General features: G+C 64.0%; 56 protein-coding genes and 1 riboswitch (1 of these 57 cut by a window edge). Of the genes, 34 read left to right on the top strand and 22 right to left on the bottom strand.

Annotated features, from left to right (window positions below):
- Window positions 1–674: 674 nt before the first annotated feature.
- On the bottom strand, window positions 675–1565 hold the full coding sequence (locus ISS97_RS03680) for a LysR family transcriptional regulator (protein WP_379986397.1): 891 nt from the start codon (window positions 1563–1565) through the stop codon (window positions 675–677).
- A 115-nt stretch (window positions 1566–1680) separates the two neighbouring features.
- On the opposite strand from ISS97_RS03680, the gene ISS97_RS03685 reads away from it, so the two are divergent.
- Together ISS97_RS03685 and ISS97_RS03690 are read left to right on the top strand one after the other, a co-directional pair.
- Entirely contained in the window at window positions 1681–2562 is an 882-nt protein-coding gene (locus tag ISS97_RS03685; protein WP_379986395.1) for an MBL fold metallo-hydrolase, read from the top strand.
- 78 nt (window positions 2563–2640) lie between these two features.
- On the top strand, window positions 2641–3282 hold the full coding sequence (locus ISS97_RS03690; protein WP_379986394.1) for an NAD(P)-dependent oxidoreductase: 642 nt from the start codon (window positions 2641–2643) through the stop codon (window positions 3280–3282).
- A gap of 433 nt (window positions 3283–3715) precedes the next feature.
- Here ISS97_RS03690 and ISS97_RS03695 read toward each other — a convergent pair whose 3' ends face one another.
- The 3 genes from ISS97_RS03695 to ISS97_RS03705 are packed head-to-tail and all read right to left on the bottom strand — an operon-like array spanning window position 3716 to window position 7038.
- On the bottom strand, window positions 3716–4321 hold the full coding sequence (locus tag ISS97_RS03695) for a c-type cytochrome (protein ID WP_379986393.1): 606 nt from the start codon (window positions 4319–4321) through the stop codon (window positions 3716–3718).
- 9 nt (window positions 4322–4330) lie between these two features.
- Window positions 4331–5311, bottom strand: a complete 981-nt coding sequence (locus ISS97_RS03700) for a copper resistance protein B (RefSeq protein WP_379986391.1) — start codon at window positions 5309–5311, stop codon at window positions 4331–4333.
- Window positions 5308–7038: a copper resistance system multicopper oxidase gene (locus ISS97_RS03705; protein WP_379986389.1), complete on the bottom strand. Its 1731-nt coding sequence runs from the start codon at window positions 7036–7038 to the stop codon at window positions 5308–5310. Before ISS97_RS03705 ends, ISS97_RS03700 begins: the two co-directional genes overlap by 4 nt.
- A gap of 1035 nt (window positions 7039–8073) precedes the next feature.
- Here ISS97_RS03705 and ISS97_RS03710 point away from each other — a divergent pair.
- The 3 genes from ISS97_RS03710 to ISS97_RS03720 all read left to right on the top strand — a co-directional run bounded on the left by ISS97_RS03710 (window position 8074) and on the right by ISS97_RS03720 (window position 10525).
- Entirely contained in the window at window positions 8074–8961 is an 888-nt protein-coding gene (locus tag ISS97_RS03710) for a 23S rRNA (adenine(2030)-N(6))-methyltransferase RlmJ (RefSeq protein WP_379986387.1), read from the top strand.
- Window positions 8962–9048: 87 nt separating this feature from the next.
- The gene (locus tag ISS97_RS03715) at window positions 9049–9561 is read left to right on the top strand and encodes a Slp family lipoprotein (RefSeq protein ID WP_379986386.1); all 513 of its coding nucleotides are present in this window, start codon (window positions 9049–9051) and stop codon (window positions 9559–9561) included.
- Window positions 9562–9616: 55 nt separating this feature from the next.
- The gene (locus ISS97_RS03720; protein ID WP_379986384.1) at window positions 9617–10525 is read left to right on the top strand and encodes a cation diffusion facilitator family transporter; all 909 of its coding nucleotides are present in this window, start codon (window positions 9617–9619) and stop codon (window positions 10523–10525) included.
- A 1-nt stretch (window position 10526) separates the two neighbouring features.
- Here the strand turns inward: ISS97_RS03720 and ISS97_RS03725 are convergent, their stop codons facing one another.
- Window positions 10527–10916 (bottom strand): VOC family protein, encoded by a 390-nt coding sequence (locus ISS97_RS03725; protein ID WP_379986382.1) that lies wholly within the window; start codon window positions 10914–10916, stop codon window positions 10527–10529.
- A 31-nt stretch (window positions 10917–10947) separates the two neighbouring features.
- Complete coding sequence (locus tag ISS97_RS03730; RefSeq protein ID WP_379986380.1) at window positions 10948–11331, bottom strand: MmcQ/YjbR family DNA-binding protein; 384 nt, start codon at window positions 11329–11331, stop codon at window positions 10948–10950.
- Between the two features lie 213 nt (window positions 11332–11544).
- On the opposite strand from ISS97_RS03730, the gene ISS97_RS03735 reads away from it, so the two are divergent.
- Both ISS97_RS03735 and mfd read left to right on the top strand, forming a co-directional pair.
- A complete protein-coding gene (locus ISS97_RS03735) occupies window positions 11545–12156 on the top strand; it encodes a GNAT family N-acetyltransferase (RefSeq protein ID WP_379986378.1) in 612 nt (203 codons plus the stop codon).
- A 112-nt stretch (window positions 12157–12268) separates the two neighbouring features.
- A complete protein-coding gene (mfd, locus tag ISS97_RS03740) occupies window positions 12269–15721 on the top strand; it encodes a transcription-repair coupling factor (protein ID WP_379986376.1) in 3453 nt (1150 codons plus the stop codon).
- Between the two features lie 117 nt (window positions 15722–15838).
- Here the strand turns inward: mfd and egtD are convergent, their stop codons facing one another.
- Together egtD and egtB are read right to left on the bottom strand one after the other, a co-directional pair.
- On the bottom strand, window positions 15839–16819 hold the full coding sequence (gene egtD / locus ISS97_RS03745) for an L-histidine N(alpha)-methyltransferase (RefSeq protein ID WP_379986375.1): 981 nt from the start codon (window positions 16817–16819) through the stop codon (window positions 15839–15841).
- Between the two features lie 12 nt (window positions 16820–16831).
- The gene (gene egtB / locus ISS97_RS03750) at window positions 16832–18082 is read right to left on the bottom strand and encodes an ergothioneine biosynthesis protein EgtB (protein WP_379986373.1); all 1251 of its coding nucleotides are present in this window, start codon (window positions 18080–18082) and stop codon (window positions 16832–16834) included.
- Between the two features lie 209 nt (window positions 18083–18291).
- Here egtB and ISS97_RS03755 point away from each other — a divergent pair, with 209 nt between their 5' ends.
- On the top strand, window positions 18292–18744 hold the full coding sequence (locus tag ISS97_RS03755; protein ID WP_379986371.1) for a DUF6491 family protein: 453 nt from the start codon (window positions 18292–18294) through the stop codon (window positions 18742–18744).
- Between the two features lie 70 nt (window positions 18745–18814).
- Here ISS97_RS03755 and ISS97_RS03760 read toward each other — a convergent pair whose 3' ends face one another.
- From ISS97_RS03760 to ISS97_RS03770, 3 genes are all read right to left on the bottom strand, one after another.
- Window positions 18815–19219 carry a hypothetical protein gene (locus ISS97_RS03760; protein ID WP_379986370.1) on the bottom strand — a complete coding sequence of 135 codons (405 nt, stop codon included), beginning with the start codon at window positions 19217–19219 and terminating at the stop codon, window positions 18815–18817.
- Window positions 19220–19282: 63 nt separating this feature from the next.
- Window positions 19283–21469, bottom strand: coding sequence for a bifunctional 23S rRNA (guanine(2069)-N(7))-methyltransferase RlmK/23S rRNA (guanine(2445)-N(2))-methyltransferase RlmL (gene rlmKL, locus ISS97_RS03765; RefSeq protein WP_379986369.1), 2187 nt, complete (start codon window positions 21467–21469; stop codon window positions 19283–19285).
- Window positions 21466–21993: an alpha/beta hydrolase gene (locus ISS97_RS03770; protein WP_379986367.1), complete on the bottom strand. Its 528-nt coding sequence runs from the start codon at window positions 21991–21993 to the stop codon at window positions 21466–21468. Before ISS97_RS03770 ends, rlmKL begins: the two co-directional genes overlap by 4 nt.
- A gap of 64 nt (window positions 21994–22057) precedes the next feature.
- Between ISS97_RS03770 and ISS97_RS03775 the strand changes: the two genes are divergently transcribed.
- From ISS97_RS03775 to ISS97_RS03790, 4 genes are all read left to right on the top strand, one after another.
- Entirely contained in the window at window positions 22058–22627 is a 570-nt protein-coding gene (locus tag ISS97_RS03775) for an N-acetylmuramoyl-L-alanine amidase (RefSeq protein WP_379986365.1), read from the top strand.
- A gap of 163 nt (window positions 22628–22790) precedes the next feature.
- Window positions 22791–23654, top strand: a complete 864-nt coding sequence (tesB, locus tag ISS97_RS03780) for an acyl-CoA thioesterase II (protein WP_379986364.1) — start codon at window positions 22791–22793, stop codon at window positions 23652–23654.
- A 33-nt stretch (window positions 23655–23687) separates the two neighbouring features.
- The gene (locus tag ISS97_RS03785; protein ID WP_379986362.1) at window positions 23688–24080 is read left to right on the top strand and encodes a putative signal transducing protein; all 393 of its coding nucleotides are present in this window, start codon (window positions 23688–23690) and stop codon (window positions 24078–24080) included.
- 81 nt (window positions 24081–24161) lie between these two features.
- Window positions 24162–24872 carry an arginyltransferase gene (locus tag ISS97_RS03790; protein ID WP_379986361.1) on the top strand — a complete coding sequence of 237 codons (711 nt, stop codon included), beginning with the start codon at window positions 24162–24164 and terminating at the stop codon, window positions 24870–24872.
- A gap of 9 nt (window positions 24873–24881) precedes the next feature.
- On the opposite strand, the gene ISS97_RS03795 is transcribed toward ISS97_RS03790, so the two are convergent.
- Entirely contained in the window at window positions 24882–26396 is a 1515-nt protein-coding gene (locus ISS97_RS03795; protein ID WP_379986359.1) for an FMN-binding glutamate synthase family protein, read from the bottom strand.
- Between the two features lie 88 nt (window positions 26397–26484).
- On the bottom strand, window positions 26485–27666 hold the full coding sequence (gene purT / locus ISS97_RS03800; RefSeq protein ID WP_379986358.1) for a formate-dependent phosphoribosylglycinamide formyltransferase: 1182 nt from the start codon (window positions 27664–27666) through the stop codon (window positions 26485–26487).
- Window positions 27667–27801: 135 nt separating this feature from the next.
- Here purT and ISS97_RS03805 point away from each other — a divergent pair, with 135 nt between their 5' ends.
- From ISS97_RS03805 to ISS97_RS03825, 5 genes are all read left to right on the top strand, one after another.
- Entirely contained in the window at window positions 27802–29319 is a 1518-nt protein-coding gene (locus ISS97_RS03805; protein ID WP_379986356.1) for a transglutaminase domain-containing protein, read from the top strand.
- Window positions 29320–29380: 61 nt separating this feature from the next.
- Window positions 29381–30253, top strand: a complete 873-nt coding sequence (locus ISS97_RS03810; RefSeq protein ID WP_379986354.1) for an SPFH domain-containing protein — start codon at window positions 29381–29383, stop codon at window positions 30251–30253.
- An 11-nt stretch (window positions 30254–30264) separates the two neighbouring features.
- On the top strand, window positions 30265–30456 hold the full coding sequence (locus ISS97_RS03815; RefSeq protein ID WP_379986352.1) for an Arc family DNA-binding protein: 192 nt from the start codon (window positions 30265–30267) through the stop codon (window positions 30454–30456).
- A gap of 40 nt (window positions 30457–30496) precedes the next feature.
- Window positions 30497–30871 (top strand): DUF3887 domain-containing protein, encoded by a 375-nt coding sequence (locus tag ISS97_RS03820; RefSeq protein ID WP_379986350.1) that lies wholly within the window; start codon window positions 30497–30499, stop codon window positions 30869–30871.
- A gap of 9 nt (window positions 30872–30880) precedes the next feature.
- A complete protein-coding gene (locus ISS97_RS03825) occupies window positions 30881–31660 on the top strand; it encodes a CPBP family glutamic-type intramembrane protease (protein WP_379986349.1) in 780 nt (259 codons plus the stop codon).
- 1 nt (window position 31661) lies between these two features.
- Here ISS97_RS03825 and ISS97_RS03830 read toward each other — a convergent pair whose 3' ends face one another.
- Window positions 31662–32039: a DUF423 domain-containing protein gene (locus ISS97_RS03830; RefSeq protein ID WP_379986348.1), complete on the bottom strand. Its 378-nt coding sequence runs from the start codon at window positions 32037–32039 to the stop codon at window positions 31662–31664.
- Between the two features lie 72 nt (window positions 32040–32111).
- On the opposite strand from ISS97_RS03830, the gene ISS97_RS03835 reads away from it, so the two are divergent.
- Together ISS97_RS03835 and ISS97_RS03840 are read left to right on the top strand one after the other, a co-directional pair.
- A complete protein-coding gene (locus ISS97_RS03835; RefSeq protein ID WP_379986346.1) occupies window positions 32112–32726 on the top strand; it encodes an SCO family protein in 615 nt (204 codons plus the stop codon).
- The gene (locus ISS97_RS03840) at window positions 32723–33211 is read left to right on the top strand and encodes a copper chaperone PCu(A)C (protein ID WP_379986344.1); all 489 of its coding nucleotides are present in this window, start codon (window positions 32723–32725) and stop codon (window positions 33209–33211) included. The genes ISS97_RS03835 and ISS97_RS03840 overlap by 4 nt, the downstream gene beginning before the upstream one ends.
- Here ISS97_RS03840 and ISS97_RS03845 read toward each other — a convergent pair.
- From ISS97_RS03845 to ISS97_RS03875, 7 genes are all read right to left on the bottom strand, one after another.
- Complete coding sequence (locus tag ISS97_RS03845; protein ID WP_379986343.1) at window positions 33208–34110, bottom strand: cytochrome c oxidase assembly protein; 903 nt, start codon at window positions 34108–34110, stop codon at window positions 33208–33210. The genes ISS97_RS03840 and ISS97_RS03845 overlap by 4 nt on opposite strands.
- A gap of 98 nt (window positions 34111–34208) precedes the next feature.
- Window positions 34209–36104 carry a GldG family protein gene (locus ISS97_RS03850; RefSeq protein ID WP_379986341.1) on the bottom strand — a complete coding sequence of 632 codons (1896 nt, stop codon included), beginning with the start codon at window positions 36102–36104 and terminating at the stop codon, window positions 34209–34211.
- 3 nt (window positions 36105–36107) lie between these two features.
- Window positions 36108–36842 carry an ABC transporter permease subunit gene (locus ISS97_RS03855; protein WP_379986339.1) on the bottom strand — a complete coding sequence of 245 codons (735 nt, stop codon included), beginning with the start codon at window positions 36840–36842 and terminating at the stop codon, window positions 36108–36110.
- Window positions 36839–37771 (bottom strand): ABC transporter ATP-binding protein, encoded by a 933-nt coding sequence (locus tag ISS97_RS03860; protein ID WP_379986338.1) that lies wholly within the window; start codon window positions 37769–37771, stop codon window positions 36839–36841. Before ISS97_RS03860 ends, ISS97_RS03855 begins: the two co-directional genes overlap by 4 nt.
- Window positions 37772–37997: 226 nt before the next feature.
- Window positions 37998–39350, bottom strand: a complete 1353-nt coding sequence (locus ISS97_RS03865; RefSeq protein WP_379986336.1) for an SRPBCC family protein — start codon at window positions 39348–39350, stop codon at window positions 37998–38000.
- A 213-nt stretch (window positions 39351–39563) separates the two neighbouring features.
- Window positions 39564–40205 carry a response regulator gene (locus ISS97_RS03870; RefSeq protein ID WP_019464490.1) on the bottom strand — a complete coding sequence of 214 codons (642 nt, stop codon included), beginning with the start codon at window positions 40203–40205 and terminating at the stop codon, window positions 39564–39566.
- 127 nt (window positions 40206–40332) lie between these two features.
- A complete protein-coding gene (locus tag ISS97_RS03875; RefSeq protein ID WP_379986335.1) occupies window positions 40333–41556 on the bottom strand; it encodes a sensor histidine kinase in 1224 nt (407 codons plus the stop codon).
- A 210-nt stretch (window positions 41557–41766) separates the two neighbouring features.
- Here ISS97_RS03875 and ISS97_RS03880 point away from each other — a divergent pair, with 210 nt between their 5' ends.
- From ISS97_RS03880 to ISS97_RS03900, 5 genes are read left to right on the top strand one after another with little or no spacing between them, the layout of a single operon-like run.
- The gene (locus tag ISS97_RS03880; RefSeq protein ID WP_379986334.1) at window positions 41767–42387 is read left to right on the top strand and encodes a GNAT family N-acetyltransferase; all 621 of its coding nucleotides are present in this window, start codon (window positions 41767–41769) and stop codon (window positions 42385–42387) included.
- 8 nt (window positions 42388–42395) lie between these two features.
- A complete protein-coding gene (gene minC, locus ISS97_RS03885; protein WP_379986332.1) occupies window positions 42396–43172 on the top strand; it encodes a septum site-determining protein MinC in 777 nt (258 codons plus the stop codon).
- Between the two features lie 53 nt (window positions 43173–43225).
- A complete protein-coding gene (minD, locus tag ISS97_RS03890) occupies window positions 43226–44041 on the top strand; it encodes a septum site-determining protein MinD (protein WP_379986330.1) in 816 nt (271 codons plus the stop codon).
- Between the two features lie 5 nt (window positions 44042–44046).
- Entirely contained in the window at window positions 44047–44331 is a 285-nt protein-coding gene (gene minE / locus ISS97_RS03895) for a cell division topological specificity factor MinE (protein WP_090454417.1), read from the top strand.
- Window positions 44332–44373: 42 nt separating this feature from the next.
- Window positions 44374–44877, top strand: coding sequence for a hypothetical protein (locus tag ISS97_RS03900; protein WP_379986328.1), 504 nt, complete (start codon window positions 44374–44376; stop codon window positions 44875–44877).
- Between the two features lie 22 nt (window positions 44878–44899).
- On the opposite strand, the gene ISS97_RS03905 is transcribed toward ISS97_RS03900, so the two are convergent.
- On the bottom strand, window positions 44900–46168 hold the full coding sequence (locus ISS97_RS03905) for a multidrug effflux MFS transporter (protein WP_379986326.1): 1269 nt from the start codon (window positions 46166–46168) through the stop codon (window positions 44900–44902).
- Window positions 46169–46266: 98 nt separating this feature from the next.
- Window positions 46267–46348: riboswitch (Fluoride riboswitch) on the top strand.
- A gap of 72 nt (window positions 46349–46420) precedes the next feature.
- On the opposite strand from ISS97_RS03905, the gene crcB reads away from it, so the two are divergent.
- The 10 genes from crcB to ISS97_RS03955 all read left to right on the top strand — a co-directional run.
- A complete protein-coding gene (gene crcB / locus ISS97_RS03910) occupies window positions 46421–46807 on the top strand; it encodes a fluoride efflux transporter CrcB (protein ID WP_379986325.1) in 387 nt (128 codons plus the stop codon).
- Window positions 46808–46820: 13 nt separating this feature from the next.
- The gene (locus ISS97_RS03915) at window positions 46821–47159 is read left to right on the top strand and encodes a DUF190 domain-containing protein (RefSeq protein ID WP_379986323.1); all 339 of its coding nucleotides are present in this window, start codon (window positions 46821–46823) and stop codon (window positions 47157–47159) included.
- A gap of 26 nt (window positions 47160–47185) precedes the next feature.
- Window positions 47186–48304 carry a cyclopropane fatty acyl phospholipid synthase gene (gene cfa / locus ISS97_RS03920; RefSeq protein WP_379986322.1) on the top strand — a complete coding sequence of 373 codons (1119 nt, stop codon included), beginning with the start codon at window positions 47186–47188 and terminating at the stop codon, window positions 48302–48304.
- 65 nt (window positions 48305–48369) lie between these two features.
- Window positions 48370–49419 carry a proline iminopeptidase-family hydrolase gene (locus tag ISS97_RS03925; RefSeq protein ID WP_379986320.1) on the top strand — a complete coding sequence of 350 codons (1050 nt, stop codon included), beginning with the start codon at window positions 48370–48372 and terminating at the stop codon, window positions 49417–49419.
- Between the two features lie 36 nt (window positions 49420–49455).
- Complete coding sequence (locus tag ISS97_RS03930) at window positions 49456–50325, top strand: TraB/GumN family protein (protein ID WP_379986318.1); 870 nt, start codon at window positions 49456–49458, stop codon at window positions 50323–50325.
- Window positions 50326–50842: 517 nt separating this feature from the next.
- Window positions 50843–53083, top strand: a complete 2241-nt coding sequence (gene parC / locus ISS97_RS03935; protein WP_379986317.1) for a DNA topoisomerase IV subunit A — start codon at window positions 50843–50845, stop codon at window positions 53081–53083.
- 150 nt (window positions 53084–53233) lie between these two features.
- Complete coding sequence (locus ISS97_RS03940; protein ID WP_379986315.1) at window positions 53234–53524, top strand: biotin--protein ligase; 291 nt, start codon at window positions 53234–53236, stop codon at window positions 53522–53524.
- Window positions 53521–54297 (top strand): lipoate--protein ligase family protein, encoded by a 777-nt coding sequence (locus tag ISS97_RS03945; protein ID WP_379986313.1) that lies wholly within the window; start codon window positions 53521–53523, stop codon window positions 54295–54297. Before ISS97_RS03940 ends, ISS97_RS03945 begins: the two co-directional genes overlap by 4 nt.
- Window positions 54298–54384: 87 nt before the next feature.
- A complete protein-coding gene (locus ISS97_RS03950) occupies window positions 54385–54891 on the top strand; it encodes a hypothetical protein (RefSeq protein WP_379986311.1) in 507 nt (168 codons plus the stop codon).
- A gap of 147 nt (window positions 54892–55038) precedes the next feature.
- Window positions 55039–55420 carry the start of an alpha/beta hydrolase gene (locus ISS97_RS03955; RefSeq protein WP_379986310.1) on the top strand. The gene runs 458 nt beyond the window's last position, so 382 of the gene's 840 nt are visible here — the first part of the coding sequence; it begins with the start codon at window positions 55039–55041; its stop codon lies beyond the right edge, outside the window.

Here is a 55420-nt window from a genome sequence, read left to right on the forward strand (position 1 = left end):
CCAAGACGGCATCTACGACCTCTTCTTCGCCCACCACTGCCTTGCCAGTATCGACCTGCGCGAGGCCGACTAAACTGTTACCTATGTCCTGGCACGTTTGTTACCCATGTGTCCGGTCCATACACTGACCCAAAGAGAAAGTAACCAAAGAGAAATGGTCTAGAAGAGCGCGGCATGCTTTGTAGCTATGCCTTCTCCAGTGTCAGACGTCGGGATGTTCTTGCCTTTGCTCGTGCCCCCTCCTCTGCTTGCGACGCGAAGCTAGTCCCGTGGGACAGGGGAGGGTTGGGGAGGGGTGAGTACTTGAGAAAGCGTTTAGGGAAAGGCTGTCACAAGGGCTTACCCCCTCCCGGCCTCCCCCTGCGAGCAGGGGGAGGAGAAAAGTGCGCGGCTCTGACGACGCCAATCAGATCCAGACGAGAGAGTAAGCAGAGAAGCCTTCCAGATGCCTGACACTGGAGAAGGCGCAGCTACAAAGCCCACCGCCTGCTCTTCAGGCCATTTCTCTTTGGTTACTTTCTCTCTAGGCCCCCTCGGGGGGTTGGGTCAGCAAAGAGAAAGTGACCCGGACCGCGGCAGCGAGGCGGAACGCCCGCTGCGTAAGCGGCCAGGTCGCGATAACCCAACCTGGAGAGCACGAATCAAGGTGCCTAATCAGAGATTTTACACAGCCTCTAAGGCGTCTTGCCTTGCAAGTGGTCGATAAAGGCGCGCACTTTCGCCGGCGCCTTGCGCCCCGGATACACCGCATGGATACCGCCTTCCGGCAGTCGGTATTGCGCCAACAGTGCCACCAGGCTGTCGGCGCGGATGTCTTCTTCCACCAGATAGTCCGGCAATACCGCTACACCGGCACCTGCCAGCACCAGGCCACGTACCGCCGCGGCGTTGTTGGCCTGCGCGGCCTGGCGCATGCGCACGGTGCGGCGCGCGCCGCCTTGCGCAGTGAAGGTCCAGCGCAACGGTGTCGGCAGGGCCGACATGGCGATACCGCGATGTGCAGGGAGATCTTCCGGCCGACGCGGCGTGCCTTGCTCGGCAAGGTACGCTGGCGACGCGACCAGGAGCTGGCGAAAACCACCGAGGCGTGTGGCGCGTAATGAGGAATCGCGCAGCCAGCCGCCGCGGATGGCGAGATCGAAGCGCTCGGCGATGACGTCGCTGATGTGATCGCTGAGTACCAGATCCACCTGCACCGCGGGATACAACCGCATGAAGCTCGCCAGCTTGGGTGCGACCACGGCGATGCCGTAATCGAGCGAGGTCGTGAGCCGTAGCGTGCCGCGCGGCATGTCGTGGCTTTCGCCCACGCGTTCGATGGCGGCCTCAGCGTCGGCCAGGATGCGCACGCAGTCGGCATGAAAGGTGACGCCGGCTTCGGTCAGCGACATGCGCCGCGTACTGCGCACCAGCAAGGTCACGCCAAGCTCCTGCTCCAGCCGCGCCACATGCTGGCTGACCATCGCCTTGGTCATGCCCAGCTGTTCGGCCGCCGCCGTGAACGAACCCGCGCGCACCAGCGCGGTAAACACCGCCAGTCGGTTGAGGTTGATCTCGTGCGCCATGGAAAACTCCACTGTCAACTGATACTTTACAGTGAATTCGCATTTGATACGTATATCCGTATCAATGATCGGCGCATGCTGTGTTCACTTCAAAACCCCTGGACTGAGGTTTCCCATGCGCACGCTCCGCACCGCCCTGATGCTCTCGCTTGCCCTGACCGGCATCGCCGGCGCGGCCCAGGCGAAAGAGCAACCGCTCACGCTGGATGTCTATAACGCCGGCGACAAGGCGATCTTCCCGGTCACCTCCGTACTGGTCGAAGGCGAACACGATGCCGTGCTGATCGACGCGCAGTTCGCCCGCGGCGACGCGCAGAAACTCGTCGACAAGATCAAGGCTTCGGGCAAGCGCCTCACCACCATCTATATCAGCCACGGCGATCCGGACTATTACTTCGGCCTCGATGTGCTGCACGCCGCTTTCCCCGACGCGAAGATCGTCGCGAGCAAGCCAACGGTGGCACACATCCAGGAAACCGCGAAGGCCAAGCTCGCCTACTGGGGTCCGATCCTGAAACAGGATGCGCCTGCCTTAACGCTGACGCCCGATGTGCTCGCCAGCAACAGCCTTACGCTGGAAGGCCGCAAGCTGGATGTGATCGGCCTCGACGGTCCCACGCCCGACCGCAGCTTCGTATGGATCCCTTCGCTCAAGACAGTGGTAGGCGGTGTGGTGGTGTTCGGCAACCTGCATGTATGGATGGCCGATACACAGACACCCAAATCGCATAAGCAATGGCTGGCGACGCTCGATCGCATCGAAGCGCTGAAGCCGGTCAAGGTCGTGCCCAGCCACTATCAGGCTGGCAGCCCGTTCGACCTCAGCCAGGTGCGCTACACCCGCGACTACATCAAGGCCTACGACACCGAAGCCGCCAAGGCCAAGGATGCCGCCGCACTGGTTGCCGCGATGGAAAAACGCTATCCGCAGGCCGGCGAGAAGTCTTCGCTGGAACTGAGCGCCAAAGTCAGCAAGGGCGAGATGAAGTGGCCTTGAGCCACGACACCGCCACATCGCTACATCTCACCCGCTCCAATCAAACATGTACCAACCCGTTCGCTCCAGGAGATCTTCATGAAAATCGCACTGTTCGGCGCTACCGGTCATATCGGCCAAGGCATCCTCGACGAAGCGCTGTCGCGCGGCTATGACGTGGTCGCCGTCGTACGCGATCCCGCGCGCCTGCCGCAGAAAAACGCCAAGCTCACCGTAGTGACCGGCGATGTTTCGAACGCGTCCACCTGGCTTGACGCCGTGCATGGCGCCGACGCCGTCGTCGCCAGTCTTTCCGCCCGTCGCGACGGCAACCTCGACAGCGTGCCCGGCAACGCCAACGTATTGCTCGACAATCTGCCGAAGGCCGGCGTCAAGAGCCTGCTGTGGGTCGGCGGCGCCGGCACACTGGAAGTCGCCCCCGGCAAGCGCGTCATCGACGACCCGCACTTCCCCGCCGAGTGGAAGCCGGAAGCCGAAGCCCAGGGCAAGGCACTCGCTGCATTCCGCGCCAGCAAGTCGCCGGTGGAGTGGACCTACATCAGCCCCGCCGCACTGATCCAGCCCGGCGACCGCACCGGCAAATACCGCGTCGGTGGCGAGCAGCTGCTGGTCGACGCCGAAGGCAACAGCAAGATCTCCATCGCCGACTACGCCGTCGCGCTGCTCGACCGCATCGAGAAGCAAGACGCCGCCAACCGCCGCATCACCGTCGCTTACTAAGCGCCGCGGTGATGTAAGGAGGTGCAGTGAGAGAAGCTGCGTAATAGCAACGCGATCTCAAGTACTTACCCCTCCCCAACCCTCCCCTGCGAGCAGGGGAGGGAGCAAGAGCGAAGCGCAGCAATCAGGCCCAAACGAAAACCACCCGACGCCTGACACTGGAAAAGGCGGAGCTACAGAGCACACCGCCTGCTCTCAGGCCATTTCTCTTTGGTTACTTTCTCTTTGGGCCAGCAAAGAGAAAGTGACCCGGCTCGCGGCAGCGAGTCGGAAGCCCGCGGCAGGCGAGCCAGCGCACGCAGACGCGACAACCGAAGCGACAACGCCCTGGATTCCGGCCTTCGCCGGAATGACGAAATAGAAACGTCGTCGCAAGGGTCGAACCCTCACCCCAGCTCATCTCCCGAAGGGAGAGGGAGAAAAGCGCGACGCCTCAGTGCGCGTGATCAGCACCACCCTCAGGCACAGAAGACGCACTCGCCGGATGATCATCATCGTCATGATGATGCATCCCATGCCCACCCCCGTGCCCATCATCCCCCGCCATCCCTGCCATTCCCTCAAATCCCGCCTCATCCAACTCCGGCAACCGCTTCACAAACGCCACCATTTCCCAGATCGCCGCATCGTCATGACTGCGCCCCCACGCCGGCATCGCACTCATCTTGATGCCGTGCTTGATCACCCAGAACGCCTGCGCCGGATCATGCACACCATGCCGCGCCAGATCCGGCGGCTGCGGATACAGACCCTCGCGCAGCTCAGTGCTGCGCATGCCCGGCGTGAGATGACATGCGGCGCACATTTCGGCATAGCGGCGCGCACCGCTGCGAATGCGTGCGGGATCGTCCAGATCGGGCACAGCGATACCCGCTGACTGACGAGCGATCGAACGATCGCGCAAAACGCCAACCAGTTTTTCAGTGAGCGGCCAGTGCGGCCGGTCGGCGCCGATGTCGTAGACACCGGAAGCCACGAAGCCTGACGCGACGATCAGCGCCAGCAAGAGCACCACAAACAGCATCTTGAACGTTTTCATGATCGATCCTCAGAACCAAAGCCGGACGCCGGCCACCCAGGTGGTTTCACGCGCAGATTCATGGCCAAGCATGTCGCGGCCTGCGAAGCGCCGCGTCCAGTTCACGCCGACATACGGTGCGAAGCGGCGACTGAATTCGTAGCGAAGGCGCAGGCCGGCTTCCATGTCGGACAGGCCCGAGCGAATGCCGCGGCGCGGGTCGTCCTTGCCGTAGAAATTCAGCTCCAGCTCCGGTGCAAGAATCAGGCGCTGGGTGAAACGCAAGTCGTAGCTGGCTTCCAGCCGCAAGGCCGTCCTGCCCTGTGGCCCGGCGTAGAACGTCGCCTGGGTTTCGAACCAGTACGGCGCCAGTCCCTGTACACCGGCGGCCAGCCATTGACGATTCGGCCCCTGGCCGAAATCGTGGCGTACGCCGAGCTGCCAGTCCCAGAAAGTACTCCAGGCGTGGCCCCACAACACTTCGGCGCGAGCGTCGCGCGTGCCTTCGTTGCTGCGTTCGCCTTCGGTACGCAGCCAGACGCGGTCGATATCGCCGCCCCACCAGCCTTCGGCCTGCCACGCCGTGGCGTAGTCGCCGCGGATGCTGCGCGTGCGCTCAAGGCGATCGAACAGCCACATGCCGCGATTGGCGAGATCATGCATCTGCATCATGTCAGCCATGTGTTCGGGCGACATCGCGCCAAGCTGGGTCGCGGGTGGCGGTGGAGGGATATGTCCGTTCGGCGGCAATGCCGATGGTGCAGGCATCTCCATCGAATGCCCCGCGTGATCGGTTGCCGGCTCGGTGGCTTCCTGCTGCGCCTGGCCCATGCCTGGCATACCGTCCATGGCCATGCCGTCATGCGACATGTGCTCGTGCTTCGTTGGTTTCTTCTTGGCCGGCGATGTTTCCGCGTGATGACGTTCGTGCCCCGCCATCGTGTCTTGTGCGGCCACACCTCCCGACATGGCCAGACACAGCGCGGCAATACTCACAGTCAGTCGGTTCATGCCACCACCACTTCGCGGAACATGCCCGCTTCCATGTGATAGAGCAGATGGCAGTGATAGGCCCAGCGCCCCAGGGCATCGGCGCTTACCCGATAGCTGACCTGCTGCGCAGGCTGCACCACCAGCGTGTGTTTGCGCACCTGAAATTCACCGTGCGGATTCTCCAGCTCGCTCCACATGCCATGCAGGTGGATGGGGTGGGTCATCATGGTGTCGTTCACCAGGGTGATCCGCACGTGCTCGCCGTATTTCAGCCGCAACGGTTCGGCGTTGGAGAAACGCGTGCCGTCGAAGGACCACAGATAGCGCTCCATATTGCCGGTGAGGCGAAGCGTCAGTTCGCGATCCACGCGCGGCGAGATCGGTGCATCGATGGCGTGCAGATCCGCGTAGGTCAACGCGCGTCGTCCGGTATCGCGCAGGCCGACGCCCGGGTCGTCTAGATTGGTGCGCGGCTGCGGTACGCGCATATCCACTTCCACACCGGTCTTGAGTGGCTGCATGGGCATCGCATGCCCCATCGCCATGTGGTCCGCCATCCCCTCCATGCCTTGGCCCATGTCGTGGCCCATGCCGCCGTGCGACATCGAGCCCATCATGTCGCCCATGCTCAGCAACGGACGTGGATCGAGCGGCGGCACATCCGCCACCATGCCTGCGCGCGGCGCCAGCGTGGCGCGCGCATAGCCGGTGCGGTCCATGCTTTGCGCAAAGATGGTCCATGCGCGGTCGGCCGACGGTTCAACGATGACGTCATAGGTCTCCGCCGTGGCGATGCGGAACTCGTCCACACTCACCGGCTCCACCGGCTGCCCGTCCGCGGCGACCACGGTCATCTTCAAACCGGGAATACGCACGTCGAAGAAAGTCATCGACGAGCCGTTGATAAAGCGCAGCCGCACCTTTTCGCCCGCGTTGAACAGGCCAGTCCAGTTGCCGGCCGGCGCGTGCCCATTGGCGAGATACGTGTAGGCCATAGCGGATACGTCGGCCAGATCGCTCGGGTCCATGCGCATCTGTTGCCACATGCGCCGTTCGGCAAGCGCCTGCGACAAACCCTGGCGTTGTGCGTCGCGCAGGAAATCGCCGGCGGTCTGCTTGCCGATGTTGTAGTAGTCGCTCTGCTTCTTGAGGTTGGCGTAGATCCGCTCGGGATCGGTATCCGTCCACTCGCTCAACAGAATCGTGTAGTCGCGTTGTGCAGGATGATGCTCGCTATCGCGCGGCTCGATCACGATGGGCCCGTACAGCCCGACCTGCTCCTGGAAACGCGAGTGGCTGTGATACCAGTACGTGCCCGCCTGATTCACAGTGAAGCGATAGAGATATTCGCCACCGGGAGGAATGCCCTCGAAACTCACCCCCGGCACACCATCCATATCCGCCGGCAGGATGATGCCGTGCCAGTGAATGGAACTGGTCACCGCCAGACGATTGCGCACGCGCAAGGTCACCGTCTCACCCTGGCGCCAACGCAACAGCGGCGCAGGCAATTGACCGTTGACCACCGTAGCGATGCGCTTACGCCCGGTGTAATCCACCGGCAGCTCACCAATCTCCAACTCAAAATGATTGCCGCTCAGTTCAGCGCGCGGCATCGCCGCCGCCGACTGCGCGAACGCACTCCCGCGCCACAAACCCAGCCCGGCGGCCACACCGCCCAGTACCAGGCCCTGCACGAATTGCCGACGCGGCAAATAGATGCCACGAGGATCCTGCTTATTCATGAAATGACTCCGTCATGCACACACCTGCCACAAAGGCAGGAAACAGCGGCCGACACGAAACCGGCCGCACGCTGCGGAGATCAGACGGCCGGAGGCCTTAAAGGAGGCTTGCTTGCCGGTTGCGGCATGTCGTTCCGCGGCTGCGGCAACCCTTGCGCCCGCGGCAAGACAGACGATGCAGTGAGAGCCGCCACACCAGGCAGCGTCGCCGGCGCATGCGTACAAACGCAATCGCCCGCCACATGACCCACAGCATGGTCACCATGATGATCCGTGCCATGCACGCCAGCGTGACCCTCCATCGCCATCACACCAGCCGCGCCAGCCTGCCCATCACAGCAACCACCCTGCGCCCACGCCATGCTCACCAGCATCAACCACGCACACAGCGCCAGCACCAAAGGCAGGCGGCAGCGACGCAGATGCGGGAGGAAACGGCGGGACATAGCGGTGAGCATAGCCACCCTGCGCGAACCCGAACAACTCTGGAGGAGGCTCCAAGCGGCGACAGCTGCGCACTTCCCACTAGAAACGGCAAGCCGAGCACCCACCCCTCACCCCAACCCTCTCCCCGGAGGGGAGAGGGAGCAGTTGCTCTGAAAGGCGATGCGCAAGCGAGCCCGTAACGGGTCCCCTGTGGAGCGGTGAGGGTTGGACGATCAGGCCCCGAAGGGGGCGCAGGCAGGGATGCCTGCGCCTTTTCGACACGACAGGGATGTCGTGTCGAAATGCCCGGCCAACCCTCACGGACCCGCCCCACGGGACTAGCTTCGCGCCGCAGGCGAAGCCGGAGGGCGCGCAAGAGGGGTGCCCTCTCTTTTGGTTACTTTTCTCTGGGCAAGCAGAGAAAAGTAACTCGGCTCGCGGCAGCGAGACGAAACCCCGCCGCAGGCGGACCCGTGCGAGACAACGCGACAACCGAGCGACTACGCCACTGGATTCCGGCCTTCGCCGGAATGACGAAGTAGGGGTGCCCAAACACCCCACCCCCAAACGCAACCTATAATTGCCAACCCTCCCAGGCGCAGCCCCAAAATGAACTACCGCCACGCCTACCACGCCGGCAACTTCGCCGACGTCCTCAAACACACCGTCCTGCTGGCCCTCATCGAAGCGCTGCAAGCCAAGCCCACCCCGTTCTGCGTGATCGACACCCACGCCGGCAGCGGCTGCTATGCCCTGGACAGCGCCGAGGCCGGCAAGACCGGCGAATACAAGGACGGCATCGCGCGCCTGCTGTTTCCCGACATGCATCAGACCGACGCGACACACACCGGCGCCCTGCCGCCGCTGCTGCGGCGCTGGCTGGATGCGATCCTCGCCCTTCCCGGCAACGAAGACGGGTTGAAGCTCTATCCAGGTTCGCCCTTGCAGGCGGCCAACGCCATGCGCGCAGAGGACAGTGCACAACTGTGCGAACTGCACCCCGAAGAAGCGACGCGCCTGCGCGAGTTGTTCCGCAACGACCACCGCGTGCACGTGCATGAGCGCAATGGTTACGAGGCACTAAAGGCGTTGCTGCCGCCGAAGGAAAAGCGCGGACTGGTGCTGATCGATCCGCCTTATGAAGCACAGGAAGCGGAGTACCGCATCATCGAACAGGCCTTGAAGGCAGCGCTACAACGCTGGCCGACGGGTGTCTACGCGGTGTGGTATCCGATCAAGCAGCGCAGCCAGGTGCAACCGTTCCTGCGCTGGGCCCAGCGCAGCGGCTCGCGCCGTGTGCTGCGCGCCGAATTGCTGGTACATCCGGACGACTCGCCGCTGCGGCTCAACGGCTCGGGCATGGTGATTTTCAACGCGCCGTGGAAGCTGGACGAAACGCTGCGCGAACCCTTGCGCGCGATGAGCCGTCTGCTATCGAAAGAACGTCCGGCCACCTGGCATTTGGACTGGCTGATGACGGATTCCACCGGCGGCTGACCCACGGGCTTGCAGGCGTCTACCGCGCATCGGCGGCGAAGGCTAAGCTTTGCCTGTCGTCCCGCTAAAGCGAACTGGAGATCGATCATGCGCGCCCTTACTGCCCAATCACTCCTTCGCGCGGCCCTGCCCGCTTCGCTGCTGTGGCTGGCCGCCTGTGCGCCGGCGCCGATCTACAAATCCACCGGCACCATTGCCGCCGCACCGTTCAATGTGGCCGAGACACCGGAGCGTTACGCCAATGCCGATGTGGTCTGGGGCGGCCGCATCGTGTCGGTACGCACGCTGGCCGATCGCAGCGAGATCGAAGTACTCGCCTACCCACTGGATGGCTCGCAGCGGCCCAAGGCCGGCGACAGCGGCATCGGCCGCTTTGTCGCCGTGATGCCGGGTTTTGTGGAGCCGCTGAATTATCCCGACGGTGGATTGATCACCGTACAGGGCCGCCTGACCGGCAGCCGCGCGGGCAAGGTGGGGGAAGCCAACTACGTGTTCCCGCTGGTGGGCGTGGGGCAATCGCATGTGTGGAGCGCCAGCGAGATGAATAGCGGCAAGAACAACGTGCACTTCGGCGTCGGTCTGGGCGTAGGTATCCGCTGAGGCCAGCCCGCTGGGCATGGTTTGAATCAATCACTGTTTCAGGGAAAGGAACCCGATGTCCGGCCACGCCAATTCGCTGAAGGCGATCCTGCTCGCGCTCGGCGCCAACTTCGCCATCTTCGTCAGCAAACTCGCGGCAGCGATTCTTACGGGCTCCAGCGCCATGCTGGCCGAAGCGGTGCACTCACTGGCTGACTGCGGCAATCAGGGCCTGTTGCTGTTCGGCATGCGCCAGGCAAAGCGTGCGCCGACGGAGGAATATCCGTTGGGCTGGGGACGCGCGCTGTATTTCTGGTCGTTCCTGGTGGCGATCCTGTTGTTCAGCGTCGGCGGCGTGTTCTCGATCTATGAGGGCGTGCACAAACTCGGTTCGCCCGAGCCGCTGCAGCGGCCGTGGCTGGCCGTCGGCGTGCTGGTGTTCGGTCTCGTCATGGAAAGCATCTCCATGCGCGGCTGCATGCAGGAGGTGAACAAGGCGCGCGAAGGCCGCGGCTTGTGGCAATGGTTCCGCGAGACACGCTCGAGCGAGTTGCTGGTGATTTTCGGCGAGGATCTGGCCGCCCTGCTCGGCCTGGCCCTGGCCCTGCTCGCCGTGGTGGCGACCATCCTCACCGGCAACCTGATGTTCGACGCGCTCGGCACGATCGCCATCGGCGTGCTGCTGGTGGCGGTCGCCATCGCTGTGGCGGTGGAGGTGAAGGCGCTCTTGATCGGCCAGGGCGTCGAGCCGCAGCGGCGCGAGGCATTGCTGGCTTTTCTCAACGAGCGCCCCGAGGTCGAAGTGGTGCTCAACCTGATCACGCTGCAGTTGGGCCCTGACGTGATGGTGTCGGTCAAGGCCCGTATGAATCCGACGGCGGACAACCGCACGCTGATCCAGAACATCAACGCGGTGGAGCGCGCGATGAAGGCGCAGTTCCCGGACGTGCTGTGGAGTTTCTTCGAGCCGGACCTGACCGACTGAGTTACTTGCGCTGCAACAGATCCCACTTGTTGCCGTACAGATCCTGGAACACCACAACGTTGCCATAGACTTCTTCGCGCGGCTCTTCGCAGAACACAGCGCCCGCGGCCTTCATGCGCTGATAGTCGCGCCAGAAATCATCGGTATGCAGGAACAGGAACACGCGCCCACCGGCCTGGTTGCCGACGCTGGCGTGCTGCTCTGGGGTAACGGCCTTCGCCAGCAGCAAGCGTGTTTCCTGCGAACCGGGCGGTGCCAGCAGCACCCAGCGCTTGTCTTCGCCGAGCTTGGTGTCTTCCAGCAATTCAAAGCCGAGTACGTGTGTGTACCAGGCGATCGCCTCGTCGTAATCAGCCACGACCAGGGCGAGGCCGCCGATATGTTGCTTCATGGGTGCTCCGGGTTGGATCAAGCGGCTCGAATCAGGCCGGCGGCAGCGGTGCCAGTTCGGCCTGCAGTTTCTTGGTGAGTTTGGAACGCACGAGGGTGTAGGAGGCGCGGACCAGTGCCTCCAGCTCGGACGTGTCGAAGCGCCGTGGCTCGGTAACCGCGATCCAGTGCGCCCGCGCCAGATACGGCGACGGGACCATGCCGAGCTGGTCGGTGAGCTCCAGGAAGCGTTCGTCGGCTACTTTCAGGGAGAAACGGCCACCTTCCGAGCCATCCGCCGGGGTGACCACGAACATCTTGCCGCCGACGCTGAACACCAGGTCCGCGCCCCATTTGATGTCACGGGTAACCCCCGGCCAGTGCCTGCAGAGCGCTTCCAGTTGCTTCACCGTGAGGCCCTTGCCCGTCTTGCCCATCGCCGTTCACTCCCTGCTGACGCCGGCCGACGGCCGGGGGGAGCATTCTGACGGCCGGGTCCGGCGCTGTCTGCCCCGGCCGGGGTGTCGGCCCATGCGGGGCCGCAACATTACGATCACGGCCTGCGTCGCAAAGCCGCATGAAATATGATTAAACCATAGGATTTCGTTCATGCTGCACTGCACACAGTACGGTAAAGTATGGACATGCTCATGATCCCTCTCTCCGATCTCGCCAACGCCACCAAGCGCCCGCTGCCGCCGCGCAGCCGCGAGCGTTTTGCCAGGCCCCAGCTCACCACGGCCACCGCCCCGGCCAAGGGCGAACAGGTGACGACTCGCGATGGACGCGAGTTGTGCCTGCGCGCCATCGAGCCGGGCGACGTGGCAGCCCTGCAACGCTGCTTCAAGCGCCTGTCGCCCGAGGACATCCGGCGCCGCTTCCTGCATGCCATGTCGGAACTGCCGGCATCGATGGCACAGCGCCTGTGCCGCATCGATCCGCAGATCGAGACCGCTTACGTGCTGATGGACGAATCGGAGCGACCTGCCGAGATGCGCGGCGTAGGCCGCATCTACGTGGACGAGGCCGCCGATAGCGCCGAATTCTCCGTGCTGGTGGAACACGACTGGACGCGTCTTGGCCTGGGTGCCCTGCTGATGCAGCGGCTGGTCGACGACTGCCGCCGTCGTGGCCTGTCGGAAATCTGGGGCTATGTGCTGCAGGAAAACCGGCCCATGCTCGAGCTGTGCAAAGAACTGGGCTTCACCCGCCGCCTGATGCCGGACGAGCCGGGCACCGCGCAGATTTCGCTGCGCCTCTGAACCACCCGACGCATTGAGTAAATCCCGCCCCGGTCTTTCGGGGCGGTCGCGTTACACTTGCCCGCTTTCACCAGCGCGGCCTATGGCGGCGCCACGGAACGCAGCGTTGCCCATGCCCAGCCTGATCCCGCATCCGCCCCTTCCCACTACGCCCAAGCAGCGCCGCTACTGGACGCCGCCCCACGGTTCGGCCCGCGCCCTGCTGGTGGCCGAAGCGGCCCGTTCGCACAACGGCCTGCTGGTGGCGGTGACGCGCGACACGCAACGCGCGCATGCGCTGGAAGATGAGCTGCGCATCTTCGCTGGCGGCCTGCCGGTGCTGCATTTTCCGGACTGGGAAACGCTGCCCTACGACATCTTCAGTCCGCATCCGGAGATCGTCTCGCAACGTATCGCCACCCTGTACAGCCTGCCGTCGACACAGAGCGGCGTGCTGGTGGTGCCGATCGCCACCTTGATGCAGCGGATCGCCCCGCATAGCCATATCACCGGCGCGGGACTGGTGTTGAGCAAGGGGCAGAAGCTCGACCTCTCCGCCGAACAGCGCCGACTGGAAGCGGCTGGCTATCGCAATGTGCCGCAGGTCGCCGAGCCGGGCGACTTCGCGGTGCGTGGCGCGCTGATCGATATTTTCCCGATGGGCACGGTCGAGCCATATCGCATCGAGTTGTTCGACGATGAAGTCGAGTCGATCCGCAGTTTCGATCCGGAAACCCAGCGCTCGCAGCATCCGGTGGATCGCGTGGAGCTGTTGCCCGCGCGCGAATTTCCGCTGACCGAAGAGGCCGCCAAGGAATTCCGCGGCAACCTGCGCGAACGCTTCCCCATCGATATCCGCCGCTGTCCGCTCTACCAGGACATGAAGGAGGGCGTGACGCCGGGGGGTATCGAGTATTACCTGCCCCTGTTCTTCAAGCAGACGGCGACGCTGTTCGATTACCTCGCTGACAACGCCACCTTCCTGCTTGGCGAAGGTGCGCTGGATGCCGCCGATCAGTTCTGGAACCAGACCGGCGAACGCTACGACCAGCGCGCGCACGACATTCAACGCCCGGTACTGCCGCCCGCCGAAATCTATCTGCCGCCCGAGCAGCTGCGCGAGCAGCTCAACCGCCGCCTGCGCGTGGAGATCGTGGAAAGCGGCCATGAGCATGCCGTATCAGCAGGTACGCAACCGGCGCCGGAGTTGCCGCTCAATCGCAAGGGCGAGGAACCGGGCACGTCATTGCGGCATTTCATGGCCAGCTATCCGGGCCGCGTACTGATCGCCGCCGATTCGGCGGGACGGCGCGAAGCGCTGATCGAAACCCTGGCTGCCGCTGGACTGAAGCCGGACAACATCGAAGGCTGGCAAAGCTTCGCTGCGGCGAACGGTGCGAAGTTCGCGATCACGATCGCCACGCTGGAACAGGGCTTCGCGCTGACCCAGCCAGCCATCACCGTACTGACCGAGCGCGAACTGTACGGCGAGCGCGTGCGCAGCGAGCGCAAGCGACGACGCGGCGCGGCGCGCGATCCCGACAGCATCATCCGCGACCTCACCGAGCTGACTATCGGCGCGCCCATCGTGCATGTCGATCATGGCGTGGGCCGTTATCAGGGCCTGGTTTCGATGGAACTGGGCGGGATGGAAGGCGAGTTCCTCACCATCGAGTACGCCAAGGGCGACAAGCTCTATGTACCGGTGGCGCAGCTCGGCCTGGTCAGCCGTTACACCGGCACCGCGCCGGAACTGGCGCCGCTGCATTCGCTGGGCGGCGACGCGTGGGAGCGCGCGCGCAGGAAGGCGGCAGAAAAGGTGCGCGACGTCGCCGCCGAACTGCTGGCGATCTATGCGCAGCGCGAAGCACGCGGCGGCGAATCGCTGCCGATCGATCGTCAGTTGATCGAGGAATTCGGCTCCAGCTTCCCGTTCGAGGAAACGCCAGACCAGGAACAAGCCATCGACGCCGTACTGGGCGACCTCGCCGCACCGCGTGCGATGGATCGCGTGATCTGCGGCGACGTGGGCTTCGGCAAGACCGAGGTGGCGCTGCGCGCCGCCTTCGCCGCGGCCACCGCCGGCAAGCAGGTCGCCGTGCTGGTACCCACCACCCTGCTCGCCCAGCAGCACTACCGCAACTTCGCCGACCGCTTTGCGGACTGGCCGGTGCGCGTAGATGTGCTGTCGCGTTTCAAATCCACCAAGGAAGTGAATGAGGCGCTCAAGCGCCTGGCCGACGGGCAGATCGACGTGATCATCGGCACCCACAAGCTGCTGCAGCCGGACATCAAGTTCAAGCAGCTTGGCCTGGTGATCGTGGACGAAGAACAACGCTTCGGTGTGCGCCAGAAGGAACAGTTGAAGAAGCTGCGCGCGGAAGTGGACCTGCTCACCATGACCGCCACGCCGATCCCGCGCACGCTCAATATGGCGATGAGCGGCCTGCGCGATCTGTCGCTGATCGCTACGCCGCCTGCGCACCGCATGGCTGTGCGCACCTTTGTTTCCGTGTGGGACCCGGCCACCATCCGCGAAGCATTCCAGCGCGAATTGCAGCGCGGCGGCCAGGTGTATTTCCTGCACAACGAAGTGGACAGCATCGAACGCAGCGCGCGCGAACTGGAAGAACTGATTCCCGAAGCGCGCATCGGCATCGCCCACGGCCAGATGGCCGAACGCGAGCTGGAACAGGTGATGGCGGACTTCCATCGCCAACGCTTCAACGTGCTGGTGTGTACCACCATCATCGAAACCGGCATCGACATCCCCACCGCCAACACCATCATCATCAATCGCGCCGACCGCTTCGGCCTGGCCCAGCTGCATCAGCTGCGCGGACGTGTGGGCCGCTCGCATCACCGCGCCTACGCCTACCTGGTGGTGCCCGATCGCAAGGCGATGACAGCCGATGCGGAAAAGCGCCTGGAAGCGCTGGCCTCGCTGGAAGAACTGGGCGCGGGCTTCACGCTCGCCACGCACGATCTGGAAATCCGCGGTGCCGGCGAGCTGTTGGGCGACGAGCAGTCCGGTCAGATCCAGGAGATCGGTTTCGGCCTCTACACCGAGCTGCTGGAACGTGCGGTGCGCGCACTCAAGTCGGGCAAGGTGCCGGATTTCGATCTCAGCTCCGAGCACGAGACCGAAGTGGAGTTGCATCTACCCGCGTTGATTCCCGACGATTATCTTCCCGACGTACACACGCGCCTGACGCTGTACAAGCGCATTGCCAGCGCACGCAACCAGGATGCTTTGCGTGACTTGCAGGTGGAGATGATCGATCGCTTCGGTCTGCTGCCAGATACCACCAAGCACCTGTTCGCCGTCGCGGATCTCAAGCTGATGGCCACACCATTGGGCATTCGCAAGCTCGACTTCGGCGCCAACGGTGGCCGCATCACCTTCCGCGAGAAACCCGAAGTAGAGCCGATGGCGATCATCCGCCTGATCCAGAGCCAGCCACGCGTGTACAAGCTGGATGGCCAAGACAAGCTCAGGGTGATCCTGGAACTACCCGGCGCCAGTGAGCGCATCCGCGCGGCGCAGGAAGTGCTGGTAGCGCTCGGAGCACGGCGGCCAGGCTGACACCTTTGGTAGGAGCGCACCCTGTGCGCGAACGCTCTGCGTGAGCAGCGCTGGCAACACGAGAGGAGCGCGGCCCGGATGGGCCGTTTCGCGCACAGGGTGCGCTCCTACAACGAGCTAGGCCACACCTTTCCGCACCAAATACTGCACGCTGAAGAGCACCTCCGGATCAAACCAGACCTGTGCAACCTCCAGCCCGGCCTTCGCCGCCATCCCCGCGAAATCCGCAGGCGAATACTTGCAGCTGTACTCCACCAACATCGCCTCGCCCTCGGCGAAGCTGGCCTGCATGCGACCCACGCGCACCTTTTGCTCGCACAAGCTGATGATGTGGGTCTCGATGCGCCCCGCCAGCGGGTTGTAGTGTGAGCGATGCCGGAACGCGGCTAGATTGAAATTACAGCCCAGTTCGCGATTGATCCGCGTCAGCATGTTGAGCGTGAATTCGGCGGTGACGCCGGCGCGATCGTTGTAGGCCGCTTCGATCGTCGCCACGTCTTTCTTCAGATCCGCGCCGACCAGAATGCCACCGGCCATGCCCATCTCATCGCGCATCTTGCGCAGCAACTGAATCGCTTCGCGCTGCTCGAAGTTGCCGATGGTGGAGCCGGGGAAATAGACGATCGTGCGGCGCGGTGCACGCGGGGGAATGGGTAAACGCAACGGGCGAGTGAAGTCGGCGTATAGCGGTTGCATGGGCAAGCGCGGAAACTGCTCGGCCATGCGCTCGACGCTGGCTTTCAGCGAAGCCGAGGCGATTTCCACCGGCACGTAGGACACCGGCGACGATAGGTGTTCGAGCAGCAAGCGCGTCTTGATGGCGTTGCCGCTGCCGTATTCGACCAGACGCACATCGGGGCCGAGCACATCGGCGATCTCCGCCGCATGCACATCGAGCAAGGCGATCTCGGCGCGGGTCAGGTAGTACTCGGGTTGTTCGCAGATCTGCTCGAACAGTTGCGAACCACGCTCGTCGTAGAACAGCCACGACGGCAGCTGTTTCAACTTGGCGCGCAGGCCGCGCTGGACGATTTCCAGCAGATCGCTGGCGGGCGGGCGACGGTCGTCGTCGCGCGGTTCAAAAGCTTGCAGACTCATCGGTACGTTCTCTCACCGGTCGCGGGCCAGACGCAGGCCGGCGAATTGCCAGCGCGCCTGTGGCGGAAAGAAGTTGCGGTAGCTGGCGCGGATATGGTCGTGCGGTGTGGCGCATGAGCCGCCACGCAGGATCCACTGACCACTCATGAATTTGCCGTTGTATTCACCCAGCGCGCCGGGCAGCGGCTTGAAGCCGGGATAGCTGACATAAGGCGAAGCGGTCCATTCCCATACATCGCCATACATCTGCAGCAGGCCCTCGCCGGAGGCGGCGCGTGGATGACGCGGCCGCTCATCGAGCAGATGGCCGCGTACCGGCAGGCGTTCGGCCGCGCTCTCCCACTCGGCCTCGGTGGGCAGCCGCGCACCGGCCCAGCGGGCGAAGGCGTCGGCTTCGTAGTAACTGAGATGGGCGACTGGCGCCGCCGGGTCGAGCGCCTGCACGCCGCCCAGGGTGAAGGCGCTGTCCAGATCGTCCTGCCAGTACAGCGGCTGCTGCCAGCCTTGCGTCTGCACCGTGGCCCAGCCGTCGGAGAGCCACAGCAGCGGTTCGCGATAGCCGCCATCCTGCACGAACATGCGGTACTCGGCGTTGTTGACTGGGCGGTTGGCGAGTTGGTGCGGCTGCAACAAAGTGCGGTGACGCGGGCCTTCGTTGTCGAAGGCGAAACCGTCGCCGGCGTGACCGATCTCGACGATGCCATCGCGGCCAGCGATGTAGCTCAGCGTCTCGGGCGTACCCAGTGGGTCCGCCACCATGCAGTCGTCATACGCAGGGCGCAGCGGGTTCATCCACAACGCATGTTTGATATCGGTAAGCAGCAGCTCCTGATGTTGCTGTTCGTGCTGCAGACCGAGTTCGACGATATCGGCCAGCGCAGGTTCGAGTCCGCGCGACAGCCGCTCCTCCATGGCGGTTTCAACCCGCTGGCGGTAGCCCCATACTTCGTCCAGGCTGGGGCGCGAGAGCAGCCCGCGTTGCGGCCGGGCATGCATCGGGCCGACCGTCTGGTAGTAGGAATTGAACAGGTAGTGCCACTCGGGATGGCGGGGCCGGAATGCCGGATCCCGCCCGAGCACGAACTGCTCGAAGAACCAGGTGGTATGCGCCAGGTGCCACTTCGTCGGGCTGGCGTCGGGCATGGACTGCACCATCATGTCCTCGGCGCTGAGACCCTGGCACAGAGCCAGGCTGCGCGCCCGTACCTGACGGAAGCGCTGCAACAGGCTTTCCGCCCGCGAAGCCGTGCCGGAGAGGGTCACGAGCGACCTCCGTCCATCATTTGCCGGGCCATATCGGTGTGTAGGGGAAGCCGCCAGGACCGCATGGCGCGTACCTTGCCGGAGGTATCGTTCACATTGCGTGATCCGACGATGGCAGATGCTTGACGGGCACCTGCCAAACCACGATCAAATGCGCGCGCAGTGCCACCGCAGTCCATGGAGTTTCACTCTACTCACGAGGTGATCCTATGAAAACTATCACCACCCTGCTGGTCGTTGCGATAGCGGCCGCCAGTGGATGGGCGCACGCCGACAACCCGGCGGAAGCGCACCAACCCCTGCGCCCGGTCAGCGACTGCATGCGCCCGGACCGCATCAATGCGTGGTACGTCGTGGATACACGCACCGCGATCGTCAGCAATGGCCCTAATTACTACCTGATCAAATTGCAGTCGGAGTGCCCGCGGCTGGGCATGGGCCAGAGCCTGCGCTTCAAGGCAAACGAGTCCAATCAGGCTGCCGGCATGGGTGCTATCTGCGGCGAGACCGGCGAGACCGTACATTCGCTGCCGCACCAGCCGCCGTGTGCGATCCAGTCGGTGAGCAAGATCGATAAGGATCAATTCAAGCGACTTGAAAAGAAAGCGATACACCACGGCAGCGGCGCCGACCAGCCGACCGTGCCGCCGCCTCATCCCTGAGTCCGGCGATCATTGAGACATAAAAAAAGCCCGGCCATCGGCCGGGCTTTTTCATGGAGCTTGCTGAAGATCAATAACCGTCATCGCGGATATAGCGCGTGGTGCGGTAACCGTCGTCATAGGTGACCGTGCGGGTTTCCACAACACGGCGGGTCACCACCGGCTCATCTTCGTAGTACACCGTCGCCGGCTGGCGATAGACCACCGGGGGTCCGTAGTACACCGGCGCCGGACGCAGCGCATCGGCAACTACACCTGCGACAACGCCGGTAACGATCGCACCAGCCACCCAGCGACCACCGGACCAATGCCCGCCGCCGCCGTGGTAATAACCCCCGCGATAACCATGATAGCCACCGCGGTAACCACCGCCCCAGCCATCGTGCGCGGATGCAGCCATAGGAGCTGCTACAGCAGCTGCCAGCGCCAGGCCGAGGGCCATCAGCTTGCCTGCACCACTAAAACGCTTGGTCATGACACACCTCCGTGAAGTACGACTTCATGCTGGGCTCGCAGCGCTTAATGTGGACTGAAAGGTTTACTTTTTAATCCGTGCCGTACTCCACGGATTTACCTCGGCGTCAGCGCGGTGCAACCGCAGCAGCCAGCAGCCGTGGATGTCGGACCGGCGGGCAAAGTCGAACGGGATGCTGGCGACGCTCCAGTCCTCGATCTGGAACCGCTCTTCCAGCGCGTTCCGGTCAAGTATGAAACGCCGGAAATTGTTGGAGAACACGATGGTTCCGTCGCTGGCCAGCCGCTCGGCGCAGGCCATCAGCAGGCGCACATGATCGCGTTGTACGTCGAAATCCTCGGCGCGCTTGGAGTTGGAGAAAGTTGGCGGATCGACGTAGATCAAACCGTAGCGCTCGCGGTCGCGCTGCAGGAATTCCATCGCATCAGCCTGCATCAGCCGGTGCTTCGTGCCGCTGAAACCGTTCAGGGCCAGATTGCGCGAGGCCCAATCCAGATAAGTCCCGGATAGATCCACGCTGGTGGTATCGCGCGCGCCGCCTGCGGCGGCATAGACACTGGCGGTGGCGGTGTAGGCAAACAGATTCAGGAAGCGGCGCCCGTTGGCCAGCTCACGCAGCTTGGCTCGCACCAGGCGATGGTCCAGGAACAGGCCCGTGTCCAGGTAATCGGTGAGATTGACCAGGAAGCCGAGCCCGCCCTCTTCCACTTCGATGAACTCGCCGCGCTGGTCGAAGTGGCCGTACTTGGAGCCGCCCTTGCCGCGCTCGCGGGTCTTCAGCGCGATGCGGTCGCGCGAAACGCCAAATACTTCGCCCGCCACGCGCACGATCTCGCGCAGACGCTGACGCGCCGTCTCGGCCGGGATCTCCGCGGGAGCGCGGTACTCCTGAACATGCAGCCAGATGTCGCCCTTGGCGTTGCCGTAAACATCGATGGCCGCCGCGTATTCGGGCATGTCCTGATCGTAGGCACGCCAGCAGTGGATACCTTCGCGCTCCAGGCGCTTGCGCAGATGCTTGGTGTTTTTCTCCAGGCGGTTCTTGAGCATCTGCGCGCCAGCCGATAGCGGCTTGGCTTCGCGCGGTGTTTCATCGCGCGCATGCAGTTCGAACAACAACAGCACGGTTTCCAGCGCACCGTTGTAGAGCGCGTATTTCTTGTCGGCACGCAATGGCATGGCGCGCCCCAATTCGGCGTCGCCCGCCAACACGGCAGCACGCCAACCGGCAAAGCGTGCGCGCAAGGTTTCACCCAAGGCACGGTAGAGCCGTGGCATCTCGTCGCGTTCACCCAGACGTTCGCCGTAAGGCGGATTGGTGATCACCAATCCAGCTGTCACACCGGGCGGCGGCGACACATGCAATGCGTCGTGCTTGTCCAGGGTGAAGAAACCAGCCACGCCGGCTTCCTGCGCATTGCGTTTGGCGGTCTGCACCATGCGGGCATCCGCATCGCTGCCGAAGAAGCAGCTGCGCATGGCGCGCAGGCCGGCATCGGCGCGCTGGCGGGCTTCTTCCAGCAGACCGCGCCACAAGGCGATGTCATGTTGCTGCCAGCCGAGGAAACCGAAGTAGTCGCGGCGCATACCCGGCGCAACGTCGGCCACCATCAGCGCGCCTTCGATCAGCAAGGTTCCGGAGCCGCACATCGGGTCGAGCAAGGCACCGCCTTGCGCATACATTTCCGGCCAGCGCGCGCGCAGCAGCATGGCCGCGGCAAGATTTTCCTTCAGCGGCGCTTCGCCCTGCACTTCGCGCCAGCCGCGACGATGCAGCGGCGAGCCGGCAAGATCGAGCGACAGAGTGGCGCGGTCGCGGCGAAGACGCAGGTTGATGCGCACGTCGGGCTCTTCGGTATCCACGCCCGGACGCGAACCGTCGCGCTGGCGAAACTGATCGACCACCGCGTCTTTCACGCGCTGGGCGATGAACTGACTGTGCGTGAGCTTGCTCATCGCCGTGCCGGCATCCACGGCGAGCGTGGCATGGGCGGCGAGGTGCGTGGACCAGTCGATGCTCTGTACACCGGCGTAGAGCGCGTCATCCGTCGCGGCATCGAATTCCGCCAGCGGCAACAGCACGCGACTGGCCAGGCGTGACCAAAGACAGGCGCGGTAAGCGGTTTCCAGCGTGCCGGAGAAATGCACGCCGGCTAGCACCTCGCGCACATCGGCAGCACCTAGCGCGACGAGTTCATCGCGCAGCAGATATTCCAGGCCCTTGGGGCAGGTAGCGAAGTAGGCGCTCACGCTGCCACCGCCAGCTGGTCGAGAAACAGGCGGAACTGTTGCGCAATCGTATCCACGTTCGCGCTGAGCCGATGGTCGTCATCCAGTATCAGCAAGGGCAATTGCCTGCGACCGGCGAATTCGTACATCTCGTCCAGCGGGCACACCTCATCGCGCCAGCCGTGGATCAGCACGGTGGGCACGTCCAGGCGCAGATCGAATGCGGATTCGAAACCTGGGATCGCCGCCGGTGTCGCCAGCAGGAATAGCCCGGCCACAGGACGCTCCAGCGAAGCCAGCCCGGACACGAAAGCGCCCATGCTCGAGCCCACCAGCACAGGCGGCGCCTCGAGCAATTCCATCGCGGCTCGCAGACGAGCGATCCGTGGCGCTACCGAGCCGGCGTGTCCACGGCGGTCGTCGTCGCGGTAATCGGGCCGCTGCGTGGACCAGCCCAGCGATTCGGCCAGTGCGGCCAGCACGCTGACCTTGGTGGCATCCGGACCGGAATCCGAACCGTGGGAAAGAATGATCTGGCCGCGCATCGCGGTCTCCGGGGACAGCTACAAGGCTGCACATGATAGCCGGCCACGTGCGAGACTCGCCCGCATGTCCACGCTCAGCATCCACGACCAGCCCCTGCCCTACGTCGATTGCCTGCCCGAACGTCCCGTCGAGGCGGTGGAACTGGTGGTGATCCATTGCACCGAGCTGCCCGACCTCGCCACCGCCCGTGAATACGGCGAGCGCGTGCTGCACGCCAACGGTGCCGGCAATTGCGGGCATTACTACATCGACCGGGATGGTTCGGTGTACCGCTATGTGCCTGGAACGCGTGTGGCCAACCACGTACGCGGCCATAACCCGAACTCGATTGGCATCGAGCTGGTGAACCTGGGGCGCTATCCGCATTGGTGGGATTCCCGCCACCAGACCATGACCGAGCCTTACACCGCCACTCAGATCGACGCCCTGCGAACGCTGCTGGCGCAGCTGCGCATCGAGTTCCCGAACTTGCGCGATATCGCCGGGCACGAAGACCTGGATACAGCCCGGCTGCCCGCCAGCGACGATCCCACGCTGGAAGTACCGCGCAAGCTCGATCCCGGCCCACTGTTTCCGTGGCCGGCGGTCCTGGAAGGCAGCGGGCTGCATCGCATCCGGGCTCCACTTTCGTAGGAGCCCACCCTGTGGACGAAAGCCATGCTCAGCATGGCTGGGTTTATGGCTCCGTCAAAGCGGCGGCCTGACGGCCGCTCTCGCCCACAGGGTTGGCTCCTACAAGAAGGCGGAAGGCCGCGGCCGCTATAATCGCGCCCCATCGTCTCGCTGAGCCCCATCCATGACGGAAAACCACGTCCGCGAACTGGTCGACCTGCTGCAGCTCGAACGCTTGGAAGACAACCTGTTCCGCGGCCAGAGCCGCGATATCGGCACGCATTTCGTGTTCGGCGGGCAGGTGCTCGGCCAGGCGCTGTCGGCTGCCCAGCAGACGGTCGACGGGGGGCGGGCCGCGCATTCGCTGCATGCCTATTTCCTGCGTGCCGGCGACATCAATGCGCCGATCGTGTACAGCGTGGAGCGCACCCGCGATGGCGGCACCTTCTCCTCGCGCCGCGTAGTGGCGATCCAGCACGGCCAGCCGATCTTGAACGGCTCGATCTCGTTCCAGATCGAGGAAGAGGGTTTCGAGCACCAGACCGCGATGCCCGAAGTGCCGGCGCCGGAAGACATCGAACCCATGCAGCCGCTCCCCCCGGAAAAGCTGGCCAAGCTGCCGGAAAAGCTGCAGCGCTGGCTGGGCGTGGACGCACCTATCGAGTTCCGCCACGTGTGGCCGCAGAACAAGCTGCACCCCAGCAAGCGCCCGCCTTACCAGCACATCTGGTTCCGGCTCACCGCGCCGGTTGAAGACTCGCCGGTGCTGCACCGCGCGCTGCTGGCCTATGCCTCGGACTTCAACCTGATCGGCACGGCCACTTTGCCGCACGGCATCTCGTACTACACGCACAATGTGCAGATGGCGAGCCTCGACCATGCGCTGTGGTTCCACCGCCCCTTCCGCGTGGACGAATGGCTGCTGTATTCGTTCGACAGCCCGACCGCTCAGGGTTCGCGTGGACTGGCGCGCGGCCAGATTTTCAGCCGCGACGGCCGGCTGGTGGCTTCCACCGCGCAGGAAGGGCTGATTCGCCTGCGTAACTGAGCTTGTGAGCGCTGGCGGCGCTAAAATACCGCCATGCGCCAGCTCTATACCTCGCCCCGCCACGAAAACATCGACCGTGTGGTCGCCCTGCTCAACGAGCACGGCATCGAAAGCACGGTCGCCAACCGCTCCAACTGGAACAAACCCAGCTACGAGCGTTTCAGCTACTCGCAGCGCAAGGAAAACCGGGACCGCTGGCCACAGGTGTGGATCACCAGGGCCGATGACTACACCCGTGCCCGCGCCCTGCTGCGCGAGCTGGGCATCGAGCCGGTCATCCGCCACGGTGAGGAACTGGCCCTGGCACGTAACCCCAGCCCGGATCTGCGCCGCCAAAGTGTCGCCGTTCGCGCCCGCCGGATCGTGATGCTGGCCGTGGCGGGGGCCTTCGTGGTCCTGATGCTCCGCTACATGGGTGTGATCTAAGGCCCAGCCGGATCGCCTGAACCGTTCGGGCCGAAACGAGACGCTTGTCACAGTCCACCATTGCGGTCATAGAATCAGCCCATGCGCTCCGACCGCGTCCGACTCTTCCAGACCCTGCCCCACGCTTGCGGCTACTTTGCCGACCGCACGGCGCAGAACCTGGTGATCGATCCGGCCGCGCCGCAGCTGGATCAGCTGTATGGGCCGGCGCTGGAACGCGGTTTCCGCCGGGCTGGCGGGCATCTGTACTTCCCCTATTGCTCCAGCTGCCGCGCCTGCACGCCCTGCCGGATCGACGCCGAGCGCTTCCGTCCCGACCGCTCGCAGCGCCGCTGCCTCAAGCGCAACGCCGACCTGCAAGTGATCGAATCCATGGCTGGCTACAACGCCGAGCGCCACGCGCTGTACGAACGCTACCTGCGCCATCGCCATCCCGGCGGCGGCATGGACGAAGCCGATGCCAGCGACTTCCGGCGCTTCCTCACCGCGCCGTGGAGCCCCACCCTGTTCCTGGAGTTCCGCCTCGGTGCGCGCCTGCTCGGCGTGGCCGTAACGGATGTCTGCCTGCACGGCCTGTCGGCGGTCTACACCTTCTTCGATCCCGATGAGACGACACGCAGCCTGGGCACCTTCGCCATCCTGCAGCAGGTGGAACTCGCCCGCCGCCGCGGCCTGCCCTGGATCTATCTGGGCTTCTGGATCGAAGGCCACCCCAAGATGGACTACAAACGCCGCTTCCAGCCGCTGCAGATCCGTACCGTCGAGGGCTGGTCGGATATGCAGCAGCCCTGACGGCGTGCCTTACACCCGCGACGCGGGTGTCTGCGGATAGGGAAACAACTTCACCAACGGCACTGACACGCCGTCATCGCCCATCACGCGGCAATGCGTGCGGTCGAGCTGGCGCGGCTCTTCCACGCCACAGCTGTGCGCGATGATGCCGACTTCCTGCATCACATTCTTGGCGTAGTGATAGACGCGCTCGCTCTTGTCGGTCACGACGAGGCCACGCTGCAACTTTGGATTCTGCGTGGTGATGCCGGTGGGACAGGTATTGCGATTGCATTGCAGCGACTGAATGCAGCCCAGCGCCAGCATGAAACCGCGCGCGGAGTTGACGAAATCCGCGCCCATCGACAACGCCCATGCCACGTCGTATGCCGTGATGCATTTGCCCGAGCAGATCACCTTGATGCGGTCACGCAATCCATGCCGGATCAGCGTATTCACCAGCGCCGGCAACGACTCGCGCAGCGGCAGGCCGACACCTTCCATCAAGGTCTGCGGCGCCGCACCGGTGCCGCCTTCGGAACCATCAACGATGATGAAATCCGGTGCGCTCTCGATACCGCGACGATGCACTTCCCCGCACAACTCGTCGATCCACTCCAGGCCACCCATCACCGCCTTGAAGCCGGTAGGTTTGCCGGTGAGGTCGCGGATATGGCGGATCGCATTCATCAGCTCCTGCACATTGCCGATGTCGAGATGGCGATTGGGACTCTGTGAGTCCTCGCCCACCGGGATGCCGCGGATGGCGGCAATTTCCGGCGTCACCTTGGCGCCGGGAAGCAGGCCACCCATGCCAGGTTTCGCGCCCTGCCCTAGTTTGATGCTGACCATCTTCACCTGCGCATGTGCGCAGATCGCCAGCAGCTTCTGGTCATCCAGTTTGCCGTCGGGTGTGCGCACGCCGTACTTGGCGGTGCCGATCTCGAAAATGATGTCGCAACCGCCTTCGAGGTGATACGGCGCGAGGCCGCCTTCGCCGGTATCCATCCAGATGCCGGCCTTGGCTGCACCGATGGACAACGCGCGCACGGCTGGCGCGGACAGCGCGCCAAAGCTCATCGCAGAAATGTTGAAGAACGCGGCATGGCTGTAGGGCTCACGCGCATACGGTCCCAGCGTTACCGGTTTCGGCGAGACATGGCGCTCACCCAGCGAAGGGAACGGCGCGTTGACGAAGAACGGCACACCCTCCGCACGCAGGTCGCGACTGGAGCCGAAGGCGTTGGTGTTGTCCACGTTCTTTGCCGCGCGATACACCCAGGTGCGTTGCGCGCGATTGAACGGCATTTCTTCGCGGTCGCTGGAATAAAGGTACTGGCGGAAGAATTCGCCCAGATGCAGAAACCAGTAACGGAAGTGCCCGATGACCGGAAAGTTGCGCAGCACCGAGTTGGCCGTCTGGTTGCGGTCTACCAGCCACACCACCAGCACCACCATGACCGCTACCGCGAGCAGCACCATGAACAGCGCCGCCAGGGTTTCTACCAAAACCACCAGCCAATGCGCGAACGCCGACGTCTGCATATCTGCTCCCTGCCTATGAGCGCGGATCGATCCGCGCCGTGGGTTGGATGAAATTACCGGTCATGCTCGCATAACCGGCAACCCTGTTTCAGAGTTCTACGCGCAACTTTCCTGCCGCACGAATGGCCTTGGCCTTGGCCGCCTCGATACTCTCATCGCGCGCGAGCGTCACCGCCATGCGACGGCGCCCTTTGACGGCCGGCTTGCCGAAGATGCGCAACTGCGTATCGGGTTCGGCCAATGCTTCAGCCACGCCGTGATAGCGCGGCGCTTCGCCATCACCTTCGACCAGCACGGCGCAAGAAGCCGCGGGCCCAAGCTGACGGATCGCCGGAATCGGCAGGCCGAGAATGGCGCGCGCATGCAATGCGAATTCCGAAAGGTCCTGCGAGATCAGGGTGACCAGACCGGTGTCATGCGGGCGTGGGCTGACCTCAGAGAAGATCACGTTGTCACCTTTCACGAAGAACTCCACGCCGAACACACCCCAGCCGCCCAGCGCGCCGGTGATGGCGGCCGCCTGACGCTGCGCTTCGACCAGTGCCTTGTCGCTCATCGGCTGTGGCTGCCATGACTCGCGGTAGTCACCATCTTCCTGGCGATGGCCGATCGGCGCACAGAAACTGGTGCCGTCCCTGTGGCGCACAGTGAGCATGGTGATCTCGTAATCGAAATCGACGAAGCCTTCGACGATCACCCGGCCCTTGCCGGCCCGGCCGCCGGACTGCGCATAGTCCCAGGCATGCTGAAGTTCGGCCTCGGTGCGCACCACGCTCTGGCCCTTGCCGGAAGAACTCATCACCGGCTTGATCACAAAAGGCAGACCGATGGTCTTCGCCGCTTCGTGATACTGCGCCTCGTCGTCGCAGAAGCGATAGCGCGAGGTTGGCAAGCCCAGTTCCTCTGCCGCCAGCCGCCGGATGCCTTCGCGATCCATGGTGAGCCACGCGGCGCGCGCGGTGGGGATCACCTTCAGGCCTTCTTTCTCCAGCTCCACCAGGGTGGGCGTGTGGATGGCCTCGATCTCCGGCACCACAAGGTCCGGCTTTTCCTGCGCGATCAACGCGCGCAGGGCGGCGCCATCCAGCATGTCGATCACATGGCTGCGATGCGCCACCTGCATGGCGGGCGCATGGGCATAGCGGTCGACCGCAACCACCTCGACGGCGTAGCGCTGCAACTCGATCGCCACCTCTTTGCCCAGCTCGCCGGAGCCGAGCAGGAGCACGCGCAGGGCATGGTCGGAATAAGGCGTGCCAAACGGCTTCATCGGGGTCTCCGGGGCGGAAAAAAGGGGCATTGTAAGCGGGCCGTCAGGAGGCCGGCGAAACCTCGCTGCGCTGCGCATTGACGCCGGCCTTAAGTCGGCATTCACTGTGCTTGCCCGTCCCCACGGATAACGCACATGCGCCGACTGACCGCCATGCTTTTGCTGGTGTTGTTGCTGTGCCCCGTCCCTTCGGCCGTGGCCAATACGACAGCGCCCACCGTCGAAACCACCTGGATGAGCGTGCTGCTCGGCGGCCGCAAGATCGGCCACCTGAAGATCGACCGCGAACGCGGCCAGGGCATGGTGACCACCACCCAGACGCTGTCGATCATGCTCAACCGCACCGGCAAGAGCATTCCCCTCAGCAACATGATCCGCAGCGTGGAAGGCAACGACGGAGAGCCGCTCGCCTTCGCCTCGCGCACCTCGATGTCGGCGATGGACAGCGTGATCGACGGCCAGCGCCAGCCCGATGGCAGCTACAAGGTCACCACCACGGTGGGCGGTGCGACGCGGGAAAGCTCGCTGTACTGGCCCGCCGGCGCCCTGCTCAACGACGGCCAGCGGCGCGCCATGCTGGCCGCCAGCCGCAAGCCCGGCCTGCAGTACCAGCTGCAGATGTTCGATCCGGCCAGCCAGCAGGTGATGGATGTAGCGATCGAGGTGATCGGCAACGAAGAGGTGAAACTGCCGGGCGGCACGGAAATGCTCAACCATCAGCGCCAGCGCCTGCACCAGGCGCGCGGCGACCAGATCCTGGACCTATGGCTGGACGACCGCGGCCAGGCACGCAAAGGCATCATCTCGATGCTCGGCCGCCAACTCGAAATGCTGGCTTGCGACGAGACCTGCGCCATGGCGCCTGTGCAAGACGTCGACATGTTCCGCGCGGCGATGGTGGATGCGCCACGGCCGCTTACCCCCAACCTGCGCGAATCCTTTCTGCGCTATCGCGTGCGCATCGAGGGCAGCGGCTCCGCGCAGCCGATCATCAATACGGACGAACAGCGCGTACGGCGGCTGGCCGACAACGAATGGCAGATCGATATCGGCCCCGCCTATCCCGGTGGGCAGCGCCCTCCTCAACCCGAAGACCTGCAAGCCAACTCGTGGCTGCAGTCGGATGCGCCGGCCGTCCGCGATCTCGCTCGCGAGGCGGTGGGCAATGCCAGTAGCGACCGCCAGAAAATCCGCCGCCTGCGTAGCTTCGTCAGCCACTACATCACCCAGCACGGCCTGGATGTGGGCTATGCATCGGCTCTGGAAGTGGTGGGCACCCGCCAGGGCGACTGCACTGAGTACTCCGTACTGCTCGCTGCCATGGCGCGGGCCGAAGGCATTCCTGCCCGTGTAGTCACCGGCATGGTCTACGCCGACCGCTATTCCAATACGTCGAGGGTGTTCGTACCGCACGCCTGGGTGCAGGCCTGGATCGATGGCCGCTGGCAGAGTTATGACGCTGCACTGCGCCGTTTCGACAGTACCCATATCGCGCTGGACAGCGGCGATGGCGACCCCTGGCACTTCTTCTCCGCCACCGACCTGTTCAGCAGCATGCAGATCGAAGATGTGATGCCTTCCTGGGAGTTCATGAGTCCTGCGCCCGCTGGCGCGGTGGCCCCTCCCGCACTGGGCGGTAGTCCGGGCGGCTGAGCGGCACTTGCAAGTGATATCATTTTGATATCCAATCCTTCCATCTAGGGAGGTAATCGCCATGAACGAACGTCAGGGTTTTTCCGTCGCCGGTATTCCTTTCATCGTGTTCTGCCTGCTGCTCGCCGGCAGTGGTGTGTTTTTGCTGCTTTCTTCCGCCGGGCAGGAACCGCCGGCGCTGCGCTTTTTCGGCGGCGTCGCGCTGATCGCGCTCACTGCGCTTTTTACGAAGGGCTTTTTCCAGGTCGCACCGAATGAAGGCCAGGTGGTGCAGCTCTTCGGGAAATACGCCGGCACCGTGCGCGACGAAGGCCTGCGCTGGACCAATCCCTTCTATAGCCGCCGCCGCGTGTCGCTGCGCGTGCGCAATTTCGAGAGCGGCAAACTCAAGGTCAACGACAGCGACGGCAATCCGATCGAGATCGCTGCCGTCGTGGTGTGGCAGGTGGTGGACACCGCCGAAGCTGTGTTCTGCGTGGATGACTACGAGAACTTCGTGCATATCCAGAGCGAGTCGGCACTGCGCCAGATGGCGCAGAACTACCCCTACGACGCGCACGATGACGGCAAGCCCTCGCTACGCAGCCATGGCGAAGTGATCAACAACCATCTGCGCGACGAGATCCAGGCGCGCCTGGAAAAAGCAGGCGTCAGCGTGATCGAGGCGCGCATCAGCCACCTCGCCTACGCACAGGAGATCGCCCAGGCCATGCTGCAGCGCCAGCAAGCCAGCGCCATCGTGGCCGCGCGCGAACGCATCGTGGAAGGCGCCGTCGGCATGGTCGCCATGGCGCTGGACCGCTTGCGCCAGCAAGGCGTGGTCGAACTCGACGAAGAGCGCAAGGCCGCCATGGTGAGCAACTTGCTGGTCGTGCTGTGCGGCGACCGCTCCACGCAGCCGGTGGTCAATGCCGGCACGCTCTATAGCGGCTGAGCGACTCGCGAGTGTCTGCCGAGAAGAAAGCCTATCCGCTGCGTATCAGCGCCGCCGTGCTGGAGGCGATGCAGCGCTGGGCCGACGACGAGTTGCGCAGCGTGAACGCGCAGATCGAGTACGTGCTGCGCGACGCGCTGCGCAAAGGCGGGCGCCTCAAGCCCCGCCCGAGCGACCCCGTCGACGATGACGAATCAACTTAATCGTCCATACCCAACCCAACGACTCTCAGGGGGAGTCCACATGAAACCGTTCGGACTGGCCGTCTGCCTCATCCTCGGCGCCTATGTAGGCGTTGCCAACGGCGAAACGCCTTGCGAAACCTCATCGACGCGTCTGCTCGATGCGCTGGACCGCGGCGACTACGCCGGCGCCACCGTCGATTTCGATACAACGATGAAGGCCAAACTCAGCGCCGACACGCTGTCCCAGGTGTGGCAGGCGATACCACCGCAATTTGGCGAACGCGGCGCACGCGATACGGCGCAGCTCACCCAAGTCGGCGAGCACACGGTAGTGGTGACGCCGCTGCATTACGGACCGCAATTGATCGACGCGCAGGTGACCTGCAGTGTCGACGGCAAGATCGCCGGGTTTTACATCAAACCACACCATTGAGTCGCAGCCATGTCCGATCCGACCCAAGTACTCGTGCGCGGCCCTCACTGCAAACTTGCCTTGTGGCTCGGCGCAGCCTCTTCGCTGGCCGCTCTCGCGCTGTTTCCATACGTGATCGCGCTGACACCCGCGCGTTTCGCGACACTACCCTTGCCGCTCTGGGCAGTCGTGTCCGCTCAAGTCGCTCAGGCCGGCGTGTTGTGCTGGCTGCTCGCCTGGCTTGGTCTTTATCTGGGTAGCCGCTATGGCCTCGACGCCCCGTGGCTGCGGGCATGGGTCTATCAACAACCTATGCCCGCACGACAAGGGCGCTGGATGTTGGCCACACTGCTCGGTGTTGTGACTGGGGTAGCGGTCATCGGCATCGATCTTATGCGCCCCCATCCAACGCCCCATGTGGTTGATGCCGTCGGGCACGCCTGGCGCGGCGCACTGGCTTCGCTCTATGGCGGTATCGTCGAAGAAATCGAGTGCAGGCTGCTGCTAGTCAGCCTGCTGGTATGGCTGTTGGCCTGGACGCGACGACAGCAGACCCGGCCATGGATGTTCGTCGCCGCCATCGTGCTCGCTGCCTTGTTGTTCGGGGCGGGACATCTGCCCACCGCGTTCGCCACCGGCATGGCGCACACACCCTTCGCGATCGGCCGGATCATCTTGCTCAACGCCATGGTCGGACTGGCCTGCGGCGGCCTGTTCTGGAAGTTCGGCCTGGAGCACGCGATGCTGGCGCACTTCAGCGCAGACCTGGTGCTGCATGTCGCAGCCCCGCTAGCCATGGGACTGACTTAGCTCAACCGTCGCGCCGCACCAGACCCAAACCCAGCGCTATCCAGCCCACGATGAAAGCCACGCCGCCCAAGGGCGTGATTGCGCCGAACCAACGCGGCGCACCAAGCGCCAGCGCATAAAGGCTGCCGCTGAAGAGCACGATACCCAGCGCGAAAGCCGCCATGCCAACCGTGCGCCTGCGCCCGCTAGCCACAACACTTGCTAGCGCCAACGCCAGGGCGTGCCAGAAGTGATAGCTCACTGCGGTATGCCACAACTCGCTGCCGCGAACGTCCAGCACATCGCGCAATGCATGGGCGCCGAACGCACCCAGAGCCACCGCGCTGGCACCGGCCAGGCCCACCAGCAGGCCAGAGAAAAGACTGACAGGTTGTCGCATCGGAAGCGGTTCCTCGACGCACCGGCAAGACCAGTGTCGTATGCTGATGAAATGACCTCTCTCGATTCTCGCATGAAGCCCCGCCTGACCCGCGCCCTGCTCCTGCTGGCCCTGCTCGCCTGCACTGCGCTGCTCGCTGCCTGCAACCGCGGCGAACCGGTGCCATGGCGCCTGACTGACGTCACCGGCCACATGCCGGATCTCGACTTCAAACTCACTGATGATCACGGCAAGGCCGTGACGGGTGCCGACTACAAAGGCAAAGTGGTGTTGCTGTATTTCGGCTACACCCACTGCCCGGATGTATGCCCGCTCACCCTCGCCCAGCTGCATGTAGTGATGCAGCGGCTCGGGCCACTGGCCGATGACGCGCGCATCCTGTTCGTCAGCGTCGATCCGGCGCGCGATACGCCGGATGTGATGCATGCCTACGTCAATGCCTTCGACCCGCGTGCCGTGGGCCTTTCCGGCGAGCCGCGCGCGATCGAAGCACTGAGCAAGCGCTATCGCTCCGCCTTCACCCGCGAACCGGACAAGGGCGATGGCCAATACGAAGTCAGCCACAGCTCGGCGATCTATGTGTTCGACCGTGAAGGCAAGGCCCGTCTGCTATCGACGCCAGCCAATCCGCAGGACGATCTGGTCCACGATCTGCATCTGCTGCTCAGCCTTGGAGCCAAGCCATGAATCTGCGCGCCGCCCGCCTTCCCTTGTTGATCTGCGGCCTACTGATCGCCACAGCCGCTGCAGCCAGCGATGCCGATCACGTAAAAGCCTCGCAGGCATGGATTCGCGTGATGCCGGGTAGCTTGCCGTCCGGCGGCTACGTGGTGCTCGAAAACCACGGCGAGCAGACCGTCAACCTGCGCGGCGTGCGCAGCGAGGCCTATGGTGAGGTGATGCTGCACAAGAGCAGCACTGAAGGCGGCATGGGCCGCATGGAGAAGGTGGACAGCCTGCCCATTCCCGCTCATGGCAAAGTTGCGTTATCGCCCGGCGGCTATCACCTGATGCTGATGAAGGCGAGCAAGCCGGTAAAGGTCGGCGACAAAGTGAAGCTCAGCCTGCAATTCACCGATGGCAGCTTACTGGATACCGATTTTGAAGCACGCCCGGCCAACGCCATGGACAGCGGCGACGGCACGGCCGGCATGGATCACCACAACCACTAAGCCCCCGAGGCTTCGTCCCTTCCGGAAGCTGTCAGCCTGGCGGCACGCTGCTGCATTTGCTGCTGCATTTCCCAACGCTTGGACTTGATGCGCCCGCTGCGCGATAGCCGCAGCCATTGCCGCATCGCCAGCAGGCCGCCGATGGATTCGATGATCGCCGCCGGCACCCACATGATCACGCCGCCCACCAATTGTCCGGTAAGCACGTTGAAGGTGAAGGCGCGGCCGCAGATCTCGAAGATCGGGTATAGGTCGGTCTTGGAGAATGTCACGATGGCGCCGGCCAGAATCTGCGGCGTCATGGTGATACCCGGCGACAGCACGCGCAGGCCTGGCGTCATGCGGCCCGGCGGGCGCGGCCGGTGGTCGAGTACCAGCCACCAATAGGTCAGGCCGCTGAGCATCATCGACCAGTTCATGAAGCGGTAGATGCGCCAGTCCAGCATCGCCAGCGTCTGCATCGACGGAATCAGCCAGACGATGATGAAGGCGACGAACAGGATCGTCGCCAGCGCCGGATTGAGGAATACCGCACTCACCACACGCCACGGCCACGAGCGCAACAACGGACGCAGCACGCGGATGCGCCAGGACAACGGCAGCCCCGCGCGCAAGACCATGCCCGGATACGAAGCGATGATCAGCAGCGGCGCTAGATGATGCAGCAGCACCTGCTGGATGCGGTGCATGAAGAACTCATGCTCGGCGTAGTAATCGAAATAGGTATGCAGCGACAGATAGACGATCGCCATGCCGACCCAGAACGCCAGCCGCCGTCCCACGCTCACCCGCACGCGCCGGCAGCCGCGCACATAGAGCGCGGCAACAGCCACGAAGGTCAGCAGGAAGACCCAAGAGAACTCCCAGGGCACGATCCATTTGAGCAGGCTCGGCAGCATCGATCAGATCCGGGCCGGGCAACGCCGGCAGTCGCCAAGCATAGCCCGTTCACAAGCCGCCGCCCGGGCGCACGCCTTGCGGCAGATTGCCGCCGCGCTCATGGGCGTCGGCGGTTGCGCTGCGAACGGCGCCAGCCGTAGACCAGGCCGAACAGGGTAATCAGCGCCGGCACCAGCACGATATTGATGAATTTCAGGCGCATGCCGAGCGCATCGATTTCAGCGTTCAACTGGTGCTGCACGTCACGCAGCTCCTTGTTGATCGCCAGCTGGCGCTGCAGGAACTGCTCGATTTCGGTCTTCTGTTCGGCGCTGACCGCATCGCCGCGCGACGCCTTGCCCGGCTGCAGTTCGGACAGCCGGCTGCGCGTTACGGCCAGCTCGCGCTGCAGCTCCTGCTTCTTGACCAGGAATTTCTGGTCGGCCGCACTTTGCAGGGCCAGCACGCGAGTGAACGGCCGCTGCGACGTGCTGCGCCCATGGATCGACAACAGCGCCGAGGAGCCGCTGAGGTTGTCCGCGAGATTGGTGATGAAGTCGCCGTTGTTGGCCAGCGCGCTGAGCTGCAACGGCCCCAGCAGGCTCTGCGAGTACGAAACCCACAAGCGATCCGACAGCAGATCGGTATCCGCGACCAGGATCACTTCGGCATGGTCAGCCGCCTGCGCCAGATGGCCGGGCTGCTTGGCCTTCTCGGGGAAAGCCGAGGGGAATGCACCACGCACCCGCGCCGCGATCACATAGCGGTTGTTGTCGGGCTTATAGCTGTCCAGCAGTACGTTGGGATCGGCGGTGGCTTCGCGTACACGCTGCGCCGGAACTACTTCGGCGTCGGTCGTACTCTGCAGCAGCGGTATCAGGCGCGAGGCGGTTTTCTGTGCCAGGTCGAAATAGCCCACGCTGGACAGGTTGATGCGCTGCAAGCTGGCCGTGACCACATCGTTGTGGTTGAGCTCCTGGCCGGTCAGGCCGAGCATGGCGGGATGATTGGTGGCGCTGTTGTCGGCCAGCTCGATGCGCAACGCGCGCGAGCGGTCCAGCACCACTTTCTCCGGGTCGTACTGCACGCCCCACGTCTCGAACAGGCGATGCAGATCGGAGTTGTGATCGTCCATCACGCCATTGCTGTCGACGAAAGGCGTGGTGTCCAGCTCCGAATCAGGATCGACAAACACCACCAGATGCCCGCCACGCAGCACGTACTGGTCGATGGCGTACTGCGCTGCTTCCGGCAATTGCTTGGGATGGATCAGCAGCAACACCTGGATGTCGTCGCCAATGCGATTGAGCTTGGCCGCGTCGAGCGCCTTCACCTCGAATAGCTGGCCAAGCTGACGGATCACCGTCCACGGCTCTTCGCCCAGCACCGGATTGCCCTGCACCGGCAGGCTGCTGATCAAACCGATATGCGGCTTGGCCGGCTCGTTCAACTCGTAGAGCAGTTTGGCGATGTCGTATTCGAGGAACGTTTCGCGGCCCGGATCGAACAGCGGGATCGCCAGCGTTTTGCCCGCCGGATGAAGATCGTTATCGACTTCCGCATCGGGCCCCATCGGCAAGGTGCTGCCGACCAGCCCGAAGAACACGCGTTCGCCGTTGGTGCCGCCATTGATCGGAGTAAGGCCGTTGCCTTCCGCCGCAGCCTCGTCATCCGAATACGGCACCGGATCGACTACCTGCAGGCGCAGGCGCCCATGCGAGCGCGCCACTAGTTCCTGCAGCATCTCGCGCACACGCTGCTCATAACTGCGCAACTGCGGCAGATCGCGGGTGGAGTGTTCAGAGAAATACAGCGTGAGCTTCAGCGGCGCGTGCAGCTTCTCCACAATGTGCACGGTGCCGGGCGTCAGCGTGTAGATCTGGTCGGCGGTGAGGTCGAAGCGCGCCACGCGCATCCAGCGGCTGCTGGCCAGGGTGACGGCCGCAAAAGCGACCATCAGCAGGATCAAGGCGGTAACCAGGCGGGTACGACGAGTGATATGCAGGCGGGCCATGGCTCAGGGCGTCCGCTTAAGATCAAGCACGAGCACGCCCGCGGTCAGCCAGGTGGCGATGCTCAACAGGAAATACAGCAGGTCGCGCAAATCGAGCACACCGCGTGCAATCGCCTCGAAGTGGCGCAGCATGCTCAGATGCGCCAAGGCGTTCAACAGCCGGCGCGGCATCGAGCCCTGCAGGAAATCCATCACCTGCGGCTGGCCGGCGAGGATCAGCAGGAAGCACACCACCATGGTCAAAATGAAAGCCACCACCTGACTCTGCGTCACGGCCGAAAGACAGGCGCCAATGGCGAGGAAGGAGCCGGCCATCAGCCAGCTGCCCAGATAGCCGGCAAGGATCACACCGTTATCCGGCGAGCCGAGATAGTTCACGGTGATCCAGATCGGGAAGGTCAACAGCAGGCCCATGCCCATGAACAGCCAGGCCGCGAAGAATTTACCCAGCATCGCTTGCGCCAGCGTCAGCGGCAGACTCAGCAGCAGCTCCAGGGTGCCGCCCTTGGACTCTTCCGCCCAAATGCGCATCGACACTGCCGGAGCCAACAGCAGATACAGCCAGGGATGCATCACGAAAAACGGCTGAAGGTCGGCCTGATTACGGCCGTAAAAATCGCCGGCGTAGAAAGTGAGGATGCCGGAGAGCACCAGGAAGATCACCAGGAACACATAGGCCACCGGCGTCACGAAGTAACTGCGCAGCTCGCGCCGCGTCACCGCCATCACCGGATTCACGCCCTACCCTCCGCGCCCGTCGTGATCTGACGGAACACCTCATCGAGGCGCCCACGCTCGAGCTGGATCTCGGAGACTTCGAGCCCTTGCTGGCGCAGCAATGTTTCCACCGGCTCGAGAATGCGCTCGCCGGGACGCGGAAATACGGTGATGCGCCCGTCGAGCGGATCGACCTCGATCGATGCGACCTGCGGCAGACGCCCCAGCATCTCCTGCGATACACCGCTGCCCGGCGCGCTAAAGGACACTGCGCCGTGATAGCGCGAACGCCCTTCCAGCTCGGCCGGCGTCGCATCGGCAAGCAGGCGGCCATTGGCGATGATCACCACGCGGTTGCACAGCGCGTGCACTTCTTCCAGCAAATGCGTGGAGATCAGGATGGTGCGCTCGCGCGCCATCGCATCGATCAACTGGCGCACGGTGTGCTTCTGGTTGGGATCGAGGCCATCGGTCGGTTCGTCGAGCATCAGTACCGGCGGGTCGTGCAGGATCGCCTGGGCCAGGCCTACGCGTCGGCGCAGACCCTTGGAGAGCGTATCGATGCAGATGTCGAGCACTTCCTCCAACTGCAGGCGACCCACCACTTCCTCGAATCGCAGGAAGGCGCGATCGCGCGGCAAGCCACGCATGCGAGCAATAAAGGTGAGGAACTCACGCACCGTCAGTTCGCCGTAACTGGGTGCGCCTTCCGGCAGATAGCCTAGTGCGCGCTTGGCCTTGATCGGTTCCTTGCGCACATCATGGCCGCATACGCGAGCTGTCCCCGCCGTCGGCGCGAGGAAGCCGGCGATCATGCGCATGGCGGTGGATTTGCCGGCACCGTTGGGACCCAGCAGGCCGAGCACCTGACCCGGTTCGGCGCGAAAGCTGAGGGCATCCACTGCAGTGAGCGTGCCGTAGCGGCGGGTGAGCTGTTCGGTTTCGATCATGTCCGGTCGTGAATGGCGGGCTCGCGGCAACAGCCTCGCAGCAATGTACCCCAAGACTTCCCTGTAGGAGCGCACCTTGTGCGCGAAGGCCCTGCACTCGCAGGGCGGCTGTTTAAGGGCGCGCCCCTGCGGGCCGCTTCGCGCACAGGGTGCGCTCCTACAGAGGCCCTAAATGAAAAGGCCCTTCGCGATGGAAGGGCCTTTTCTATCTGCCGAAGCGGCTGGCTTACTGAGCGGCGCTTGCCGCAGAGGCCGGCGCGGCGGCGGTACCGGAGGCGGCCGGAGCCTGCTGCTCAGTGCCGTCATCCAGGGTCGGCGGCTGCAGGCCGGCTTCCTGCTCCGGGGTCTTCTCCGGTGCATCGGTGATCGGCAGGTACACTGCGAACTGCGCGTAGCTGGTGACGTTGTCACCCTGCTTCACTTCCGGCTTCACTAGAATGTCGTACGGGCGGTTCACGACTTCATCGAACTTGTAGCCGTGGGTCTGCGCATAGGCCTTGAGCATGTCGCGGGTCTGCGGCACGCCGGCGGCAGTACCGTTCCAGATGCCCTTCAGCGCCGAACCACCGAAGGCCAGCACGCCACGCACATTACTGTCGACGATCAGACGGCCGAAGCGATCGGTGCTACCCGGGCTGGAGCTGTCACCCGCACTGGCAGCGTCGGCAGACGAGCTGCTGCTGGCCGGCGCGTTCAGGTCCGGAGCCTTGGCGGCTGCCAGCTCATGGCTCTGGCCGTTGATGGTCAGGCTGGTCGCGCTGATCGGCAGGGCCACGTCAAAGGTGTAGGTCTGGTCGCCGTAGTTGGTGGTGTAGATGATGCGCGGACCCACCACATTCACGCCGAGCTTCTTGGCGGCAGCCTGGATCTCGCCTTCGGCCTTGGCCGTGGCGTCGTTCAGGGCCTCGAGGCCGCCCTTGCGCTCGATCGAGGTCGACACCAGCAGCACCGGCGTCTGCGGCGCCTGCTCGATGTACGGAACCAGCTTGCTGTAATCGATGTTCTGCACCGAGGCCAGCACGTTCTGCAGGTCGGTCAGGCTGAACTGGATGAAGGCATCCGGATCGCCATGGATGTACAGGTTGGAATAACGGTCGATCAGGTTGAAGCCGTAGGCGACGTCATACGACCAAGTGATCTTGGTCAGCTGGCCGCGGCTGCCCTGGCGGTCGAGGTCGAGCGTGAAATGCTTGTCCTGACCGCGCCAGTCGTTGTCCACGTTCCAGACGATCTGGGCGCTCTTGGCGGTGGAATCGACTTTGTCGAATTCGGGGGTGGCGGTGGCGAGGGTCAGCTTGCCCTTGCCCACTTTTTCGTCATTGCTGCTCCAGCTCACTTCGGCGCCGGGGCCATAGGCCTTGCCGGAGAAGGTGAACTGGGTATTGCGGTCGTACTTGCGCTGCACCGTGTAATCGGGGAAGCGACGGAAATTGGCGAGTACGTCGTACACCTGACGCATGTCCTTGCCGACTACCAGCGACCTCTCCACATGGCCACTGCCAGGCATGATCACGCCCACCACGACGCCGACAACGGCGACGATGACCAGGGCAACAATGAATTCAAGAACACGCATCATTCCAGGGTTCTCCGAACATCTCTCTAGGCGGCACGAAGGCGTCGCCGGAGACCAGTCCGCCACGGAAAAACGCCCGAAGGAATCGCGTCGTGACAGGGGGTCGGCCAGCGCCGAAGCCACCGATGGTACCGGTTCACGGGCTGGAACGCTATCGGGCCGTGAAGACGTCCAAAAACCCCTGTGGCAAGGGCTTTCGCCCCTGCCACGACAGGCTTAGACGATGCCCAGCTCCAATGCCTTGAGCACTGCCCGGGTACGGTCACGCACACCGAGCTTGGAGAGAATGTTGGACACGTGGTTCTTCACCGTGCCCTCGGCCACCTTCAAGGAATTGGCGATTTCCTTGTTGCTGTAACCGCCGGACAGAAGGCGCAGGATCTCGGTCTCGCGCTCGGTCAGCGGATCCGGCTGCTCCAGGCTAGTGAACTGGTTCTGCATGCGGCCCACCCCGGCCAGCAGGCGCTGGGTGACCATCGGCGCCACCAGCGAGCCGCCTGCGGCAACCGTGCGTACGGCCTCCACCAGCTGTTCCAGCGAGACATCCTTAAGCAGGTAGCCTCGGGCACCCGCCTTGAGTCCCTGCAGCACCAGCTGATCGTCATCAAAGGTGGTGAGGATGATGGTGGGCGGCAACTCATTACGCGCCGACAGCGCCTGCAGGACCTCCAGCCCGCTCATATTGGGCATGCGGAGGTCCAACAGCACCACGTCCGGCTTGACCCGGGGAATGTCCTGCACCGCTTGCGCGCCATCCGCGCACTCAGCCACTACACGAATGTCCTCGGCCAGATCCAACAGGGAGCGAACACCCTGGCGTACCAGGTTCTGGTCGTCGACAAGACAGACGGAAATCATCGCGGATCCTCGAAGCGTTTGTGGTCCCCGGCGCGACGGCCAAGGGCTACAGGGGAAACGATGCGGCTATCCAAGCCTGCGCATTCTGGCATGGTGGCGGCGCGCAGCGTAGGCAAGGGGTCTTCAGTCACGACACGCTCAGCGCGGGAGGCTCGAAGCGCGACGGCGCGTGCGCCAATGCCGTCTCCTCGCCCAAGGGCAGGCTCACGTTGAGTGCGAACCCCTGTCCCGATGCCGTATCCACGCTCACCGTACCGCCGAACTCGGCCAGTCGCTCACGCATACCCGACAGACCGTTGCCCGGCTTGAACTGGTCGGCGCCACGCCCGTCGTCGCGCGCCTGCAACTGAAGTACGCCGACCTCATCGTAGGCGAAGGTCAGCCACAGGTTGCGCGCACCTGCGTGGCGTGCCGTATTGGTGATGATCTCCTGCGCGCATCGCAGCAGCACCTGGGCGCGGCGCGGATCCTCCACGCTGAAGCGAGGCGGTGTCGCTACCTGCACATTGAGGCCAGGCACGCCCTCGATCAGGCTGCGCAGGGCCTGCGTCAGGTCGATCGCGTCATCCTGGCGCAGCTCACTGACCACCTCGCGCACATCCGACAACAGATGCTTGGCGGTGGCCTGCGCCTTGCGCACATGGTCCGCTGCCGCCGGATTGCTGAGATGGCTGGCGACCTCCAGATTCAGGCTGAGCGCCGTGAGATGGTGGCCGATGAGGTCATGCAGGTCGCGCGCAATACGCATGCGCTCGGCGATGCGGGTGGATTCGGCAAGCAGGGCACGGGTGGCGCGCAACTCGGAGTTGAGCCGCCGCTGCACCTCGCGCTCCTCGGCCTGCTGGCTCGCGATCATCGAAGCGACGAAGCCTACCGCCGAGAAACCCATATAGATGCTGGCCTGCAACAGCGCCAGCAGCAGGCTGTAGTGCAGCTCAGGGAAGGTGGAGAAGATCACCGCCAGCCCCAGGTTCTGCAGCACGATCCAGATCACCCCCAGCCAGAATGGCACCAGCCAGGGCAGCACCACCGACGACACCACCATCAGGATCGCCGACAGGCCGCTATGGCTGTACCAGCCCACGGCCAGTGCCGATGCCGTGATCAGGGCCAACCCCACCAGACGCGCTCCAAGGTTGCGCCGGGAGCCCAGATTGCTGGTCAGCAGCAGATACAGCACGCCGAACAGCAGATAGAACAGCGTCCAGAGCAGCAACGCAAAATTGGGACGATGCAACTGGTCCAGGCGCTCCACCGCCCAGTTGGTGATCAAGGGCGTACCCGAACACAGGTACGCAAAGAACCCGGTGAGCCGCAGCAGCCGGATGTGGTTGAAATTGGACCATCGCATGAACGGCATCATAGGCCCCCGCCACCGTGGTGCAATGCGTGAGAAGTCATTGCCCTACCCCTGCCGAAAGCCATGCCACTTGGCGCTTTACAAAGCTTTTACATGGTGCGCCGTGTGATGTGCGCGCCTCGGGCACATGTCATAATGCGTTCCATAACGCGGGGCCGTCAGTCGGTCTTATTCCTTCGAAACACTACTGCGGAGCAACGAATGGCCCTTGCCATCCGCGACGTGCGCGAGCACGACCTGGATGCCGTACTGGCGCTCAACAACGCCGCCGGCCGCACCATCCTCGCCCTGGACGCCGCGCAACTGCGCTACTTCTACGAGCACGCCGACTACTTCCGCGTCGCCGAGATCGACGGTCACCTCGCCGGTTTCCTGATCGCCATGCGCGAAGGCAGCAATTACGAAAGCCCCAACTACTGCTGGTTCAGCACGCACTATCCGCAGTTCGTCTATATCGACCGCATCGTGATCGCGAATGCCTATCGCCGCCATGGCCTGGGCCGCATCTTCTATTGCGACGTGAACAGCTATGCCGAAGTGCGCGTGCCGTTGCTCACCTGCGAAGTGTTCCTGGAGCCGCGCGACGACGTGGTGGTGCTGTTCCACGGCACCTACGGTTTCCAGGAAGTCGGCCAGCAACGCATGGGCGAAAGCGGTCCGCAGGTGAGCCTGCTGGCCAAGGATCTGCCCAGCTACGCCTATGTGCGCGAAACCTACCTCGACCACGGCGGCCTGCCCGACGTGCCGTGGCTGGCCGAGCGTCCACGCCCCTTCAATGATGACTCCCCCCAGCGCCGTCTCGCCGGAGAACGGCACTCGTGAATGCCCGAATGGATACTACTGATGCCTGCGACCTGCGCTTCGGCCAGGTCGGAATTGCCTGCGTGCGCGTGCGCCGTGTCGACGCCGCCGCGCTGGCCGAAGAACTCGAGCGTCGCGTCCGCGCCGCGCCGCAACTGTTTTCCCGCGCCGCCGTGGTGCTGGACCTGAGCCACCTGCTCAACCTGCCTGACGACGGCACGGTCGACGCCCTGCTGGAAGCGATCCGCAGCGCCGGCATGCTGCCGGTGGGCCTGGCCTACGGCACCAGCGAGACCGAGGCGCTGTCGCGCCGCATGGGTCTGCCGCTGATCGCCAAGTTCCGCGCCGCCTATGAACCCGCGGACGGCGGCAGCATCGCACCGCCCGCAGCAGCGCCTACTCCGGCTGCCGAACCCGCCAAGCGTGCGGAGCCGGTCGTGCGCGAGCCGGTGCTTGCCGACAGCGCGCCCGGCAACCTGCTCGGCGCGCAGTATCACGACGGCACCGTACGCTCCGGCCAGCAGATCTACGCACGCGACCGCGACCTGGTGATCACCGGCGCCGTGGCCAATGGAGCCGAAGTGATCGCCGACGGCAGCATCCATATCTACGGTGGCCTGCGCGGTCGCGCCATGGCCGGTGCGCAGGGCGATACCAAGGCGCGTATTTACGTGTCCGACTTTCGCGCGGAGCTGGTGGCCATCGCTGGCCACTACCGCGTGTTTGAACAAATTCCAAAGGACCTTGAGGGCCAGTCTGTGCAATGCTGGCTCGAAGGTGAGAAATTGCTTATTGCCAAGCTCTGATTTTTCAGAGCTCTGAACGACCACTACTACAAGAACTATGCGGAGATGAGCCCTTGACTGCTGAGATCATCGTTGTCACCTCGGGCAAAGGTGGCGTGGGCAAAACCACCACCAGCGCTTCCCTCGCCACTGGCCTGGCCATGGCCGGCAAGAAAGTCGCCGTGATCGACTTCGACGTGGGCCTGCGCAACCTCGACCTGATCATGGGTTGCGAGCGCCGCGTGGTGTACGACTTCGTCAACGTCGTGCACGGCGAAGCTACGCTGAAGCAGGCGCTGATCAAGGACAAGCGCTATGAAACCCTGTACGTGCTGGCCGCCAGCCAGACCCGCGACAAGGACGCGCTGACCCAGGAAGGCGTGGAGAAGGTGCTCGACGGCCTGTCCGAAGAGGGCTTCGACTACGTGGTGTGCGACTCGCCCGCCGGTATCGAGAAGGGCGCGCATCTGGCGATGTATTTCGCCGACCACGCCGTGGTGGTGGTCAACCCGGAGGTCTCCTCCGTGCGCGACTCCGACCGCATCCTTGGCTTGCTCGCCAGCAAGACCCGTCGCGCCGAGCGCGGCGATGGCGCGATCAAGCAGCACTTGCTGCTGACCCGCTACAACCCGGCACGCGTCGCCGTGGGCGAGATGCTCAGCGTGAAGGACGTGGAAGACATCCTTGGCATCAATGTGGTCGGCGTGATTCCGGAATCGGAAAACGTGCTAGCCGCGTCCAACTCCGGCGTGCCGGTGATCCTCGACGAGAATTCCTTCGCCGGCCAGGCCTACAGCGACACCGTAGCCCGTATCCTCGGTGAAGAACGTGCCCTGCGCTTCCTTGATGTGCAGAAAAAGGGCTTCTTCCAGCGCGTATTCGGAGGTTGATCGCGATGGGTATTCTTGATTTCCTGAAGCGCAGGCCGGAACCCACCGCCACGGTCGCCAAGGAACGCCTGCGCATCATCGTGGCGCAGGAACGCTCCACCCGCGGTGCACCAGACTACCTGCCGCTGTTGCGCAACGAGTTGCTCGAAGTGATCAAGAAATACGTCCACGTCGACCTCGATGCCATCAGCATCAATCTCGAGCGCGACAGCGGTCACGAAGTGCTGGAGCTCTCGGTCGCGCTGCCGGAGGGCAACAAGCCCGGCTCGGCGGCGCCCGCCACCAGCTGACACCAACGGCGGGCCCCAGGCCCGCCGTCCGTTTCTTTACCGATGCAAGTAACGCATTCCGATATCCCGCACGTCACGCGGCTGGCCGATATCGACGAAAACGCTGCGCGCACCCTGCTCACCCGTTATGGCCTGAGCCTGCAGCGCGTGCCCGATGGCCAACCGATTCCTGGCAGTTTCTGGGGCGACGAAGAAGCCGGCATCATCGGCAGCACGGTGTACGCGCGCGGTGATACGCCAGTGCACTCCCTGCTGCACGAAGCCGGCCACCTGATCGTGCTGCCGCCGGAGCGCCGCGCGAAGGTGCACACCGACGCCACCGACTCCATCGACGAAGAAGACGCCACCTGCTATCTGCAGATCGTGCTGGCCGACGAACTGCCCGGCATCGGCCGAGAACGCCTGATGGCTGACATGGATGCCTGGGGCTATTCCTTCCGCCTCGGCTCCACCCGCGCATGGTTCGATGAGGACGCTGAGAACGCTCGGCACTGGCTCATCGCGCGACAATTGCTGGACGAACAAGGCCGACCGGTCTTCGCTTGAACTTACCAGCGCTTTCACCGGACTAGCGCGGCTCGGCCAACTCCGTCTCGAACGCTTCTTCCACCCCTGGCACCTCGCGTTCACGTGTCAGCGGGCGCAGCGTGGTGCGCTGATACCAACGCCATGCCAGCCAGCCGATCACCGTCAGCGTCGTCGCGCCCAGCGCCAGATAAAGCATGCGGCTCGACAGCAACGGCGACAGCACGCCGGCCACGACACTGCACAACATCAGGCTGCAGAAAGCCTGCACGGATGAAGCGCCGCCACGCTGATGCGGAAAGCGATCCAGCAACAGCAGCGTCAAGGTCGGGAACGCCAACTGCACGCCCACGCCGTGCAACACCAGCGGCAGCATCGACCAGGGCAACATCGGCTGCGGCAAGAGCAGCGCCAGCAGCAAATGCAATGCGCAGGCCGAGAGCAGCGAGGCGTAACCCAGGTTCACCGTGAAAGCCACGCTGCGCCGGCTGGCCAGGCGGCCCGACAGCCAGGCCCCCACCACCAACCCGATCACCACCGGCATGAACAGCCAGGGAAATCCCTGCGCGGACAAATGCAGCAACTCGCGGACGATGTGCGGCGCCGAGGAGATGTACAGGAACAGCCCCGCGAAATTCACGGAGACAGAAATCAGCAACGGCCAGAACGGCCGATCGCGGCCAAAGCTCACATAGCCCGCCATCAGACTGCGCGGCGCGAACACCGTGCGCTGCGCAGGTGGGTGGGTTTCATCGAGAAACAGGATCAGCGCACCGCCAAGCATCAGGGTGAAGCCCATCAGCACCCAGAAGATGCCGTGCCAGCCATCCAGAAACAGCAGCTGCGCACCCATCATTGGCGCGATCACCGGCGCGATGCTGAAGATCATCATCACGCGCGACATCATCTGCTGGGCCGCCGCGCCCTCCAGACTGTCGCGCACGATCGCGCGCCCTACCACCAGGCCGGCACCGGCGCAGGCACCCTGCAGGGCACGGCAAGCAAGCAGCATGGTGTAGGACGTGGACAAAGCCGCACCCGCCGACGCCAACGCATAGACCAGGATGCCGGTAACGATCACCGGCTTGCGGCCGATCGCATCCGAAATGGCACCGTGGAACAGGCTCATCACCGCATAGGTCAGCAGATATACGCTGATCATCTGCTGCAATTCGGCGCTGCCCAGGTGGAAGTCGCTGCCGATCAGCGGGAACGCGGGAAACACCGCGTCGATCGAGAACGGACCGATCATCGACAGGCCGGCGAGCAGCCAGGGCAAGCTGCGCCGCACGGGGCGGAAAGAGGACGTCATGGCGGGGCAACGGCGCAGCGCGGAGCCGCGAGTATAGAGCGCTTCCGTACCGGTTCTCTGTGCCAGTTGGCGTGCCCGCACCCGCTTCGGCTAGCATGCCCCGGCAGGGAGATGGCATGCCTCCCGTTTCCGGTACCGCCGGGAACAAACCACCTTCGGGTTGATGATGCCTGCACCGCCGGCTTCGCCGGGGCGCAGGCACGTGCCTGTTTCCCACGGGGCCCGGATCACCCCTGAAAGGAGACTTTGCTCGTGGGCTATACCGGATTCCTGGTCGTCGGCATCGGCGGCGCGCTCGGCTGCTGGCTGCGCTGGCTGCTCGGCGTGCTGCTCAACCCCCTGTTCCCAACCGTGCCCCTTGGCACACTCGCCGCCAACCTGCTCGGCGGCTTTCTGATGGGTGGGGTGCTGGGCGTGTTCGATCATTTCCAGACCCTGCCACCGGAATGGCGCCTGTTCGTCGCTACCGGCTTTCTTGGCGGCCTCACCACGTTCTCTACCTTCTCGGCCGAATCGACCACCTTGCTTCTGCGCCAGCAGTACCTGTGGTTCGCCGGCCATGTGACCTTGCATCTGGCCGGCTCCATCGCCATGACGGTAGCCGGCATCGCGATCACCCGCGTCCTGCTGCGCAGTTGAACAAGGAAACGCCATGACCCAGGACACCATCCAACAGGGCCGTTTGCTGAGCTTCTACTGCCACCTGCGCGCCCGGCACGACGGCATGCTGGTCTCCGAATGGCTGCTGGAACATGCCAGGAAGCACGGCATCAGCGGAGGCTCGGTCTTCCGCGCCATCGCCGGCTATGGCAGGCACGGGGTGCTGCATGAAGAGCAGTTCTTCGAGCTCGCCGACGACTTGCCGGTCAAGGTGGAATTCCTGCTCAGCGAGGCCCAGGCCGCGCAACTGGTGGACGCCGTGCGCGCTGCCGGCGTCGACGCGGTCTATGCATCCGCGCCGGCAAGCTTTGAGGTGCTCGGTAAACGCTAAATCGTTGCAAACCATAAGAGGTACGCATGAGTCGGGATTCACTGAAGCAACGCGCCACTGGCCTGCTTGAACTCGCCGGCATCCATATCGACGGCGACGCCCCCACCGATCTGCGCGTGCACGACGATCGCCTTTACGCCCGCGTTTTCGCCCACGGCTCGCTCGGCCTCGGCGAGGCCTACATGGATGGCTGGTGGGACGCTGACGACCTGCCCGGCCTGTTCACCCGCCTGCTGTCGTCGCATATCGACCAGGAACTGAAAACCCTGGATACCTTGCTGGTCCATCTCAAGGCCCGCTTCGTCAATCTGCAGCGCGGCGAGCACGCCTTCGAGATCGGCCGCGTGCATTACGACCTCGGCAATGATCTGTTCCAGGCCATGCTCGGCAAGCGGCTGGTCTATTCCTGCGGCTATTGGGCGGAAGCCAGCCACCTCGATGACGCGCAAGTCGCCAAGCTCGACCTGATCTGCCGTAAGTTGCGCCTGCAACCGGGGCAGCGCGTGCTGGACATCGGCTGCGGCTGGGGTGAAGCACTCAAATTTGCCGCCGAGCGCTATGGCATCGAAGGCGTGGGCGTCACCGTCTCGCAGGAACAGGCCGAGTTCGCGCGAGAGCTCTGTGCAGGCCTGCCCATCGATATCCGCCTGCAGGACTATCGCGAGCTGGACGAACCGTTCGATGCGATCTTCTCCATCGGCATGTTCGAACACGTCGGCGCACTCAACTATCGCCGCTATTTCGAAGTGGCGCGCCGCTGCCTCAAGGACGATGGCCTGTTCGTGTTGCACAGTATCGGCAGCAACAGCACACCCTCGCGGCCGGATCCGTGGATTGAGAAATACATCTTCCCCAACTCGATGATCCCTTCGGCGCAGCAGGTGGCCGAGGCACTGCAGGATCTGTTCGTAGTCGAGGACTGGCACAACTTCGGCGCGGATTACGACCGTACTCTGACCGCCTGGCGCGCCAACTTCGACGCAGGCTGGCCGGCTCTCTCGGAGAGCTACGACAACCGTTTCCAGCGCATGTGGCATTTCTATCTCGGTGTATCTGCCGCGGTGTTCCGCAGCCGTCGCGACCAGCTATGGCAAATCACGCTGAGTCCGCACGGCGTACCCGGCGGTTACCGCGTACCGCGCTGACCCTGGCTTGCCGCCGCGGGGCTTGCGCGGGATAGTGCGGCACGGACTTATTCAAGGGGATCGCGATGAAACGCCAGTTCGCCGTGCTGTTCGCCACCGTGGGTCTCTGCCTGGCGTTGTCCACTAATGCAGACAACGCCACTCGTGGTCCCAACCCAAGCTACTACGACAACCACGGCCGCGACGACGTGCTCAGCGGCGGCGTAAAGCTGATCGATATCGATACGCCCAAAGGCAAGTTCCGCGTCTGGACCAAGCGCGTCGGCAACAACCCCAAGCTCAAGCTGCTATTGCTGCATGGCGGTCCCGGCGCCACCCATGAGTACTTCGAAGCCTTCGACAGTTATCTACCCGCCGACGGTATCGAGTACTACTACTACGACCAGCTCGGCTCGGCCTACAGCGACCAGCCCAAGGACGAATCACTCTGGACCACCCCGCGCTTTGTGGAGGAGGTGGAGCAAGTGCGGCAGGCGCTGCATCTGGACAAGGACAACTTCTGCCTGCTGGGCCACTCCTGGGGCGGCATCCTCGCCATGGAGTACGCACTGAAATACCAGCAGCACCTCAAGTGCCTGGTGATCTCCAACATGGTCGACTCGATTCCGGCCTACAACAAGTACGCGCATAAAGTGCTGATGCCGGCGATGGACCCCAAGCTGCTCGCCGAAGTGCAGCAGCTGGAGGCCAGCGGACACACCAGCGACCCGCGCTACATGCAGATCCTCACACCCATGCACTACGAGAAACACGTGCTGCGCATGCCGCAGGCGCAGTGGCCCGATCCGGTGCAGCGTGCTTTCGGCCATATCAACGAGCAGGTCTATACCCTGATGCAGGGCCCGAGCGAACTCGGCGCCAGCGGCCGCCTGGAACACTGGGACCGCAGCAAGGACCTGCATCGCATCACCGTACCCACCCTGGTTATCGGCGCGCAGTACGACACCATGGACCCGGCCTATATGGCGGGCATGGCCAAAAAATTGCCGCAGGGCCGTTTCCTGCTCTGCCCCAAAGGCAGCCACATGGCGATGTACGATGACCAGCGCACGTACTTCGACGGCCTCACCCGCTTCCTGCTCGATGTTGAGGCAGGAAATGCCGCCGCCCACTGATCCCATCCCAGCACCACTCGCCCAGGGAGTTTTGCGTTGAAGCTGTTCCGCCGTATCTGCGCGCTGTTCGCGCTAAGCCTGCTGCTGGCCGCACCGGTCACCGCACGCCCCGGCCTGTGGGTCGCCAAGAACGAACACGCCACGGTTTATCTGTTCGGTACCGTCCACCTGCTGCCCAGCGATACCAACTGGTCGTCACCCGAACTGGACAAGGCCCTCGACGCCAGCGAGCGCCTCAGCGTCGAGCTGATCGACGACGACCCCGCCAACATGCAGACGCTGGTCTTCAAATACGGCCTGGACATAGCCCACCCGCTCTCCGACAAACTCACCCTGCGCGACCGCGGCCGCCTCGAGCGTGCCGCAACTGCCGCCAACCTTCCCGGCGGCGTCGCCACCCTGCAGCCCATGCGCCCCTGGCTGGCCGCCATCACCCTGGCCGTGACCCCGCTGGTACAGGCCGGCATGGACCCCAACCTCGGCGTCGACAAACTGCTGCGCACGCGCATGCAAAAAGCCGGCAAACCCGTCGACGGCCTCGAAACCGCCGAACAACAACTACGCATGCTCGCCGACATGCCCGAAACCATGCAGATCGATTTCCTGCGCCAGACCTTCAACGACATCGCCGAAGGCCCCGCCAAACTGCGCGACCTCATCGACGCCTGGCGCAACGGCGACACCGACACCATCGCCCACATCGAAGACGAAGACCTGCGCCAGGCCAGCCCGGAGCTCTATCAGCGCATGATCGTCAAGCGGAACAAGGCCTGGGCGAAAACCATCGCCGAACGCATGCAACAACCCGGCGTGAGTTTCGTTGCGGTGGGTGCCGGTCACCTGGCTGGACCAGATAGCGTGCAGAAGCAACTGGAACAGCTAGGCATTAGCGTGCAGCGGCAGTAGACCCCAAACGCAAAAGCTCTTTAGATTTCGCTGCAAAACGGCGCAGACCATTGCCCCCCACCGTTGACCTCCTCGCATCTGTGCAGCGATGAAGGCAGGACATCGCCCCCTATCCCCGACGTCTGACACTGGAAAGGCCGCAGCTATAGAGCACACCGCTTGCTCTCAGGCCATTTCTCTTTGGTTACTTTCTCTTTGGGCCAGCAAAGAGAAAGTGACTCGGACCGCGGCAGCGGTTCGAAAGCCCGCGGCAGGCGAACCAGGGCGCGTAGACGCGACAATCAAGCGACAGCGCCCTGGATTCCGGCCTACGCCGGAATGACGAAGTAGAAACGGTGAACCGAGCGCCGCCCCTCGCCCCCATCTTCCCCCGAAGGGAGAGAGCGCAGCGAAGCGATCCGCCGCAATAGCCCGCCACCAACACTAGCCAGCAAAAGCAAGCTGTCCCCAATCGCCCCGATCTGGCAACATCGACCAGCTAACGCGCCACCCGCGCGCACTTCCCCGACGTAACCGCATGAATCTGCAAGCCAATTACGAACAGATCCCGCTCAAGGAATACGCCGAGCGCGCCTACCTCGATTATTCGATGTATGTGGTCCTGGACCGCGCCCTGCCCTTCGTCGGCGACGGCCTCAAACCGGTACAGCGCCGCATCATCTACGCGATGAGCGAACTGAGCCTGGCCTCCACCGCCAAGCCCAAGAAATCCGCACGCACCATCGGCGATGTGATCGGTAAGTTCCATCCGCACGGCGACAGCTCGTGTTACGAGGCGATGGTGCTGATGGCGCAGCCGTTCTCGTACCGCTACCCGCTGGTCGACGGCCAGGGCAACTTCGGCTCGCCGGACGACCCGAAGAGCTTCGCCGCGATGCGCTACACCGAATCCAAGCTCAGCCCCATCGCCGAAGCGCTGCTGGGAGAGCTGGCCCACGGCACGGTGGATTGGGTACCGAACTTCGACGGCACGCTTGAAGAACCCAGCTGGCTGCCGGCGCGCGTGCCGCACGTACTGTTGAATGGCTCGATGGGTATCGCCGTCGGCATGGCTACCGACATTCCGCCGCACAATCTGCGCGAAGTGACCAGCGCCTGCATCCGCCTGCTCGACGATCCGGATGCCACCGTCGCTGATCTGTGCGAGCACATTCTCGGTCCGGACTACCCGACCGAGGCGGAGATCATCACCCCGCGCAACGAATTGCTCACGCTCTACAAGACGGGCGTCGGTTCGTTGCGCGCCCGCGCGGTGTATCAGCGGGAAGACGGCAATACCGTCATCACCGCGCTGCCGCATCAGGTCAGCCCATCCAAGATCCTCGAGCAGATCGCCGCGCAGATGCGCGCGAAGAAGCTGCCGATGATCGAAGACCTGCGCGACGAGTCCGATCACGAGAACCCGATCCGCCTGGTCATCGTGCCGCGCTCCAACCGCATCGATGCCGACGAGATGATGCAGCACCTGTTCGCCACCACCGATCTTGAGAAGAGCTTCCGCGTCAATCTCAACATGATCGGCCTGGATGGCCGTCCGCAGGTGAAGGACCTCAAGCGCATCCTTACCGAGTGGCTGAGCTTCCGCATCACCACGGTCACGCGCCGCCTGGAACACCGACTGGCCAAGGTCGAGCGCCGCCTGCACCTGTTGGAAGGTTTGCGCATCGCCTACCTCAACCTCGACGAGGTGATCCGCATCGTCCGTACCGAGGACGAGCCCAAGCCGGTGCTGATGGCGCGCTTCAAGCTGAGCGAAGAGCAGACCGACTACATCCTCGAAACCAAGCTGCGCCAGCTGGCCCGCCTCGAGGAAATGAAGATCAATGCCGAGCGCGATCAGTTGGAAGAAGAGCGCGCGCGCATCAATGTCCTGCTGAAATCGCCGGCCAAGCTGAAAGGCCTGATCAAGGAAGAACTGCGCGCCGACGCCGCCAAGTACGGCGACGACCGCCGCTCGCCGCTGGTGCAGCGCGATGCTGCGCAGGCGCTGGACGAAAGCGCTCTGGTCGCCAGCGAGCCGGTCACCGTCGTGCTCAGCCAGAAGGGCTGGATCCGCGCGGCCAAGGGCCACGACATCGATGCCGACGGCCTGAACTATCGCGAGGGCGACAGCCTGCTCGCCGCCGTGAAGGCGCGCACTACGCAGCAAGTCGCGGTGATCGACTCCACTGGCCGCAGTTATTCGACGCCGGCCCATACACTGCCTTCCGCGCGCGGCAACGGCGAGCCGCTCACCGGCCGCTTCAGCCCACCGGCGGGCGCCAGCTTCGATGCGGTGACTGCGGGCGACAATGACACGCGCCTGATTCTCGCCACGGATTTCGGTTACGGCTTCGTCACCCGTTTCGAAGCGCTCACCGGCCGCAACAAGGCTGGCAAGCAGATCATCAGCCTGACCGATGGTGCCAAGGTGCTGGCGCCGCAGATCAGTGCCGATCCGGCGCGCGACCGCATCGTGGTGGTCACCACCGAAGGTCACCTGCTGATGTTCTCGGTGGCCGAGTTGCCTGAGCTCGACAAGGGCAAGGGCAACAAGCTGATCGAGATTCCCAAGGCCAAGCTCAGCTCCGGCGACGAGCGCGTCGCAGGCGTGGCCGTGGTGACCGAAGGCAAGGGCGAGGTCACGCTTTACGCGGGGCAGCGCAAGCTCACGCTGCGCTGGTCCGACCTGGTGGAATTCGGTGGCAATCGCGCCACACGCGGTGGCGTGCTGCCACGCGGCCTGCGCCGCGTGGAGCGGATCGAAACCACCGGCTAAGCGAGCCTCGCCGCTGGCGATGGACGGCGTCCCGGCCCAGCCGGGACGCCGTTTTCGTTTGAGCCCTGCAAAAACACCCCGCCAAAACGCGCCAGGGGTTACCCTCTGCCCTCTCTCTCCCGAACGCGGCGAAAGCCGGGCGAGGTGCGCATGCATGGCGAATACAAAATGCCCGGCGGCAAGCTGGTGGTGATCGATCTGGAAATCCACGCCGGCCACTTGCAACAGGTGCAGCTCAGCGGCGATTTCTTCCTGGAACCGGACAGCGCGCTGCACACCATCAATGCCGCGCTCGAAGGCCAGCCCGCTACCGCCAACGAAGCAACGCTAGCCAACGCCATCCAGGCTTCGCTGACCGCCGACGTGCTGATGTACGGCATCTCTCCCGAGGCCATCGCCGTGGCGGTACGTCGCGCCCTGCACGACGGAGCGGATGCATGAGCCGCAGCGCATGGAGCGACCACACCTGGCAGCTCATCCATACCGCGCCGCAATCGCCCGCCTTGCACATGGCGCTGGACGAAGTGCTGACCGACGAAGTCGCCGCCGGCCACCGCATGCCGACGCTGCGCGTATGGGAATGGGCGGCACCTGCGGTAGTGATCGGCCGTTTCCAATCGCTGCGCAACGAAGTGGACAGCATGGCGGCGCGGCGCCATGGCATTGACGTGGTACGCCGCATCAGCGGTGGCGGCGCCATGTTCATCGAGCCGGGCAACACCATCACTTATTCGATCTATGCGCCGTTGAGCCTGGTCGAAGACCTGCCCTTCCAGGAGGCCTACGCCCTGATGGACGCCTGGGTCATCGAAGCCCTGGCTGATCTTGGCATTCGTGCATGGTACCAGCCGCTCAACGACATCACTTCGGAGGCGGGCAAGATCGCTGGCGCCGCACAGGCACGCCGTGGCAGCGCGGTCTTGCATCACGTCACCATGGCGTACGACATCGATGCGGCCAAGATGCTGGAAGTGTTGCGCATCGGTCGCGAAAAACTTTCCGACAAGGGCACAGCTAGTGCGGCCAAACGCGTCGATCCCCTGCGTAGCCAGACGGGACTGCCGCGCGAAGCGGTGATCGCGCGCATGATCGAAACCTTTCGCAGCCGGCACGGCTTGCACCTTGACCTGATCCGAGCAAATGAGATGGAACATGCCGAGGCTTTGGTAAAGCGCAAATTCGCCCATCACGCCTGGACCGCCGAAGTCCCCTAGGGGGAACTTAGCGCTGCCAGCCGACATCGAAGCTGATGTGCACGCCAGCCCCGGTCATTCGTTATCGGAGGCGTCCCCGGAGTCCGTATGAACACCAAGCCCCTTCTCGTCACGCTCGCCCTGGGCTTGCTGATGACCACCGCCCAGGCACAAAACACTGCGCCGTTGAACCTCAAGTTGCCGCCCGGCAGCGTGCCGGCATCGAGCAGCAGTGCCGCTGCCGCCAGCGACAGCAAGGGCGATGAAACACCGCAAGCCGGCGACACCCAGACCAAAACCAACTCCCCTAAAAACACGGCGGCCTCCAGCAACCCGCAGCCGCCTCGCCCCGCTCCGGGAGTCTATTACGGCGACACCAGCGGCCGCACCTCGGCCAGCGACGAGGCCGATGCACGGCCGCGCTGCGACGACGCGACCTATAACCAGCCCCAGGTCCATGGCAGCGTCGGCATGGGCGTGGTGACCGGCAATCATTGGGGTTCGGGCACCTACAACTCCGGCGCCGTGAACATCACCCAGCGCACCGGCAGCTGCGACCATCCCACCGGAGGTATCGGTCTTTCCATCGGCGTCAGTCGCTTCAACGGGCGGTGAGGGCGTTCCGGCGCTAGTCGCAAGCGCAAGCGCTAGCGCTCTATCTATCGAAAGTTCTTAGAAAGAGTGGCCCGGCAGACTGCCGCCCATGTTGATAAGCCACCCTGCCCTCCTGCGGCCTGCCGCCGCCCCGCTGAGTTTCCGCCCGTGATCCAGAATGTCGAATTCCGCTTCGAGGGCGGCCGCAGCGGTGTGCTGCTGATTCACGGTCTCACCGGCACGCCGGCCGAGATGCGCCTGGTCGGCAAGGGCCTGAACCGCGCTGGTTTCAGTGTGTATGGCATGCAGCTGGCTGGCCACTGCGGCGACGTCGATGACCTGCTCGCTACCGACTGGCTCGACTGGTACGCCAGCGTCGAAGCCGCCGCCGAGCAATACCGCAAGGAAGTCGACCACCTGTTTGTGGCCGGCCTGTCGATGGGTGCCGTGCTTGCGCTCAAGCTAGCCGCCGATCATCCGGACTGGGTGAAGGGCGTGGGCGTGTACGGCGCCACCTTCCGCTACGACGGCTGGGCAACCCCGTGGTACG

The organism is Dyella koreensis, assembly GCF_044904565.1.
GTDB lineage: Bacteria > Pseudomonadota > Gammaproteobacteria > Xanthomonadales > Rhodanobacteraceae > Dyella_D > Dyella_D koreensis.

Excerpts from the sequence above, each read along its gene's own strand:
- ISS97_RS03680 (WP_379986397.1), bottom strand. The coding sequence starts at position 1,565 with ATGGCGCACGAGATCAACCTCAACCGACTGGCGGTGTTTACCGCGCTG.
- ISS97_RS03685 (WP_379986395.1), top strand. The coding sequence starts at position 1,681 with ATGCGCACGCTCCGCACCGCCCTGATGCTCTCGCTTGCCCTGACCGGC.
- ISS97_RS03690 (WP_379986394.1), top strand. The coding sequence starts at position 2,641 with ATGAAAATCGCACTGTTCGGCGCTACCGGTCATATCGGCCAAGGCATC.
- ISS97_RS03695 (WP_379986393.1), bottom strand. The coding sequence starts at position 4,321 with ATGAAAACGTTCAAGATGCTGTTTGTGGTGCTCTTGCTGGCGCTGATC.
- ISS97_RS03700 (WP_379986391.1), bottom strand. The coding sequence starts at position 5,311 with ATGAACCGACTGACTGTGAGTATTGCCGCGCTGTGTCTGGCCATGTCG.
- ISS97_RS03705 (WP_379986389.1), bottom strand. The coding sequence starts at position 7,038 with ATGAATAAGCAGGATCCTCGTGGCATCTATTTGCCGCGTCGGCAATTC.
- ISS97_RS03710 (WP_379986387.1), top strand. The coding sequence starts at position 8,074 with ATGAACTACCGCCACGCCTACCACGCCGGCAACTTCGCCGACGTCCTC.
- ISS97_RS03715 (WP_379986386.1), top strand. The coding sequence starts at position 9,049 with ATGCGCGCCCTTACTGCCCAATCACTCCTTCGCGCGGCCCTGCCCGCT.
- ISS97_RS03720 (WP_379986384.1), top strand. The coding sequence starts at position 9,617 with ATGTCCGGCCACGCCAATTCGCTGAAGGCGATCCTGCTCGCGCTCGGC.
- ISS97_RS03725 (WP_379986382.1), bottom strand. The coding sequence starts at position 10,916 with ATGAAGCAACATATCGGCGGCCTCGCCCTGGTCGTGGCTGATTACGAC.
- ISS97_RS03730 (WP_379986380.1), bottom strand. The coding sequence starts at position 11,331 with ATGGGCAAGACGGGCAAGGGCCTCACGGTGAAGCAACTGGAAGCGCTC.
- ISS97_RS03735 (WP_379986378.1), top strand. The coding sequence starts at position 11,545 with ATGATCCCTCTCTCCGATCTCGCCAACGCCACCAAGCGCCCGCTGCCG.
- mfd (WP_379986376.1), top strand. The coding sequence starts at position 12,269 with ATGCCCAGCCTGATCCCGCATCCGCCCCTTCCCACTACGCCCAAGCAG.
- egtD (WP_379986375.1), bottom strand. The coding sequence starts at position 16,819 with ATGAGTCTGCAAGCTTTTGAACCGCGCGACGACGACCGTCGCCCGCCC.
- ISS97_RS03755 (WP_379986371.1), top strand. The coding sequence starts at position 18,292 with ATGAAAACTATCACCACCCTGCTGGTCGTTGCGATAGCGGCCGCCAGT.
- ISS97_RS03760 (WP_379986370.1), bottom strand. The coding sequence starts at position 19,219 with ATGACCAAGCGTTTTAGTGGTGCAGGCAAGCTGATGGCCCTCGGCCTG.
- ISS97_RS03770 (WP_379986367.1), bottom strand. The coding sequence starts at position 21,993 with ATGCGCGGCCAGATCATTCTTTCCCACGGTTCGGATTCCGGTCCGGAT.
- ISS97_RS03775 (WP_379986365.1), top strand. The coding sequence starts at position 22,058 with ATGTCCACGCTCAGCATCCACGACCAGCCCCTGCCCTACGTCGATTGC.
- tesB (WP_379986364.1), top strand. The coding sequence starts at position 22,791 with ATGACGGAAAACCACGTCCGCGAACTGGTCGACCTGCTGCAGCTCGAA.
- ISS97_RS03785 (WP_379986362.1), top strand. The coding sequence starts at position 23,688 with ATGCGCCAGCTCTATACCTCGCCCCGCCACGAAAACATCGACCGTGTG.
- ISS97_RS03790 (WP_379986361.1), top strand. The coding sequence starts at position 24,162 with ATGCGCTCCGACCGCGTCCGACTCTTCCAGACCCTGCCCCACGCTTGC.
- ISS97_RS03795 (WP_379986359.1), bottom strand. The coding sequence starts at position 26,396 with ATGCAGACGTCGGCGTTCGCGCATTGGCTGGTGGTTTTGGTAGAAACC.
- purT (WP_379986358.1), bottom strand. The coding sequence starts at position 27,666 with ATGAAGCCGTTTGGCACGCCTTATTCCGACCATGCCCTGCGCGTGCTC.
- ISS97_RS03805 (WP_379986356.1), top strand. The coding sequence starts at position 27,802 with ATGCGCCGACTGACCGCCATGCTTTTGCTGGTGTTGTTGCTGTGCCCC.
- ISS97_RS03810 (WP_379986354.1), top strand. The coding sequence starts at position 29,381 with ATGAACGAACGTCAGGGTTTTTCCGTCGCCGGTATTCCTTTCATCGTG.
- ISS97_RS03820 (WP_379986350.1), top strand. The coding sequence starts at position 30,497 with ATGAAACCGTTCGGACTGGCCGTCTGCCTCATCCTCGGCGCCTATGTA.
- ISS97_RS03825 (WP_379986349.1), top strand. The coding sequence starts at position 30,881 with ATGTCCGATCCGACCCAAGTACTCGTGCGCGGCCCTCACTGCAAACTT.
- ISS97_RS03830 (WP_379986348.1), bottom strand. The coding sequence starts at position 32,039 with ATGCGACAACCTGTCAGTCTTTTCTCTGGCCTGCTGGTGGGCCTGGCC.
- ISS97_RS03835 (WP_379986346.1), top strand. The coding sequence starts at position 32,112 with ATGAAGCCCCGCCTGACCCGCGCCCTGCTCCTGCTGGCCCTGCTCGCC.
- ISS97_RS03840 (WP_379986344.1), top strand. The coding sequence starts at position 32,723 with ATGAATCTGCGCGCCGCCCGCCTTCCCTTGTTGATCTGCGGCCTACTG.
- ISS97_RS03845 (WP_379986343.1), bottom strand. The coding sequence starts at position 34,110 with ATGCTGCCGAGCCTGCTCAAATGGATCGTGCCCTGGGAGTTCTCTTGG.
- ISS97_RS03850 (WP_379986341.1), bottom strand. The coding sequence starts at position 36,104 with ATGGCCCGCCTGCATATCACTCGTCGTACCCGCCTGGTTACCGCCTTG.
- ISS97_RS03860 (WP_379986338.1), bottom strand. The coding sequence starts at position 37,771 with ATGATCGAAACCGAACAGCTCACCCGCCGCTACGGCACGCTCACTGCA.
- ISS97_RS03865 (WP_379986336.1), bottom strand. The coding sequence starts at position 39,350 with ATGATGCGTGTTCTTGAATTCATTGTTGCCCTGGTCATCGTCGCCGTT.
- ISS97_RS03870 (WP_019464490.1), bottom strand. The coding sequence starts at position 40,205 with ATGATTTCCGTCTGTCTTGTCGACGACCAGAACCTGGTACGCCAGGGT.
- ISS97_RS03875 (WP_379986335.1), bottom strand. The coding sequence starts at position 41,556 with ATGCGATGGTCCAATTTCAACCACATCCGGCTGCTGCGGCTCACCGGG.
- ISS97_RS03880 (WP_379986334.1), top strand. The coding sequence starts at position 41,767 with ATGGCCCTTGCCATCCGCGACGTGCGCGAGCACGACCTGGATGCCGTA.
- minC (WP_379986332.1), top strand. The coding sequence starts at position 42,396 with ATGGATACTACTGATGCCTGCGACCTGCGCTTCGGCCAGGTCGGAATT.
- minE (WP_090454417.1), top strand. The coding sequence starts at position 44,047 with ATGGGTATTCTTGATTTCCTGAAGCGCAGGCCGGAACCCACCGCCACG.
- ISS97_RS03900 (WP_379986328.1), top strand. The coding sequence starts at position 44,374 with ATGCAAGTAACGCATTCCGATATCCCGCACGTCACGCGGCTGGCCGAT.
- ISS97_RS03905 (WP_379986326.1), bottom strand. The coding sequence starts at position 46,168 with ATGACGTCCTCTTTCCGCCCCGTGCGGCGCAGCTTGCCCTGGCTGCTC.
- ISS97_RS03915 (WP_379986323.1), top strand. The coding sequence starts at position 46,821 with ATGACCCAGGACACCATCCAACAGGGCCGTTTGCTGAGCTTCTACTGC.
- cfa (WP_379986322.1), top strand. The coding sequence starts at position 47,186 with ATGAGTCGGGATTCACTGAAGCAACGCGCCACTGGCCTGCTTGAACTC.
- ISS97_RS03925 (WP_379986320.1), top strand. The coding sequence starts at position 48,370 with ATGAAACGCCAGTTCGCCGTGCTGTTCGCCACCGTGGGTCTCTGCCTG.
- parC (WP_379986317.1), top strand. The coding sequence starts at position 50,843 with ATGAATCTGCAAGCCAATTACGAACAGATCCCGCTCAAGGAATACGCC.
- ISS97_RS03940 (WP_379986315.1), top strand. The coding sequence starts at position 53,234 with ATGCATGGCGAATACAAAATGCCCGGCGGCAAGCTGGTGGTGATCGAT.
- ISS97_RS03945 (WP_379986313.1), top strand. The coding sequence starts at position 53,521 with ATGAGCCGCAGCGCATGGAGCGACCACACCTGGCAGCTCATCCATACC.
- ISS97_RS03950 (WP_379986311.1), top strand. The coding sequence starts at position 54,385 with ATGAACACCAAGCCCCTTCTCGTCACGCTCGCCCTGGGCTTGCTGATG.